Consider the following 49,627-nt stretch of genomic DNA (forward strand, 5'->3'; position numbering starts at 1 on the left):
CCAGATTCGGGCTCGCGCTGTCATACCCTCCGGTCGACATCCACTGGCCCGTCTCCGGGTTCAGGCGGAATTCGTCCATCGTTCCGTAAATGCCGTACCGGTCTCCCCAATTCCAGTGGGCCGTATACCAATCGATGTATTTCTTTACGTCAGGTATTGTCTCATGACGAAGCAGCAACCCAAGCATGCCGATATTGGAGGCGGTCGGTACGATGTTTTGTCCTTTTTCGTCAAGGGCGACCGCTCCGTCTGCCAATTGGCGATCCGCGATCCACGCGGCCATACGGTCCATAAGATCGTCGGCCATCGACAACGCTTCATGCGATACGGAAACGGACGCGGGCGCGGTCTTCACCACATCATGGCCGAGGGTAATGAACGCCCAGACGGATATCCGGTCGAGTCCTTTCTCCAAGCCGAGCAAGGTCAGCACGCCTTGTCCGTCAATCTCGGCCAAGTCCGGTCGGTCGGTTTGATAGGCGATTTTCGCATCCGACAAATCCACTGGCGTTTTCCCGTCTTGCCCGTAGGCAACTGCTTTTAACTTGCTGGACTCCTCGCGATGCAAGACATCCCGATCGCTTAGCACGACCGCTTTGCCGATCTTAGGACCGTTGCCGACTTGCACGTGAACGGTAAGGGAGGCTGTCGCAACCGCGTTGCCGAAGCGGTCTTTGGCAGCCGCTTCGACGAAGTAGGTTCCGTTGACCAAGCCGTCGAGGGCGATTTGCCATGTTCCGTTTTGGACCGTTGTCCGGAACGTTTGGGTCTGCCGGGTCAACGAATGATTCCATTGCATCTCCACTTCATGCACACCCTCGGCCGTTCCGGAGACGGTATACGGCATTGTAAGCAGCGCATCCCCGTCCTTCAGGTTGGACAGGCTCCAGGATTGGGGTTCCGGTTGCCGTTTCTTCATGTGAGCGGCGGCCAGCATGGTGACGCCGCTCTCCATCACGTACCAAGGCCAAGGATGGTTTCGGTCGATGTAGGTATCCTTCACCGATTGCAGAAAGAGGTCGACGCGCGCCTTATCTCCCATGATTGCGGCCGTATAAGCCAAGAGCGCCCATGGAAAGGCATCGCCTTTGGTTAACTGGGGCCAACCCGGGTGATGCGCATTAAACGTATTGTACAGCTGCAGCGCGCGCTCGCTGTCCGGCGCCAGCACGCCCGTCCAGATCGGGAACAACTGGGCGGCCGCATCGGCGTAAAAGCTGTTCCAATCCGGGAAGAGCAGCGTACCGTCCTCCATTTTCGCATAGGCGTACGCGTTTCTGGATTCGGACCAAAGCCCGTTTTGAATGCCCGTCCATACTTCTTCCTTATGCTGCCGGTACCGGGCCGCGGCCGCTTCGTCCCCAAAGACGTTCGAGCAAATCCATTCCATGTCCCGAAGGCCCTTGTAAACCTCCGTATTGTCCATGAGATATTTGACCCGATAGGCCGGTTTGGCCCACGTCAAGCCGTCCGATTGCTGGGTTGACAGCATGGCTCCGGCGACCAGATGAATGTCTTCTTTATGCTCCAAAAGATAGGCCGTATCGCCGGTCGCTTCGGCATATTTGCGAAGCAGGTTGATAAACGTGGAAGCGTACGAATCGGTCGAATCGAAATCGTGGGTCGCGGTTTCCGTGGTTTTGTCGGTTTCGACGACATAGTCGAACACGGATCCGGCGGGCACGGTCTCGGTCGCCGTACGGTTCATATGGGAAAAATACCAATTCATATAGTTTCGGACGACCGGCGCATAGCCGGGTTGTTCCAACAGGCCCAACAAGCCCATATTCGTAAAATACGGAATGACTTTGTACTTGCCGTCATAATTGGCAATCGGCGCGCCGTATGTCGGAATGGCGCCGCTTGCAAACGGCAAGCCGGCGATCCAGCCGGCTTCTTGTTCCAGAATAGTGTCATACAGCTCCGACGAGGAGGAAACATCAGTATACGAGGGCTGCGCATGACTGACGCCCGCTTGGGTCCACACCAGCAAAAAGCTTAACACCGACACAACCGCTTTGACCGGCTTCCCGAACATGAATCATTCTCCTTTCATCCTTTGATCGCCCCGGATGTAATCCCTGCGATGAATTGCTTTTGCATCGCGATATAAACGAGAATGACCGGCAGCACCATCAGAGAGGTTGCCGCCATCAACAGTTCGTACTGGGTCGTATATTGTCCGACGAACACGGAAAGTCCCATTTGGATCGGCATCAGCTTCGTCTCCGAAAACAGCACGAGCGCAAGCATAAACTCGTTCCACACCGACAGCGTGTTCAGGATGACGATTGTCGCAATGGCGGGACGGGCGATCGGGAGCAGCAAGCTCCAATAAATGCGGAAGCTGGCCGCTCCGTCGATGATGGCCGCTTCTTCAATCTCTCTGGACAGTTCATCGAAGAACGATTTCAGAATGAAAATCGAGACCGGCAGCGCCGTCGCGACCATCGGCAGCATATAGCCGATCCTCGTATTCGCCAATCCGAGATGGCTGACCACGATATAGATCGAGATGAACGCCCCCGGAATCGGGATCATGAGCGTCGCCATCATGCCGAGGTAGATGGCTTTTTTGCCCGCCATATCGAGCCGTGAAATCCCGTAAGCCGCCAGCGTTGAGACCAGGACCACCCCCGTTACGACCACGGCGCTGTAGAGGACGCTGTTCCACGTATATCGGCTGAATCCTCCGGCCGTCCACGCTTCCACGTAATTGCCGAAGTTCAACGCATTACGGGGGATCAGGCTTTTGTTCGTATAGATTTCATTCTTTTCCTTCAGGGATGTCGAAAGCATCCATACGAGCGGGAAAATCGATACGACCGCCCAAGCCAGCAACAACAGATGGATGGCGCCCTTGGTCAACCGTTCGCCCGCTTTCCCCATGCGGTTCCCCTCCTCCGCCGCTATTCTTTGTTCCGGGATAATTTGAGCTGAATCAACGAAAGAATGAACAGCATGACGCCGAACACGATCGAGAACGCGCTGGACATGCCGAAATCGGAATTCGTGAACGCTTCGCGGTAGATGCGCAACGCAGGAACTTCCGTCGTATATCCCGGTCCGCCCATCGTCATCGCATACACCTGGTTAAAAATGCCCAAGGCTCCCAGTATCGTTAAGATGTTGACCATCGTGTACACGCTGCGGAGAGAAGGAACCGTGATGTACCGGAGCTTTTGCAAGCGGTTGGCGCCATCGATTTCCGCCGCCTCGTACCATTCTTTCGGGATGCCTTGCAGACCCGCCAAAAACAAGATGAACGAACCGCCGACGCCCTGCCACATCGAGCTGACCGCTACCGCATACAGGGCCGTGTCCGTCGAACCGATCCATGCGTGTGTATAGCCGCCAAGACCGATGCCTTGCAGAAACGCGTTCAAAATGCCCTTCGGGTCGTAGATCCATTTCCAGACGTAACCGACAACGATGCCGGAAAGAATCGGGGGGATGTAGAACACGACCCGGTAGATTTGGTTTCCGCGGATGTTGGCATTCACCGCCACGGAAAGCAGCAAGGCGATCGAATTCATGAAGATCAGCGACAGGAGAGCGAAAACGCCCCCGTTCCCGACAGCCTGCCACCACTGCGAATCCGTGAGCGCGCTGCGGTAGTTGGCCAGACCGACATAGTGAAAATTCGGGTTGATGCCGTTCGCGTCGGTAAAGCTGTACTGCACGGTTTTGACGATCGGAAAAAGAGAGAACACCCCAAAGAGCGCCAAAGCCGGCAAGACGTACAGCAGGTTGAAATACCGGCGGCAGGCGAGCTTTCGGCTTTTCCGTTTGACAATTGGCGCGTTAGGCAGGCTGATCGGATTCATCGTTACCCTCGCTTGGAAGTTATTTCTTCTCTTTCAACGCTTTTTGCAGCGCTTCGTCCATTTGCTTCAACACTTTGTCCGGCGTCGACTGCCCGATTACAATCAACTGGACGCCTTTTTGCATGGCGGTGTCGACGTTCGGACTCGGATAGATGCCGGCGGATTCATAGACATGCTGCATGCCGAGCGAGAAGTTGCGCAACGCGGAGGACATTTCCCCTTCCGATTTCGCCGCTTCCATGTTGGCCGGCAGGTTGAAGCTCTTTTCCGCGTATTTTTGCTGCTGCTCTTTCGCCACCAGATAGTCGACAAATTTCAAAACGGCGTCCTGGTGTTTCGTTTTCTGGCTTACGACAAGCGGCACGCCGATGCCGCCTGTAATTTTCACTTCATGCGCGGCGTCGGCAGGCTTCGGCGGCATGAACACGTCGTAATGTTGGAAGTTCGGATCCATCTGGTTGAATACGCCGATCGCCCAAGAACCGTCAAAGATCATGGCCACTTCTCCGTTAACGAACATTTGCTCCGCTTTCGGCAAATCCATCGTGGCGATTCCTTCGGCAAACGCCTTATGTTTGTACAGGTCTTCGAAGATTTTCAACACGTTTTCGTAGCCGGAGCCGATCAGCGGTTCCTTGCCTTCCTTGACGCGAATCAGCTTCTCCTCTCCCAAGTAGGCGAATTCATAAGGAGCCGCCATCGGCCCTATCACCCATGAACCGATACCGGTCGCAAACGGCGTGATCCCGGCCGCATTCAGCTTGTCGACAGCTTGCAAAAGCTGCTCCCACGTTTGGGGCGGCTCCGTAATGCCGGCTTGGGCGAACAGATCCTTGTTGTAAATAAACTGCATGTTGTTCGTGTCCATTGGCACCGCATACGTTCCGTAATCCTTCACGTTAAACGGGTTGCCTTCCCGGTAGCTGTACGCTTTGACGACCGATTCGGGGAATTTCTTGAACGTGTCGCCCATTTTGCCGCCAAGCTCCATCACGCTTTTCGTTTCGATCAGCTTCGCAAGATCGCCCGCACCGCCGAAATAGGTCATCAAATCAGGCAGCGAGTTCGTTTGGGCGGAAGCGATGATTTTTTGCTTGAAGCCGTCTCCCCCGAACAATTGCACATCGACTTCAATGCCGGTTTGGCTTTTGAAATCGTTGGCCATGCCGACGAGCAAGTCGTGACGGTCGTTTAAATAATGCCAGAACACGATTTTTTCCCCGGTTTTCTTCTGGCTGTCCGTCCGGTCTGAAGGCGACGGGCTGCCGCCGTTATTCTGTGAAGCGCTTTCATTTTGGCCGGACGCGCATCCTGCCGCGATCGCAAGGATGAGCGCCAAGACCAACAGCGATAGCCATCCCGGTTTTCTTCTCTCTATCATTGAAAGGACCTCCTCCGCCATGATAGACTGAGTTTAGTACGTGATTTTTCGGTGGGCGTACTGTTCTACGATTTTTCGGTTGTGCTCGTCGCTTCCGTCGACATTGGCGCTGATGAACACCGGCGGTGTATGGCCCGCTTCGATGAGACGCGCAATGATTTCGACCGTTAACGATTGCGCGATCAAGGCACCGACGACACTGGAAGCCGAGCCCGTTTTTTCATGCAAATGCGGAATATCGAGAAGAACGTCCCCGTACGGGCAACCGTTGTCGATGACGATATCCGCGATTTCATACAGCTTCTTTCCGCTCGGATGGCGGCTATCGGTTCGGACCGAATGCGCGAGCGACGTGACGGCAATGACCGGAATGCCTCTTTTTTTGCACTCCAGAGCCAGCTCGACGGGAGCGCCGTTTCGCCCGGAATTGGAGACGATGATAAAGGCATCCTCCGGCAGCACCTCGTGCAGACGCAGAAGGCGGTGCGCCGTTTCCGGGTCCCGTTCCAATTCAACCAGGTTGATCCCCCGAGTCCCTTCCAGCAAGGCGATATCTTCCAGACCGAGAAGCTTCATCGGCGCAAGCCCGCCCGCGCGGCCGCACATCTCCATTCCGAACGCCCGGGAATGCCCCGCCCCGAACACATGGATGATCCCTCCTTGCAGCAGACAATCCGCCAGCCGTATGGCCGCTTCCCGAATCGCATCGAGTTGTTGGGTACGCACATGGTTGACGATTCCCAAAATGGTCTCAAAGACAGACTCCGCTCCGATCTTCATGCTTCTCCTCCTTGTAAAGCCCGATCCATGGCCGGCAAATGGATTTCCGTCGCCAAGGCTTGCGCCGCCAGAATCAAGGCGCCGATAATCGGCGGGTATTGCGGATCGCAAACCTCCACGGCAGGGTCGTATGCGCGCAGCGTTTCCTCCAGGCTGCGGCGAACCCACAACGCGGATTGGAACACGCCTCCCGTCGGGTACACTTTCCTGACGCGGGACGCTCGCGGAGAACCGGCCATTTGCGTCAAGACGGATACCGCCAGCTGCCCGAGCTCCGATCCCGCTTGCCAAAGCACGGATTGCGCGACTGCATCCCCTTCGTTTGCCGCCGTCTCCACCAGAACCGCCAAGCCCGCAATATCGCCCCGATGAATGTTGCCGGCATGGACCTGTTTTTTTACGCCCCAATATGACGCTTCTCCGAAATGATTCAAAATCCGGCCGTACAAAACAGTCTTCGGGCCCAAGCCGTTGCCGTACCGGATACCGGCCTTGATCGCCTGCAGACCGATCCAGTACGCGCTGCCTTCGTCGCCCAAGATATGGCCGTAGCCTCCTGCAACATACTCGTTTTCTCCGTCGCAGTAATACCCTATACTACCACCTCCTCCAATAATCACAACGCCGTCGTTTCGCCCGCCGGACGCTCCCGCCAGGTTGGCCTTCACGTCGCCCTCCACCGCTACCCGTTCCACGCGGATGCATTCCTGGATCCAGTTCTTGATCATGTCCTCATGCTCTCTGTGAACGCCGCTGATGCTGACAAACGCCATATCGACCGTTTGGGGAGGGTTGGCGGTGCGGCCAAGAAGCGTCCGAACGGATTGCTGGATGCCTTGCTTGGACCTGATCTGCCCATCCAAGGTCAACATGTGATCGATGGGCGGACCGCTTGCGATGAGACAACTTCCGTTCTCCTGATCGTAAAGACATGATTTCGTCGACGTTTGGCCGCCGTCTATTCCCAGCAGGTACATGTTCTTTGATCCCTCCGCCGAAGCAGCGCTTCTAGATTGCCCGGACGAACCGCGCCGCCACTTCCCACGGCGCCGTTATCGAAGTTCCCACCACGACGCTGTGGGCGCCGCGGACACGGATCGCCTCCCGGACTTCCTCCGGCTTGGAGAATCGCCCTTCTCCCACAACCGGAAGGCTTACCGTTTGCACAAGCCGTTCGATCAGGTCCAGGTCCGGTCCTTCCGTTTTGACCGTATATTGCGTGTAGCCCGCCATCGTCGTCGCGACAAGGTCAGCGCCGCACCGTTCCGCCCGCACCGCTTCCTCCACATTCGAAATGTCAGCCATTACAGGCAGCCCCAATTCGAAGCGGATCGCCTGGATAAGCTCGAGCAGCTCTTGTTCATCCTGCCTGGCTTCAAAGGTGGCATCCAAAGCGATAATGTCGGAGCCTGCATCGGCCAGGATTTTAGCGCTTTCAAAATCGGGTGTGATGATGCGCACGCCCCGCTTATCCCGTTCCTTCAAAATGCCGATCATCGGCAGCGGAACGGTTTTCTTGATCTCCCGAATGTCGTCCGGCCCATTGGCCCGGATTCCTCCCGCGTTAGCCATAAGCGCGCATTCCGCCATCGCTCGCATCATTTTGGGATCGCCGTAAAAAGGCGTCCCCGGCCACGCCTGACAAGAGACGATGAGCTTGTTTTTCAACGATTCCAGCATCCCTGATCACCTCAATGAAGATCGGAATCCGGCGCTGCCCGGAGTTAGTACAGCTTGTCGAAGATGGATTCCGTCGTTTTCCAGAACTTTTTTGGGGCGCTCGCGTTTTGTTCCGCCAAATACAACGTCAGGCTGACCGTCAGCAGTTCAATCACATACAGGATGGACGCTTTGCTTTTGAAGCTTTCCACGATGTAGGACAACCCCCGCTGCATGCATACAAGCCGAATATCCGATACTTCCGTGATAGGGGATTTGCTCTGTCCCGTAATGCACACGGTTTTCGCTCCCGCCATACGGGCGGATTGCAATGCCGACACGACATCCTTCGTGCTGCCTTGCTGCGAGATGGCAATGGCAACGTCGCGTTCGTCCAGATGAGCGGCGGAAATCGACTGCATGTGAATATCGATATGCGCGTCAACCAAAAGTCCAAGCCCCGTTAGCTTGATTTTCAGCAAATGCGCCATCGGCCCGGATTCGCCCAGCCCGAAGATGAGGATTCTTCTTGCGGACGCAAGGCTCTTCACGGCCTCTTTTAAGGCTTCGTGATCCAGATTCATCGCAGCGTCCTGGACGCTGTTGGCGGCGATTTGCGCCATCTTCTTGGGAAGGCTCGCCGCTTCGTCTTCCGTGCTATTGGCGGCATTGACCCGCTCCGTGTCCTGGGCGAGCCGGATCTTTAATTCCTGAAATCCGTGCAAGCCGATTGTCCGGGAAAAACGCGTGACCGTAGACTGCGCGATCTGCAATTCCTCGGCCACTTGCGTAACCGAGTTGTATATGATTTTTTCGGGATAGTTCAATACAAAATCGGCAATCCGTTTTTCCGTAGCGCTTAACTTGCCGTAAGAACTTTGGATTTTGGAAAAAACAGTTGAACCGTCGGAAGCGTGGTCGTTTTCTTTGAGGTTTTGATCCGTCATATGGAAATGACCTTCCTAACCTGGGTGGAATGGTTATTTTTAGTATAGGGGAACGGAATCCGATTTTGCAAGGAATTTTTTTCGATAAATCTTTATTAAATAAATATTTTTTCGATATTTGTCCAAAGAAAGGGGATCGCCGATTGAAACTGTTATCATCGCATCGGTACGGGATCTGTCAGTCGGCGTTCCGAAGATCGACAATCAGCCTCAGCCCATCGTTAAAAAGATCGTCGACCGTGCGGCCGGAACCGAAATATTCTTCGATGCCGGCCATCATGTAGGGATGGTCTTGTTTGAACCGTTCCGCATCGAAGCGCTCCAATCCTTCCTTCGGCGGAGGCGATTGCTCTTCGATGACGCGGCCGAAGGTATAATGCACGGCGGTCAGCACGATCAAGCGGGATTCCCTCAAACTCACGCCGGCCTCGCAAAGCGTCTTGATGGCCGCCTCGGATAGATCGGCCATGGTCAACGACAAATGAGCCCCGGCGACAACGCGTCCCCCATCGGTATAAGCGAGCATGGCTTTCCGCAAGCGATTAAGCAAAGCGATCAGCCATTCTTTCCAGCTCTCCCCCTCGCCCCGCGGCTTAATTTCGGCAAATTCCTTTTGGAGTATCGCTTCGGCTATTTCATTGACCAGAACGGCTTTGTTTTTAAAATGCCAATACAAAGCGGGCGCCTGCACGCCCAGCCTGGATGCCAGCTTTCGCAGGGTAACGCCTTCCAGACCGCTTTCATTCAGCAAGCTTAACGCTTCCTGGAGGATATCCTCCTTGTTAAGTGCCATCGATTCCTCTCCCTAACGTCAAACGTATTACTTGACATTATAACACAAACGTTGTACTTTAACGTTGTTAAATTTAACAGTGTAAAGGAGAGTTGCGGGCATGAAAGCAGCGGTACTGCACCATTTTGGGGAGATTCCCCGATACGAGGACTTTATGGAGCCGGTGCCGTCAGAACTTCCGGACTCGAAATATTCGGGGCGGGCGCGCGGATAACGCCAGAGGCCATTCAAGAGGACACTCGGCAAGTGTGGGATTGGATAAAGTCGGGGAAGCTCCGCATGGACATTGAAACCGTCGCGCTCCAGGACATTGAAAGCGTATGGAAACGCGACGATTTTAACGGCAAAAGAGTCGTGATCGTCATTTAAACGGACATTTCAGCCGCTAAACGAAATACCTTGCGAGGGACGCCAAAAGCAGCAAGGCGATGCCGAAACAAAGGCGCGTCAGCCATTTTTCTTGCCGATCAAACGCGTTCACGACAGTTCCCCCCTCACATACCGGGCGTTGAACAAAAACAACCTGAGCAGCAGAATGAGCGACGGGACCAGCAGAACGAAACCCGCGACAAAGGCGACGACCAGCGCGCGCCCCATAGCCGGATTCGTCGCGCCGCCGTACACCGTCAAGTAAGGGTACAGCAAATAAGGGAGATGGGAAATGCCGTAACCGAAAAAAGCGAAGGCGAACTGCAGCATCACCATGACAAACGCGACGCCGTAGGATTTTCGCCGCCAAATCAGCCAAACCGCGATCGCGAAGCTGACGAGCGAGAGCCCGAACATCCACCATACGTCGAGCGTGCGCCGAAAATGCTCCAGATTGTGGTTTCGAAGCGCAATGAACACAAACAGGCTGGAAATTATCGTCGGAATGCCTCCCCACAAAGCAAACCGGCGCATCTGTTCGAGCGCTCTCGCATCGTTCGCGCGAGCCGCGTAATACGTCAAAAACGTCGAGCTGATGAACAACACGCTGGACATGGCAAGCAGCACAACCGCCCAGGAGTACGCGCTGTAAAACAGCTCCTCCAGCAGCAACACGACCCGATTTCCCTGAACGGACAAAAAGCCTCCCTCCGAAATCGTGAACACCGTGGACAACGAGGCCGGGATCAGCAGCCCGGTGGCTCCGTAAGCGAGCAGGTAGAAGGAATTATGCTTCGCGCCGTAATTCGCAAACGCATAGAACGAGCCCCGAATGGTGAGCAAAACGAGCGCAATGCTGCCGGGAATCAGCAGCGCCGTTCCGTAATAATAAGCCGTTTCCGGAAAGAAGCCGACGATGCCGACGAAGAAAAACACAAGAAAAACGTTGGTCACTTCCCAGACCGGGGACAAGTACCTGGAAATTACGGGGGCGATGACGGACTCCAACCCGCTTATCCGGCTGTAATAAGCGTAAAATCCCGCGCCGAAATCGATGGACGCGACAATCAGGTAGCCGTACAGAAAGCTCCAAAGAACGGTGATGCCAAGCTGTTCGATCGACATGTCCGGCTCCCTCCTCACAAGATGATGCGGCGCGTCTGCAGTTCCAGCTCGGCCGGCTTGTTGCGAAACAAGCGGACAAGCACGAACAGGCACACGATGCCGAGTACGGCATAAAGGCCGGCAAACAGCCAGAACGTAACGCTAACGTGGGGATTGGTCGTCGCCGCATCGGAAACGCGCATATAACCCCTCAAAATCCAGGGTTGTCTTCCGACCTCCGCATAAAACCATCCGAGTTCGATGGCAAGCAAGGACAGCGGTCCTCCCGCCAAAATGGCCGCCAGCATCCAGCGGTTGTAGGCATGGCGCCGTTTCAGCCGCAGCAGCGCAACAAAAAGAACGGGGACGGCCAGCAAATAAAACCCGATAACGACCATGGCGTCAAACAAATAATGCACATAGAGCGGAGGCCATTCGTCCTTCGGAAATTCGTTCAGGCCGGCCACAACCCCGTCGGAACGATGGGTCGCGAGCAGACTGAGCGCCCAAGGAATTTCAAGAGCCCCGGTAACCTCTTGCGTTTCCGGGTCCACCTGGCCTCCGATAAGCAGGGGAGCCCGGCTGCCGGTGTCGAAATGCCACTCGGCGGCAGCGAGCTTCTCCGGCTGCTCTTGGGCCAGAAACCGGGCGGACATATCCCCGATTCCGATCGTAAGGGCCGCCAGGAGAAGGCCTGCCGTCATGTTCAGGCGAATCGATTTCCGGTAATAATCGTCCATTCGGCCCCTCAGCATCGCGAAAGCGGCAATCATGGCCAACAGAAACGCGGCTGTCAAATAGGCGGAAGACAAGACGTGCGCCACCTTCGACGGAGCCGCCGGATTGAACATGGCGGCGAGCGGATCGATGTGCGTCAGCCTCCCGTTTTCGAGCGTGAATCCTTGCGGCGTATTCATAAAAGCGTTGACGGTTGTAATAAACAGCGCGGAACCCGATGAACCGATCAGAATCGGAAGAGTCAGCAGCCAATGGATATACGGATTGGAGAACCGGTTCCAGGTATAGAGATAGATGCCGAGAAAGATGGCTTCAAAGAAAAACGCAAACGTCTCCATAAACAGCGGCAAACCGATCACGTTGCCTGCCAATCGCATGAATTCCGGCCACAACAGGCTGAGCTGAAGCCCGATGCAGGTTCCGGTTACGACGCCGACGGCCACCGTGATCACAAAGCCGCGCGCCCATCTCCGGGCCATTAACGAATAATGCGCATCCTTCTTCCGAATCCCCATCCATTCGGCCAATGATATGAATACCGGAATGCCCACGCCGACCGTCGCAAACAGAATATGAAAAGCCAGCGTCATCTCCGTTAATCCGCGGCTCCAATCCACCGTTGCCAACACGATTCCCCCTCGACACCCTAACGGGGTGCCTGCTGTTTCCTCATATGGTACCTATACCCAAAAACTTTATGTATGCGGTACGTTTGCGTACAGAGGAACAGCGGCCGACTCCCCTTCGGGAATCGGCCGCTGCCGGCCTGATCCGAACGATTATTGCAATCGGATCAAATTCCACTTTTGCGCGCCGGTGCCGTTGTCCGTCCAGATTTGGACGTTCGTGCCGTCGGCCGTTCCCGACGAGGCGACGTCCAGCGCTTTGCCGCTGTTCACGTTGATGAGCTTATAGGAACCGTCCGCGTTCCGGATGATGTTCCACTTCTGCGCGCCGTTGCCTAGGTCGGTCCAGACCTGCACGTTCGTGCCGTCGGCCGTTCCCGATCCCGCCACGTCGAGCGCCAGGGCGCTGTTCACGTTGATCAGCTTGTAGGAGCCGTCCGCGTTGCGGTAGATGGTCCATTTTTGCGCGCCGGTGCCATTGTCCGTCCAGATTTGAACGTTCGTGCCGGGCGCCGTTCCGGCTGACGCGACATCCAGCGCTTTGCCGCTGTTCACGTTGATCAGCTTGTAGGTTCCACCGGAGACGATGTCGCCGGAAGGCGGCGGCGTGCCTCCGTCTTGATACACCCTTACGTAATCGACGAACATTTTCGCCGGGAAAACGGTGGAAGCATCGGGCGAACCCGGCCAGTTGCCGCCGACCGCCATGTTCAGCAGAATGAAATGCTCCTTATGGAACTCTTCCGTCGAATTGATGTTGTTCTCGATGTTGGCTTCCTTGAACTGGACGCCGTCGATAAACCACTTGATCGCGCTGGGCGTCCATTCGATGGAATAGACGTGATACTGGGTCACGTCGATCGTATGGCTGGGTCCGCCGTACGAAGCATGGCCGTTGGCATCCCAATGGATATACCCGTGCGTGTTGTTTTCGTTGTTGACATGCTCCATGATGTCGATTTCGCCGCTTTTGGGCCAGCCTACCGTTCCGATATCCGCGCCCAGCGTCCAGAAAGCCGGCCACAGGCCTTGACCCTTCGGCAGCTTGATTCGTGCTTCGATCCTTCCGTACTTAAAGCTTTTCTTCCCTTGCGTCTTCAAGCGGGCCGACGTGTAGTTCATGCCGCCGTAGGATTCCTTCCTGGCTTCGATGACCAGGTTTCCGTTTTCGATTCTGGCGTTCTCCGGGCGGTTGGTGTAATACTCCAGTTCGTTGTTCCCCCAGCCTCCGCTACCGGTGCCGATCTCGAACGTCCAGTTGTTGGTGTCGATAGAGGGTCCGTTGAATTCATCGCTCCATACCAGATTATAGGCCGCATTCGCCGTTGAGATGGGGAATAACGTCGCCACGAGCGCCAGCACCGTAAGAAAGACAAACGACTTTGCACCCTTGAATAAACGGTTCATAATTTCCCTCCTAATGGTTTTGGGATAAAGCTTGCGGGTTACCGTATGCGTTGTGAGAGGACGTGCAACCCCCCACCTCCTTCGCAAAATGTAATTGATCCCATATTTTTGAAGCGCTTCCACTAACCTGAGTGTACCACGAGGGACATAACAATAAAAATAGGTAGTTAATCCTAAATTAGGAAAGAAGATGCTAAGCATTCCGGCGCGGTTTTGTCGAAATTAGAGGGGGATCTGTCGGTTCATATCCCTTGCGAAGAATCGATTCGGCCGCCACGGCGCGAGCCTTTATTCGGATTCTCCTCGAATGCCCGATCGGGCAGGCCGCCGCATTACATATACTGGCGAAGTGTGGGAGGTGAGAGAACATGATAACATCCGCGCGAAAGAACGTCTTGAGCAAGTGGCTCAAAACGAAGGCGCTCCTCAAAGACCCGAAAATCCGCAAGCTGGTGCCGGAAACCCGCAGGATGAACGAGAAAACGCTCCGTTCGATGCTGAACCGTTACGCCATGGTTTATGTCAAGCCGGTTGCGGGCACCTACGGCAATGGAGTTATGCGCGTGGAACGCGCCAACGGCGTGTATACGTATCAAACGGGGGAAAAAAAGCGCACGTTCGGCTCCTTCGCTTCTCTTTACCGCTCCATTCTTCGCCATAAGCGCAAACGCCCCTATTTGGTTCAAAAAGGCATCCGGCTCTTGAAGTACAAAGGCCGCCGATTCGATATCCGCGTCATGGTCCAGCGCAATCTTCAGGGAACTTGGGAGAAGACCGGCATCATCGGGCGAGTGGCCCATCCGCGAAAAATCGTCACGAATTACCACAGCGGCGGCAAACCGATGGAAGTTCGGACCTTGTTGAATACTCTCGTTTCCGGCAATCGATTGGCCCGAATCGAGAACCGCCTCTCCCGGGCCGGGTACGATGCCGCCAAAGTTCTCAGCCGCACGTATCCCGGACTGAACATGATCGGGGCGGACATTGGCTTGGACGCCCATTTTCGCCCGTGGATCATCGAACTGAACACGAATCCCGACCCTTATATTTTCAGGCATTTGAAAGACAAGCGCATCCCGCGCAAGGTCCTCCGTTACGCCAGGGCATTAAAACGAATACCGCCGGCCAGGTAAAGCCGGCGGGTTCTTGAAAAGCCGGCTCAAGTAATCGCCTCCGGCGAACCGGTTGCCGAGCAGAGGCCCGAATACGATAGAATCCCTCTTGCGCGGACAGGGAGAATCAAACCTCTAACTGTCGACACAGGAGGGATTTCTCGTGGAAAAAACCGGGTGGGAGGCAGCGGCCGACACGACGGCAACCTTTATACTAATACGCCCTTCATGGTGGTTACGGCTTGTCCGGAGATCGTGATTGATTCTTTCTTGCCCGACGGATAATCTTAACGTGCCTTGGCGGGCGGATAATTGAATGGCCTTCAAATTCCTCCGGTTCAATTTCCGCATCCAAAAAGGCCCCAAACAACAATGAGCCGCTCCGGTAACCGGATCTTCATCAATGCCGACAGCGGGACAAAAGCATCTGGATACAAAATCGTATTCCGGATTGCTGGATTTACTGGTCACAATGATCCCGTTCGTGTCAACGTTCTTTAACCGATGCAAATCGGGCTTCAAATTTCGTACGACTTCTTCGTTCTCGACCTCGACCAAATAATCCAGTCTGCTCTTTCCGACGTAAGCAAACGGCACGCCTAACCCTTCAATGAGTTCCCGCGGAGGCGGACACTCGGATGCGATCTCCAACGGAAAGTCCATGTGAATCCAATCGCGCTCCTTTCTCGCGGCGATCGGCCCGCTCTTGGTCAGGAAAGAGATTTCTGTCTCCGTGCAGATCTTTTCTTCCCATAAAATATGGGCGCTCGCAAGCGTTGCATGCCCGCACAAATCCACTTCCGCTTGAGGCGTAAACCACCTAAGCCTGTAGCCTTGACGTTCCTTATATAAAAAAGCGGTTTCGGAACAATTCATTTCGTTGGCCACTTGCTGCATCCATTCATCCGGCCGGATCGTATCAAGCAAGCAAACGGCAGCCGGATTTCCGCGATAGGGCCTATTCGTAAAGGCATCCACAATAAGAATATTCATGACGTTTCACCTCCGGGATCTTCTCCAAGAAATGGCCTATTGATATTCCTCCAAGGCCTGTTGCAACGATGCTTTGGTGTCGACCTTCTCGGTAAAGGGAATCCCCAATTCGATCATGGTGTTTGCAATTTCAGGACGAATGCCAGTGATAATCGCTTTACATCCGAGCAAGCCAATTCCCTCTACAATTCGGAACAAATGTCCCACCACAGCCGTATCCATAAACGCAACGCCGGACAAATCGATAATAATTTTTTGGATTTTCAAGGTGGCGATTTGATTTAATGTCCGTTCCTGGACTCTTTTAGCCCGATAGGTGTCCAATGTGCCGACAATGGGCAGCACCGCCATCGAAGAGGATAAAGGAATAATGGGGACGGACAATTCATCGATCGTTTCGCGGTGGGAACGAAGCAATTCATCCTTGTACTCGATATAGCTCGAAAAATAATGGAAAATATAATGATCCAACATAAAATTGGTTTTGATTCCGAGTTGAAACACACCCTCCATGTCAAGCTCGACGTGCTTATGATAGTTATGCAGGAAATTCCAATATAATTTACGAAACGCCTGAAGCAATTCCAGTTTTAAGACTAAGGGAAAGTCGTTCTGTGCGCCATTCTTTCCGAGTTCCTTGGCGAGCATAGTCAGCTCATGCTGACGATCTTCCACCAAGAGCTTTGCCATTTTTTCGAAAATCTCATGTACATTGATTTTATACATGGAATTTTTAACCAATTGAATCGTATCTCGGGTCTCTGAAGTAAACAACTCATTAAAACGATCCTGGTTCAGCAAAAAATATTCTTTAAAGCTTTGACCTTTTACATATTGCAGTTCCAAATTCATCGCTCCAATCTGTTCGATCATTTTCGTTTGAAATTGAATGGTAAATGTCGTTCCGATTCCTTCTCTGCTTTTTACATCGATTGTACCTCCATGTTGGTAGATGGTCGAATAGACCTGCGTCAGCCCCATTCCCGTGCCTTCATCCTTCGTTGTAAAGAAAGGGGTACCTAACAGTTGAAGCTTTTCTTTAGGTACCCCAACCCCTGTATCCGTAACGCTGACATAAATAAAGTCGCCCATACGGTAATGCTCGATGGTAATGGTCCCTTCATTGGGAATGGCTTCAAACGCATTTTTCAAGAGATTAAAAAACGCTTTCTTTAACTGATTTCTTTTCCCATAAATGATTTCATCACTATTGCGAAATTTCTTTGCAATTTGAACCCGATAGATTTGATCCTGAAACAAATAAAGCAAAGACTCCAATTCCGAACAAAGATTAATCGCAATACAGGACTCATCTTCCAAGTCGGGCTTCGACACCTGCAATAAATCGTGCAACGTAGAGATTGCCTGTTCCAATTCCGAACAAGCAAAATCCAAATAACTATGGGAAACCTCCCTTTGCAGCAATTGCAGAAATCCCTTCACTGCCGTTAATGGATTTCTCACTTCGTGCGCGATTCCCGCAGCTATTTGACCTATGGAAGCAAGACGGCTTAATGTATCGTCCGTTTGAGTTGCTTTTTTAGTTTTTTCCTGTCCATTTGGTTGCAACGATTTTCGTTCCTCTCGTCGAAGTCTCAATCTGAAATTCATCCATTAATCTCTTCACACCGGATAATCCGAGTCCTAGTCCACGCGAAGACGATCCCTTTTTGCCATTTAACACTTCATCTATATTGGGAATTCCCGGCCCTTCATCGGTCACGGTAAAACGGATTCCCTGATTGATTAATTCACAATAAAAAAGCCCTTTGCCGCAAGCATGATCCAAAATGTTTCTTGTTAGCTCCGAAACGCTTACATAAATTCTCTGTTGATCCGACTCGGAAAAAGGGAGCTGCTTCATAAAATGACGAACCGTGCTTAAGGCAAAATAGATATCATCTTCCGAAGAGATGTTCACTTTCTGATAGGTCATCGGCTAAGGAATCCCCCATGCTGCATCGGACTTCTTTTTCATTCGATTGATACTCTGATGATACTCCGAACTGCAATCGCTACCTCTTAATATTTCGATATATACCCCGAATCTCCTACTAGCGCATTGTTATTTTGACCAATTTTCTTCTGTTTCGGCAGAGGTTGCCCTACAGGCCTCCGACCGGATCATAAACGTGTCAATCGTCTGTGAAAATGTCACCTTAACTGTTCTGTGAAAATGTCATATTCCCCCCTGGCCGATTTAAAGGATTATGCGGGAAGCGCGGATCCCCCGTCAAGGGTTGCCTATCGGCAATCGTTTGACGACGACGGCTGCGCCGCCCTTTGACGATGACCCGCTGAACAAACATGATTAGGCGACGGGCAGAGAAGTAATCATGCAGTTACGTGTTGTGCACGGTAATTTTGTAAAAAGAAAAGAGCCGGCTTAACCCACCCGGCTCGATTCCTTATTATTCTGTTTTTCGCCAATCCATTACATTCTTCTTGACCAGCATCGAAATTATTACTGCGTGATTTGTGCCGGGAAGCTCGGGTTAATGATGTACTGCGTCAGGCTCGCGGTTTGGTCGTTGTTGTAGAAACGATAGAAGCTGATAAACGATTGCCTCGGTGCGTACGGATCCTTGTACGCATTTACCGCGCTCGTGGGGCTGGCGTAGTTAGTAGCGTAATCCGTATTCGATTTGTCTGTCGTTTTCGAATAAGGAGATCCGTTGTTGTATCCTGCAAGGGTATGTGAAGATGCTACACTAACCATGTTCGATACATAGGAAAGGCTTTGATAGTTGTCCGATTGGCCGTCCAGCTTTACATATGAGAAGCAGACAGTAGACAAGCTACGGTGCGTAATAACATGGCTGTTATTGGTTACTTGGCTGTTATCGGAGAACAGCATCTCATACGGTAGCCATTGTACGATCGGGATTGTACCAATCGCCTTTTGTGCATACATCTGCGCGATATAAGTCACATTTTTAACGAGAATTTGCTTGTTGGTGTATAGGGTCACACCGTTTTGCCCTGCAGCGAGGTTTGTGCCTCCTGCAAGCCCTTGGGCATACAATTCCTGAACGGCATACGTCGTACCGCCAGTGTAATAAGTATAACGGATATCATACCATTTAACGTTCGAGTTAGACGGAGGAACCGTCACTTGGATGCTAACATCGCTGCCTCCATTCGCGATGGCTTGAGCCTGCGCAGGCGTAATGGCGTTCACACCCAATGCCTGGAGATCTGCTTCCAGTTGAACCTCGGTGCTATCCAGTTGCTGCGGATCAACGTCTGTACCGTTCTTTGCTGCTTGAAGCAGCTTTTTCGCCCGATACTCACCGAGCTCCTCAAACTTAGCCCTGATCTTCTCCTTTTTGGCGTCGATTGCGGCGTTATGCTTATCTTGGGCTGGGGTGTTCTTTGCTGGGGTCGCCATTGCCGATGAAGCGAAGACAAGTACCATCAGGATGGACGTCAGGAGCATTGACACTTTTCTCATAATGAGCCTCCTGGAAAGATTTATTTATTGAAAGCCGGCCGGCATTTCAATCTATTAAACATTCAGCCCTTACACTCTATTGAACACGCAAAGGATTGATCTGGTTGCATATAATTTGGCAAAAATGACAAAAAATTTTCGACAAAAACCGAGGGATGAAAGGCTCTATCACCTTTTTCCCTCGGTTCCTCAGACCACGATAATGGATTACAGTATCCAGTACCCTAGAACCCCGCCAATGCCCGCAAGTATGAACAGAACGCCTCCAATGCGAGCAGACACAACATAGAGTCCGGACGGTTCGGTTGCATCATGTGATTTCCAACTTTCGATGATGGCCCAAACAATCGACGGCCGTATTACCATTAACAACCCTAAAATAATAAGAAGCAAGCTAATGAACCCCATAAGAATGCCTCCTGACGATAGTAACTACCCCTTTAATAATAAAACACGAAAAGAGTGGTCTTGGTTGCAAGATTTTTTTCCAGAATCGCAACCAACTCAAATCTGTTGGTGTTCTTAAATATGGTAGAAAAATCATGTGAAAGGGTGTCAATATGAAGCAAGTGAAACCGCTGGTCTATATGTTTGCAGTGGTGGTATGTTCCATGCTTTTAGTTCCACCAAGTGTTACACACGCCGCTAAACCCAGTACAATCGAAGCGAAAACACCGCCTCCGCCAATCGAAATGACGATTGAAGGTTTTTTTGACCCATCCTTCAAATACCTCGATCAAGGCGATAGCAACACAGTAGACAAGGGGAATCAGACGGCCGAAGTTACGGTTACAACCATCGCGAAGCAAACCGTTGCCTCGATCGGGGCGACCATATATTTCGATAAATGGACGGGGAGCGCTTGGGTGCAGGTTGGCTCTCAAACGGTAAGTGCTTCGAATAAGATGCTGTTTAATGGATATGCGGTCTTCGGCACGGTTTCCGGTTACTATTACCGGGCGCGCACGGTGCATTGGGTCAGTAACAACGGCACATATGAGCAAGGCAATTACACGTCGAATACGATTTTAGCCAAGTAAACCAAACAGGGAGCGGCAGATATTAGCCCTCCCTGTGTTTATTTTAGCCAATACTGTCGGCTACCTTAATAATATCGTCTTCCGATAATCCGCCGGAGATCGAGATTAGAATGTTACCTGTCATATAGTCCAAACTGGAACGACCATCCTTCGTCAAGAAGAGAAAACCGGTCTGACCTTTGACGTTAACTTCTTTGTAGTCACCAGCATCCTTATCAAATCCTGAAGTCACTGTTTCGTTTTTCTCCAACATGCGAATAGTTATCATGAACGATTTTCCTGCATTCGGATCCCTATAGATAAGGACGGCCTTCTTCGCGTTCTCTCCGCCTTTTGAAAAAACAAGGACATCATTCAAAATGAACGCCGGGGGTATATAGCCGATTTTAGGAGCGGGAAATAGCAAGTGGTCGCCCGCTTCTTCCCACGTTTCATAATGCTGCTCTTGAAGCACGCCGGAATCGATGCTTTTTCCTTCGTTTTCGAGTGGAGAGTCAGGAGGAGGCGCTGTTCTCGCCTTGCCGGTCGGTTCAGCATCGTTCCCGAAAATAAAACTCACGACACCCGATTGAATTTGCTTAATGGTCTGAAAGAACGGGCTGAATGCTTTTGTGGCTGTCGGTGATCCGACGATGAACGCGCCAATAAGAAATGAAGCGGCCACTACATATGGTAAAAGCAAAAACCGTTTATGCGATCGACGTGCTTTCAATTTTGGTTCAAGCCGCTGCCATGAAGGTTCGGGGTTTGCAACCGGCAATTGTTTTTTGACTGCTTCTTCAAAAGCAGTATCAAAGAGCCGATCAAATTCATCTTTGTTCATTTACTCTCACCCCACTCCTTGATAAAGCGCTTTTTGATCGAATTCCGAGCTCGGTGCAACTTATATTTGATTGAATCCTCGCTTGTATGGAGTTCCTCTGCAATTTCTTTATACGACATGCAGTTTTTCCAGCGCATTTCAATTAGACAGCGGAATTCTGGTTTAAGGTCCTGAAGATACCGACCAATCATGTCGGCCATCATTTTCATCTCAATGTGGTCCTCGATCATTTCTGCATCAGTAGCGTAGGCAATATTGTTATCTAAAAAAACATTATCGGAGTCAATTTGGTTGCAGTTTTTTTTATTTTTTCGGATGTAGTTGTATGTGGTGTTCCGAACGACAACTTTTAACCAGCTTTTCAGTTGGGTTTCATTATCAACAACTGGAACATTTCGAATCACCTTCAGAAATGCCTCTTGTATAATGTCCTCTGTGGCTGCATGATCTTTGACCATTTGTATGACCACCCTATAGACCAAGGTGTAAAACTCACGGTATACACTACGTTGAATGGTTATATCAAGCGCCGAAAAATTAGAGGAAGTCAAGAGAAGTAATATGTTTTCCAAATCCACTGCACCCCTTCCTTCTTTAGGGAGTGTGCCTCCCTTGTTGTGTCTTTCTAACATTCAAAGCATGCTCCCGCTTTTTATGGATCTCATCGACCGTGTAATCCTTCCGTTCCGGATATGAAACATAAGCTAACGGATCCTTGATCGGGGCACGTCCCATTGATTTAATCTCGTTTCGACAAATCATCGGGGGACTTCTTCCGGCAAATATTGGAGTGCCGCATTATTCTGGGGGCGGCCGCCACACTCTCTGTTGCCTCGTCGCTGTATTCTACAACCAGATCCTCTAAGAACTTATCCGAAAACCTCTGCATGGAGAAGTACAAGCAAAATGGAGCATCGCCTCGTAGTTCTCCACTTCTTCTCCCAACGAACGAGCAGTCGGCGGAAACGGTTGATCCCGCTTCCCACATGCGTTTGAAAACGCCTTGCTTTTGCCAGTATTGAAAACGATCAAACACCGTACAAGCGGCGCCCATCTCACGAGGCAACGCTTTCCATTGGATACCCGTGCGGAGCACGTAAAAGATTGCCGTCATCGCCTGATGATCGTCCATACGCGGACGACCGCCCTTCGGTTTCGCGGTTCCACCGGTAACAAGGGTTGGATTTTATTCCACAACTCATCGGGAATTGAAAAGGATTGCTGTTTCGGTGCGGTTGCCATGACGATCTTCTCCAAACTCTTCTCTTGAAGGAATTCGACATTTTCCACCGTTTTCCTACTTGTTCATAATGGTTTTCGGATAGGGTCTTAGTAGGAGAAGGCCAGGGGAAAAAAGGAATATCCCAAATACTTGCATATCGTCACACATTTATGCTACGTTGGATTTGCTTTTGAGACCATGGTTTACGCCATGGATGCGAAGCAGCGGGCTTGCGTGGCGGCGCAGGGCTCGCTGTTTTTGTTTCTGGCTTGGTTTCCTGACGACGGGATGGTTTTTGGGTTTCCCGTAATTCTAATGCTTGTCCTTTATGCCAAATGACCAGCTTACCCTGCATAGTTTCCCGTACTTCCACGCTTGTTTTCGCCTCAAAGGGCTGTGAAGGCTTTTCGGCTAGTGTATAAAGTTTTCCCCCATAGGAAAGAGTTTGGCCTGAACCAATCTGTCTATAAGTTCGAACAGCAAAAACATACTCCAAATCGGTCTCCGCAGGTAGAGGACGGTATGCGGATTCCGCCTCCTGTGGTTCAACCGCAAAAGTGCGGTTATGTTTTTCTATGAGTTCCGGCAATGCTCGATTAGCTTCTTCCAGCGTACTTACACCCAGCAGCCGAAGTTCAATGACCAAACGGTCTTGAAAGGTATCCCACAGTCGTTCTATACGCCCTTAGGCTTGCGGGGTCATCGCTTTGATATGAGTAATGCCGAGTTCTGCCATTGCCTTGCCGAATTGTGATAGCGGCTTGATCTCTTCCGCCAATTCCTGCTCCAGCGTCAACGACTCCTTGGGAGAGCGGAAGATGGTATGCCGGTCACTGTATAGGCCAAGGGGAAGGCCGTATTTCTCAATCCCTTGCTGCATAACGGTGAAATAGCCTTCCAGTGTTTCCATTGGGCGAAAGACAGCGCCAACGATAGTTCCGGTAGCATCGTCAATGGCAGCATGCAATGTAAGTTGGGGACCTCTATCTTCCAGCCAGGCATAAGGGCTGGCGTCAATTTGCCATAGCATCCCGGCTTGAGGCTTGCGATTGCGGGGGCGATGAACATTGCCCCGGCGTCGTTGTTTGGCTTGTTTCAAGCCTTTTTCCAAGAGGATACGGCGAACCGTGGATACACTAAGAGTCAAGGATTCACGTCCCTGCAAAAGCTCAGCAAAATGACAGTTATTACAGCCATAGTAGGTGTTTTGATACAACGTGGCTACATGCTCCTTAATCGAGTCAGAAATCGCATGAACAGGTTTGCGCCCCCGATTTTTATGGGCAATACCTTCAGCTCCTTCCGCGAGATAAGTTTTTTTAAGGCGCAAAACCTGCCGTGTAGAAAGCTGCTGTAACTCCGCGGCTTCAGCGACCTTGATTTGTCGAGCAACAAGCTTTTCGATAACCAACACTTTTTTCAGTTCTGCTTTTATCAATGTAATCTTCTCCTGTCCCATAGTGACATTATCTCAGAACAGTTACACCGTGACATTATCACAGACGAATAACACGCCCGGAACATAAACGTTGACTTCCATTATCCGGAATGTTATCCTTATTGTAACTGAAACACTGCGAACATCCATTATACTTTACAAAGTACCCAACGACCGCTAATCTTCATTAGCGGTCGTTGTTATAAAAGGACATTTTACACGCTTTGATGATTTCAGTTATTGAATCAGCGAGAGGAGTTATGGCGATCGAACACAACGAGAAGAAAAACTGGCGCAAAATTATCGCACCTTACGAAAGACCGAGCCTGAAGCGGAGCATTTGGCAAATCGCAAATACCTTTGTCCCCTTCTTTACGCTCTGGTACGCTGCCTATTGGAGCCTTTCGGTGTCTTATTGGCTGGCCTTGGTTCCGGCCGTTCTGGCAGCCGGCTTGTTGGTCCGGATCTTCATCATCTTTCATGACTGCTGCCACGGCGCCTTCTTTGCCAACCGCACCGCCAACGTGGTATTGGGAACGCTTGCCGGCATCTTAACCTGCTGCCCATACCATCAGTGGCGGCGCAGTCATTCGGTCCATCACGCGACCAGCGGCAACCTGGATCGGCGCGGCATGGGGGACATCTGGACGTTGACAGTGGAGGAATATTTGGCGCTGCCGCGGCTGAAACGGCTGGCTTACCGCATGTACCGAAACCCCCTGATTATGTTCGGACTCGGTCCCACCTACGTTTTCCTCATTGCATACCGGTTTAACCGGAAGGGAGCCCGGATGAAGGAACGGCTTAACACCTACACGATCAACTTCGGAATCGCCGCTGTCGCCGGGCTGCTTTGTTGGGCAATCGGCTGGCAAGCGTTTTTATTGGTTCATGGACCGATCTTTCTGCTTTCCAGTCTGGCCGGCCTCTGGCTCTTCTACGTTCAACACCAGTTTGAGGGGACCTACTTTGAAAAAGGCGACAAATGGGATCATTTGAGCGCGGCTTTGCGCGGAAGCTCCTTCTATAAGCTGCCAAAGGTTCTGCATTGGTTTACGGGAAACATTGGCTTCCATCATATTCACCACCTGAGCCCCCGGGTGCCGAACTACTATCTGGACCGCGTTCAGAAAGAAAACACGATGTTCCAGGATGTTGCGCCGGTCACCCTTTGGTCAAGTCTGAAATCGCTCAACTTCCGCATATGGGACGAAAATCGCAAGAAACTGATGGGATTCGGGTACATCAAGCATTTCTTGATGGCCCGGAAAGCAAGCAAGTGATTTGTCTTCAAGTTGTTTGACAACAAAACCAGCCCCGACTCGTCGAACCTTGAGCGATTGGTCGGGACTGTTTGAATTTGGGCCCATATTAGGCCGCGCTTCTGCTTTGCAGAACCAGTTTGTTTTGCAAATTCCGTTGGATCTGATCGACGATGACGGCCAGCACAATGACGGTTCCTTTTATGACCATTTGCCAAAACTCGGAGACTCCGATCATGACCATGCCGTCACTCAAGACGCCGATCACGAACGCCCCGACGATCGTTCCGCCGATGGTTCCCCTTCCGCCGGCAAGGGAGGTTCCGCCGAGAACCGCTGCGGCAATCGCGTTCAATTCCCATGTTTCCCCTGTCGCGGGATGTGCGGCCACCAACTGGCTGGAGACGATCAGTCCGACCATCGCGGCACAAAAGCCGGAGAACATGTAAACGAACATTTTGACGCGCTTCACGCGGATTCCGGAAAGCTCCGCCGCTTTTTCGTTGCCGCCTACCGCAAAAATATGCCATCCCAGGGGCGTTTTCTTGAAGATATAAGCGGCAATAAGGCCGATGATCGCCATGATCCAGACCGGAAGAGGCACGCCAAGAAGATTTCCGGCCCCCAACACCGGAAAACCGGTATTGCCGAGCCCGGGATCTCCGACCAGGTTGGGAAACGTCTCCCCGTTCGAACGGAGCATTGCCGCTCCCCGAGCCACGTATAACGTTCCAAGCGTAGCAATAAACGGCGCCACATGAAAGCGGGTTACCAATAACCCGTTGACGGCTCCGACCAATGCCCCCATCATCAACGTAATCAAGATGACCACAAACACGTTGAAAAAAATCTTGACACCGAACATCGGCAGCGCCAAACCTTCATAAATCAGTCCTCCGGCTATCATGCCCGACAAACCGACAATCGAGCCGACGGACAAGTCGATGCCCCCGGCCACAATTACGTAAGTCATGCCGATCCCGAGAATCGCATACAACACGACGTGGCTCGCAATCAAAATAAGACTGTGCGACGTCAGGAAATTGGGGGCGGAGAAGCTGAAGAATACAATCAGCAGAATAAGCGCGATAAACGTCCGGAATTTGAGCAAAATCATCCCGATTCCAACATGGGTTTGGGATTCCCGATTCCGTTTTGGCTTTAATTCAATCATCGGATTACGTGCTCCTTTATAAACAGAGTAATTTATACTCGGATCGCTCGTTGACCTTCGGCAGAAGCCAGAACCAGAGCCTCTTCGGTTATTTGTTCGCCCGCAAATTCCCCGGTCAATCTGCCGTTGGACAATACGATGACTCTGTCCGAAATGGAAACGATTTCTTTTAATTCCGAGGCGACCAGTATGATGCCGAGTCCCTGGGAGGCGAAACGGCGGATCAGCTCAAACACCTCCGCCTTGGCCCCGACATCGATTCCGCGCGACGGTTCGTCAAGAAGCAGCACTTTAGGGCCCGTCAGAATCCCTTTGCCGATGACGACTTTCTGCTGATTTCCTCCGCTCAGCGACAGGACAGGGAGATTGCTGTCGGCAACTTTTATATACAAGTCCTCTATCGTATTCCGAACATGCTCTTCCTCTTTTTTCTGAACCAGATGGAACCATCGGGCGTACTTGTTTAAACTGGAGAGCGTAATATTTTTTGCGACAGAAAGCGTTTGCACAAGACCTTCGCGCTGGCGATCCTCCGGGACGTGGGCAAAACCGCGTTCGATTTGTTCCCGGATCGATCTTGCCTTGATTTCTTTCCCTTCCAAATAGATGTCGGCGGTTGCCTCGGGATGCATCCCCATCAGACACTCAAGGATCTCGGTGCGGCCGGAACCGAGCAGTCCGTATATGCCCAATATTTCTCCCTTGCGGAGCGAAAACGAGATGTTTTCCAAAGCAAAGCCCCCGCTTCTACCCGGCAAAGTCAGCCCCTCTACACGGAGCAATTCTTCTCCGAATCGTTCCGCTTCCGGTTTCGGTTTCGAAACGGATGCTTCATGGCCTACCATATTCCGAACGATCCAGGGAATATCGATGTCCTTCACCTTGGCTTCCGCGACAAGGCGTCCGTCCCTCAATACGGTAACGTAATCCCCGATGCGCATGATCTCTTCCATCCGGTGAGAAATATAAATAATGGAAATGCCTTGTTCTTTCAATTCGTCAATCAACCGGAACAGCACTTCCACTTCCGCCGTACTCAGAGATGAGGTAGGTTCATCCATGATCAGCACATGCAAATTGGGCTGCGCCATCGTCTTGGCTATTTCGACGATCTGCTGTTGCCCGACCCGAAGATCGCGCACCAGCGTTCGAGGATCGAGGGGATGTTCCAAACGTTCGAGCAGCTTTCGGGCTTCCTCCATATGCCGTTTGTCGTCCACGATCATTCCGTAACGGAGCTTCTCGCGGGCAACGAAAATATTTTGCGCAACCGTCATGTTCGGAAACAAGTTCAATTCCTGATGGATAATGCCGATCCCCATTTCCGCCGCGTGTCTCGTGTCGTCAAAATGCACTTCTTTTCCGTTCAGCTCGATCGTCCCTTCGTCCGGCCGTTCGATGCCGGCGATTATTTTCATCAACGTTGATTTTCCCGCGCCGTTTTCCCCGATCAGCACATTCACCTTTCCGCGGTATACGTTAAAATTCACCCGGTCGAGCGCAAGGGTGCCCGGATATCTTTTGGTAATCTTTCTCGCGGAAAGACAGACTTCCCCGGTGTTCGATAACGCCATTACGAATTGCCTCCTTGCGCGATTTGCAGTTGCACCGGCGTAATCAGTATTTCTCCGCTGCTGTCAGCGGTAAAGGCGCCCATAAATTGAACCGTTTTATTTTGAACGGTGTCGAAATCCAGCTTGTTCACCACGTCATCGTTCACTTTTTGGTTTATGGAGTTGGAGAGTTGAGCGAATTCCACCTGGTTTTTAAAGTCGTCGAACTTGATGAATTCCAGGCAATCCCTTATCGACGTTCCTTTAATGACGGGACCGATTTGTATTTTTACATCCGTTCTGCCGTCAAAAGGCGGCAAGTCGACGTCCATGGTGCCGGCCCGCGACTCCCGGTTGACGCTCAACGCTTTTCCTTGACCCTTCACGATAAAGTTGCCTTGACGGGCTCCATATTTTTCGGCTGCCGCATCCGGATTTGCTTTCATGTCCTTTAACACCGCCACGATATCCGCCGCTTTGTCCGTCATATACGGAATCACTTTATCGTTCCATATCGTGCCGACGTAATTGTCCGCATCAAGGGCTCCGGCCTCCGCAGCGGCCGCGCCGCTATGCGCCGATGGATTGCCCGCCTCATCGATTTTCACTACGGTGAACCATTTGCAGCCCGACACGACGCTCATGAAGCAAACCAAGAGAAGAACACCGTACAGTTTTCGTCCTTTAGCCGCAAGCCGTTTTCTCTTGTCCGTACCGCCAATGTCTCGCTTCATCCTATCTTCACCAACTGTAATGGGAATTTTCGGGGATGGCGCGCATCATGCGCCCATCCCTCATGGATCCGGCTTATTGCCGCTTTAAGGCGAAATGATCCAATTGCTTTGCGTTCTCTGCCGTGATCAGCACGCAATCGATCAATTGTTTCTCTTCCGCTCCGGTCGAACCTGTCTTGATATATTTGTCCGCCTGCTCCACGGCAAGCTGAGCGATGTCATATGCGGGCTGCAATACGGTAGCTTTGATTTCATTGGCAAGAATCGAATCCCGTACATCATTGCTGCCGTCGAAGCCGACTACAATGACATCTTTCATGCCCGCTGCTTTAAGTGCGGCCATCGCCCCCATAGCCATGGTGTCATTCCCGCAAATTACCCCTTTGATATCTTGATTTGCCTGAATAATGGATTGCATTTTGGAAAACGCTTCCGTTTGACTCCAGTTCGCGCTTTGACGGGCGACCATTTTCATGTCGGGATATTGGTCGATGACATCGTGGTACCCTTTGGAACGGATGCTCGCGTTCGTATCGGATTCTTTGCCGACCAGCTCCACATAATTGCCTTTCTCGCCCATCCGTCTCACAAATTCTTCCGCGCCCAGTTTTGCGCCTTGATAGTTGTTCGAAACGATTTGCGAAACCGCAACGCCCGTTTTGTTGATTTCCCTGTCGATCAGAAATGACGGAATGCCCGCATTCTTCGCCTTTTGGACCGCCGCAACGGTAGCGTCCGCTCCGGCGTTATCGAGAATGATGGCCGCCGCTTTGCGGGCAATGGCCGTATCGATCAGTTCGTTTTGTTTATTGGCGTCATCGTCGTGAACCAGCACAAGCGTTTCATAACCCAGCTCTTTCGCTTTCGCTTCGGCGCCTGCCGCTTCGGATTTGAAGAACGGGTTGTCATGCGAAGGCGTGATAATCACGATCAAATTCGACTTTTGGGTATTCTGTCCGGACGCGGCGGATGGTTTGTTCCCGGAATCGGTATTGGCATCCGGCGTATTCTTTTGACCTTGACTCTCGGTTCCTGCACGGTTGGACGGGCTTCCCGTAGAACAGCCGACCAGCGCGAAACCGATTACAACAAAGGTCATGACAAAAATCGTCAACGCTTTGCTCCATCTCATACTGTCCTCTCCCTTTTTCCGATTGTTAATGTACCCTACAACTTAACGGCCTCATGAACGCGGAACGTGTCTGATGGTCTCACCTCCTCATGGCAAAACCGGGTTTTCCCGGCGTTTCGTTTATCCGATGTTCAACACGCTGCTAACCGCTCGTTTCCATCCTGCGTAAAGGCGCTCTCTCCTATCCGGATCCATGGAAGGCTCATATGTTCGGCACCCTTTTTGCCGCGCCGGGATGTCAGCGGGAGATTCCCAAAAACCGGTGCCGAGTCCTCCCATGTATACCGATCCCATCGCGGAAAGCTCGGCGACATCGGATTTGACGACCGTTTGCATCAGCAGGTCTGCCTGAAACTGCATCAACGCCGCATTTTCGGAAGCGCCGCCGTCGGCCCGCAGCTCCCGAAGCCGGATGCCGGATTCGGACTGCATCAGCTCTACCGCGTCTCGCACCTGATAGGCGATGCTCTCCAATGCGGCCCGGATGATGTGCGCTTTGCCGGTACCCCGGTTCATGCCGACGATTGCCGCTCTGGCGTATGGATTCCAATAGGGGGCGCCGAGTCCGACAAACGCGGGAACCAGGTATACGCCTTCATTGTCCGGCGCCTGCGCAAGCAGCTGCTCCATCTCTTCGAACGTGCCGAACAGCCCCAGATTGTCCCGCACCCATTTTAGGCTATCTCCGGAGGTGCGGATGACGGCTTCCAGCGCATAGGTGACTTTCCCCCGCATTCCCCAGGCGATGGCGGTCACAAGCCCGTTCCCTTTCCCTGTCGGCTCGTACTTCTCCCCTACGTTCATCAGCACCGACGTGCCGGTGCCGTACGTCGCTTTGGCCATGCCGGGCTGAAAACAAAATTGACCGTAAAGCGCGGCTTGGGAATCCCCGATAACGCCCGAAATCGGAATCCGCTCATCGAACAGCTCGGAATCTTCGGTATAACCGAATACGTCATCGGAAAACTTCACTTCGGGGAGCAGTTCGCAAGGCACTCCGAACAAGCCGCACATCTCTTCATCCCATTGAAGGGTATGAATATTAAAGAGGGACGTGCGGCTGGCATTCGTAAAATCGGTGGCGTGAACGTTGCCGCACGTGAGCTTCCAGAGCAGCCAGCTGTCGATTGTTCCGGCCAGCAGCTTCCCCTCAGCGAGCTTCACGCGCGCGTCTTCCACGTGTTCCAAGATCCATGCCCATTTGGTTGCCGAGAAATAAGGGTCCAGCATCAGGCCCGTCTTGGCACGCACCGTTTCTTCATGTCCCAACGCTTTATACGCGGCGCAAACGTCGGCCGTCCGTTGGCATTGCCATACGATCGCGGGGTACACCGGCAGCCCGGTTTCCCGATCCCACATGACGGCGGTCTCTCGCTGATTGGTGAGGGTAAGCGCGGCAAGCCGGCTGGGTCCGATACCGGCCAGCTCCAACGCCTGGCGAGCGGTTTTCTTGACATTGCTATAGATCTCCAACGGATCGTGCTCCACCCAACCGGGATGGGGGTACATCTGCTTGTGCCCGGTCGAGCTTCGCGCGACAATGCTTCCGGACTTGTCGACAACGAGCGCTTTCGTGCCCGACGTGCTCTGGTCAATCGCCAATATATAGTCCTTATTCATTCGCGCCGCTCCTGCTTGCCGAGCATTTCAAGCGCAATCCGCTTGATGTTGTCCGCGCTGATGCCGTAGTGCGCGAACACTTCCGCCGTCTTTCCGGCGATGGCCGGTTCGTCCGGAATGCCGAGAATGCGCATCGGCACCGGATGGTGCTGAGCGACGACTTCGGCCACTGCGGCACCAAGCCCTCCGAAAATGCTGTGCTCCTCAACGGTAATCATGTGTCCCGTTTCCCGTGCGGCCCGAATCACCGCTTCTTCGTCCAGCGGCTTGATCGTGTGCATGTTGATGACGCGGCAGGATATGCCTGCCTGCTTGAGCGCTTCTTCCGCGTCCAAGGCAACCCGCACGGTTTCCCCGGCGGCGATGATCGTGATGTCCGATCCTTCGCGCATCGTCACCGCTTTCCCGATGACAAATTCGTAGTCGTCCGATTCATAGACATCTTCCACGGGATTGCGGCCAATGCGGACATATACGCCTCCGACATGCTTCACGAGCGCTTCCGTCATTTTCTTGGTCTCGTGGCGATCGGCCGGCAGCATAACGGAAAGTCCCGGGATGGCCCGCGCCACCGCCAAATCCTGCAGCGAATGGTGCGACATGCCAAGCGCGCCGTAGCTGACGCCGCCGCTGATGCCGATCAGCTTGACGTTGGTGGCGGAATACGCCACGTCCACCTTGATCTGTTCGATGCTGCGCATGCTCAGGAAGCAGGCCGGCGAGGTCACGAAAGGCTTTTTTCCGCTATGGGCAAGGCCTGCGGAAATGCCGACGATGTTCTGTTCCGCGATCCCGACCTCTACGAACTGCTCGGGGAACGCCTTGGCGAACGGCGCCATCGCGGCCGAGCCGCGGGAATCGCTGGCAAGCACCACGATATCCCGGTCGTGGCGGGCCAGCTCCAACAACGTTTCACAGATGACCTGCCTGTTCGGTATGGTGTTCTTCATGATCTATTGCACCTGCTCTTCCTGCTTCAATTGGTCGAGGGCGGCCGAAAGCTCGGCTAGAGCTTTCTCAAGCTCCTCGTCGTTCGGCACATGATGATGCCAGTGAGGCACGTTTTCGGCAAAGGATACGCCTTTGCCTTTGACGGTATTGGCCATGATCAGCGTCGGTTTGCCTGCAACTTCAGGGACCGCTTCAAACGCTTCGATCAGCGAAGCCATGTCGTTGCCGTCGATAGACACGACATGCCAGCCGAACGCCTTCCACTTTTCCTCCAACGGCTCCAAACCCATGACGTCTTCGGTCGAACCGCTGATCTGCAGCCGGTTCCGGTCGATAATGCCGACCAGATTATCCAGCTTGTAATGGGCGCCGGCCATCGCGGCTTCCCATACCGAGCCTTCGGCCTGCTCGCCGTCGCCCATCAGGCAGAACACGCGATAGCTTTTGCCGTCCCTCTTTGCCGCAAGCGCCATACCGACGGAAATCGCCAGTCCGTGACCCAACGCTCCGGTGTTCATCTCGATACCCGGCACTTTGTTGTTGGGATGGCCGATCAGCCTCGTACCGAATTGGCTGTACGTTCCGAGCTCCTCTTTCGGGAAGAAGCCGAGATCGGCAAGAATGCACCAGAGCGACTCCACCGAGTGTCCCTTGCTGGCTATAAAGCGGTCCCTTTCCTCCCATTTCGGGTTGCGAGGGTCAATCTTCATCACGCGATAATAAAGAGCGGTCAAAATATCGGTATTGCTGAGCGAGCCTCCGGTGTGCCCGGTTTTGGCGCGATGGATGATCTTCAGCAGGTCCATCCTGATTTGGATCGCTTTCGCTTTCAATTCCCTGATCTCCATAAGTCCTCCTTGTTCACAGGTCCTTGCCCCTCAGCCATGCCTGGATTTCGCTTTCCGTCGGATCGACCGGATCGGGCGTAAGCCCCGGAATATACTTGCACGCTTCATAAAGAGCGGGAATGACGTTCGCATGAATGCCGACTGAATGATGCACGTACGGTCCCGTGACCAGCTTCTCTTCCCACAGCGGCCAGTCGTTCACTTCCACCCATACATAGGAGCCGCGTGTGTACGGTCCCCGGATGCCGCGGGCGCGGCCAAGGAACAGTTGGTATTCCCCGTGATCGCCGTCGAAACGCGCCAGCGTCATGCTGCCGCCTTTGATTTCCCCTTCATGCGTGCCCGGCGAATGATCGTCGAACAGGAAATGCTTGCGAAGCTTGGGTTTGTTCTCGACGGAGAGCGATACCGGGAAGTTGCCGCAGTGAAACAGCAACTCTCCGTTCGGGTTATCCGGGTGGCGGATCGTCAAATCGGCAAAAAACGTAGGCGCTTGGTTCATCGCGGCCGCCTGCACCATAACGGAGGTGATGGCTCCGTGAATGTCGGTTTCGCAGGTAACCGGAATTCGCTCGTCGGTCAGAATGGCATTTGCCAGGCAGGGCATAATCCCCATCGCCTCCTGCAGAGAGGACCAGCATTGGATCGCAATCGCCGTACTGCCTGTTTGCTGCGCGTATTGCTTCATGGCCACTTTCAGCGAAGCCATGCGCTTCACATCGGCTTCGGTAACTTCGGAGTAGTCGAGCTTTTCCTTTATATAATCGATAGCTTCCTTGAGCTCCGCGGAGTTCCCCGATTCGATCCGCTTCGAGGCGCGCTGAATGTCGACAAGCGTAATCGGATGGATTTCGATGCCGAACCGCTCCAGCAGCTCGCCTTCGTTGCATATCATCGTCCAGAACGAAGCCGGACGGGGCCCGATCTGAAGAATCCGCAGGCTGCGGAAGTGCCGAACCACGTTCGCGGCGGCGATAAAATTGGTGAATCCGCGTTCAAACACCGGATCGTCCACCCGGCTGTTCGTCACATAGGTGAACGGCACATTGAAACGGCGCAGCACTTTGCCTGTGGCGAACAGGCCGCATTGCGTATCGCGCAGGCGCATGCCGTCTTCAAGCGGAGCCTCGTCGCGCGGCCCCCACAGCAGCACCGGTTTGCCAAGCGCTTTGCCGACGCGGGCCACGGTGTCTTCGGTGCCGAAATTGCAGTGCGGGAAAAAGACCGCATCGACGCCTTCTTTCTTGAACCGTTCGACAATCAGGTCGGCATGGATATGATCGTCGTACAAAAGCCCTTCGGGATTAAGACCTTCCAGATCCACAATCTCGATATCCAAACCGAAGCTTTGAATTTTCTCCTTGATCATCACTTTGTACCTGAATGCGTCTTCGGCGCTGAACACGAATCGGCGCGTGGGCGCGTAGCCAAGTTTCAACTTTTTCATCCCGTATTGCCTCCGTTTGCTGGGTTAAGCGGTCCTGCCGCCAATTGAGGACTCAAACAAACTAAACAAAAATTGAAAAACAACTAAACACACCACGGTTTCGCCAATACACAACCACAAACCAATTGTTTGCGTTTTCATCCTATCACTCAATTTTATTTGTGTCAACTGTATTTTAGTTATAATTTTAGATTTTGTTTATATAAACAACAGTTCGGGTTCCCCTGTATTTTCAAGTAGTGAACTTAACTAAACAAACTAAATAAAGCGTGTCCGCGCAGGCAGAAATTCGTCCTGAACAGACACGCTTGTTGATCGTTTTTATTAAAAATGGATTAACCGGCAATGTAAACAAAGGCGTGAAACGTGTGGTCTTTGGGCGAAGAATCATTCGTATCCATACCGGGTTACTTCATGCTCAAACCAAAAAAAGAGCGGAAACCGCTCTCTAAACTTCTGTAATCAAGCCAACTTCAAGCAACGGCAAGATTATATAAGCGCGCCCAACTTCTGCGAGATTTGCGACGCGGCTTCTTTCACATATTGAATCGTGGAGGAAACGACGTCATCGTTCAAACGGTGAATCGGTCCCGCCACCGATAAGCTCGCCACCACACGCTGCTGCGTATCGAGTATGGGGGCGGCCACGGCGAACGCGTCGGTGTCCACCTCGCCGAGCGTGATGCAGTAACCGTCTTTTCGGATTTGCTCAAGCTGCGCCAGCAGCGTCTGTTTGTTCGTTTCCGCCGGAAACATCTTCGACACTTCTTCGATCGTCTTTTCGCTCTCGAAAGCCAGCAGCGCCTTGCCCGAGGCTCCGGAGTACAGCGGCAGAACCCGGCCGTTCTCGATCGACATCCGGATCAGCCTGCGGCTTGTCACGTTCTCGATGCAAACCGCTTTGGAGCCGGCGCGGACAAACAAGACGGTCGTTTCGTTCGTGCGGTTCGTCAGTTCTTCCATCACCGGCCGCGCAATGGTCAGAAGTTCCCGTTCGATTTGCTGGGACAGGCTGCGCGCCAGATCGAATATCCTTAAGCCCAGCCCGATCCGCCCTCTGCCTTTGCGTTCCACGAAGCCGTTCTTAATGAGCGTTTGAATGAAGCGATACGCCGTGCTTTCCGGGATCGAGACCTTCTCGGCGATTTCGCTCACGGTAAGCGTCGACCTTGACTCCGCCAGCACGAATAAAATATCAATCGCGCGGCCTAACGTTTGCGTTCCGCTCAAAATATACACCCCAGAAAAAAACGATGGTCTGATAACGCCCTCATTATATCACACCCGATGCTCGCCGCGCGCTTTTAACATCGCTCTCTTCTCCAATAAAAGCAAAACCTGGTTGGTCGCAACCGCTAGAGCCGATACGAACAGCGTTCCCCAGACAATCTTCGGCGCCGAGTTTTGATACAGCCCTTCGAACAAAACGACGCCGAGGCCGCCCGCGTTCACCCAAGCCGCAATCGTCGCGATGCCGATGACCGAGACCGATGCGACGCGGAGACCGCCAAGGATAACGGGCAGCGCAAGCGGGAGCTGGATCTTGTAAAACAACTGCCGATTGTTAAAACCCATGCCCCGTCCCGCTTCGATGACCGCCGGATCGATGGACTGAAACCCGGAAATGACGCTCCGGACGAGAATAAGCTGGCTGTAGATGACCAGCGCAATGATGGCAGGCTTCGTCCCCAGGCCAACGAGAGGGATCAGCAGCGCGAACATGCCCAAGCTCGGAACGGCGTAGATGATGCCGAGCGCCGACATGACCGGAACGGAGATGCGCCGGTGGCGCGACAAATAATAGCCGACCGGAAGCGCGATCAGCAGCGCGATCAGCAGCGAGACGAACGTCAGCACGAAATGCTCCGTAAGCAGCGTGAACAATTCGTCGTAATGGTTGAGAAAATAGTCCATCATCGCTCCATCACCCGCTGTTTGCCGTTTTGAGCTGCTCGAGCGTCACTTTGCCGACCGGCTTCTCCTCGCCGTTCACGACGGCGACATAAGGAGCATCGTGCTGGAGCAGCTTTTGCAGGACCGTTCTTAAGCTGTCCTGGCCGCGCACGCGCGGAACGTTCTCCGTCCCCGCCGCCGCGTCCGCTTCCGTCCAGGCGAGCATATGATCCTCCGCCTTCATCAGTTGCAGCCGCTGGAACAAATCGTCGGCTTGAATGAGCCGTCTGACGAATTCGTTGGCCGGACGGGTTACGAGGTTCAGCGGCGTGTCGTACTGCTGGATCGAACCTTCGTTCATGACCACGATGCGGTCTCCCAGTTTGAAGGCCTCGTCTACGTCGTGCGTGACGAATAGAATCGTTTTGCCGAGCTTCTTCTGGATTTCGAGAAAATCGTCCTGCAGCTTGGTGCGCGTAATCGCATCGATCGCGCCGAACGGCTCGTCCATCAGCAGAACGGCCGGGTCGCCGGCCATCGCCCGGGCGATCCCGACGCGCTGCTGCTGCCCTCCGGAAAGCTGACGCGGATATCGCGTTTTATAGCTCGGCGGAAGATGGACGAGGTCCATCAAATAGTCGACGCGCTCGCTTATTTTGCGGCGGTCCCAGCCCAGGATGTTCGGAACCGTGGCGATGTTTTGCTCGATCGTCATATGCGGAAACAAGCCGACCTGCTGGATGACGTATCCGATGCTCCGCCTCAGCTCCGTTGCCGGCATCTCCCGAATGTTTTTGCCGAATAGCGAAATGGTGCCGGAGGTCGGCTCGATGATCCGGTTGACCATCTTCAGCAGCGTTGTCTTTCCCGACCCGGACGCGCCCAGGATCGTGACGAACGACCCCTGCTCGATAACCAGGCTCGTTTCGTTTACGGAAGGCTTGGTTGCTTTCGGGAACGTTTTGGTCACCCGATCGAAGACGATCGCTTCTTTCTTCATCATCAATCAACTCCTACAGGAGAAGTCTCCCCCGATAACGGAGGAGACCCGCGAATATCACGATTACCTTATTTCAGCAAGCCTTCTTTTTCCAAGAACGCCTTCGCTACTTCCTCGTACTCTTTTTTGTGAATGTCGACCTCGGCATTCAGGTTTTGAACGGTCTCGTTATCGAGCTTGGCGGACACTGCGTTGAGCACTTCCGCGATCTTCGGATCTTTGTTCAGCACTTCCTCGCGGATAACCGGAGCGACGTAGTACGGAGGCCAGAACTTCTTGTCGTCCTCCAGCAGCACGAGGTCCTTGTTCGTCAAATCGCCGTCCGTCGTAAACCCGACGGTGACGTCCGCTTCCCCGTTCAGAATGACGCGGTATTTTACGCCGTAGTCGTACAGCTTGATGCTTTTGAAGTCCATTTTGCCGTAGAAGTCGTTCAGTCCCTTCAGGCCGTCCTCGCGCTCTTCAAATTCGGGAACCGCGGCAAGCCTGAGCTCGGGCGCCAGCTTCGGCAGGTCGGAGATTTTGTACAGGTTGTACTTCTCAGCGACCTTCCTCGTCGTCACGAGGCCTTGCGAGTCGTTGGCGTTCGTCGGCTCGAGCCAGATGAGCTTGAACTTTTCTTTGTAGCCTTTGGACACTTCATCATAAACTTCCTTGGCGTCCGACTTCGGCGGAAGCTGAAGCACGTTGATCAGGCCGGTTCCGGTATATTCCGGATACATGTCGATATCGCCGTTCTTGAGCGCTTCGTGCGCAACGAGCGTGCCGCCGAGGTTGAGCTTTCGTTTGACCTTGTAGCCGGCGTTCTCCAGCGCGAGCGAGTACATTTCGCCCAGAATGAGCGATTCGGTAAAGTTTTTCGAGCCGACGGTAATTTCCGGCTTGTCCGACGAAGCGTTCTTCGATCCGCATGCGCTGACGACAAGCGCGGATGCCAGGATCAGGCCGGCCAGGGAGAATGCTTTTTTCTTCATGTTGGTTGACTTGCCCCTCTCAAGTTAGGATCTTTGAAACCGGGTTGCCGCTCTTTCGATTCCCGCAAATCCGACTTCGGACAGGATTGCCAGTATCGCGACGGGCACCGCTCCGACAAGCAGCAGCGAGAAATTGTACATTCCGAGACCGTTAATGATGAACGTCCCAAGTCCGCCTCCGCCGATAAAAGCGGCCAGTGTCGCGCTGGCCACCACTTCGACGGCCGCCGTCTTCAAACCGGAAAGCATGATGGGCATGGCGAGCGGAAATTCGATTTTGCGCAAAATCATGCCCGGTCCCATCCCCATGCCGGCCGCCGCTTCGAGGACGAAGGGTTCGATCCCGCGAAAGCCGATGTACGTATGGATGAGGATCGGCGGGCAGGCCAGGATGGTCAAGGCAACGAGCGCCGGCGCGAAGCCGGTTCCCATCAGCGGCAAGATGATGACGAGAATCGCCAAGCTCGGAATGACTCTCAGCGAATTGAACACGCCCATGATCGTGCCGGTCAACCATTGCTTCTTGGCGCACGCGATCCCGAGCGGAACGCAAATCGCCGTCGCGATGAGCAGGGCGAGCAGGCTGAGCGACAGATGGACGCGCACCGCTTCCCAGAACCTGTCGCCGTTGTTCAGCACGTACTCGTATGCCCCGGTCAGGACATCCATCCGAATCCCTCCTTTCCAGCCTGTATAATTTATCAATTATTGATAATTTAATTACTTTTATATAATAATCAATAAAACCAAGAAAGTCAATCGGAATTACATCATCTTGGTTATGTACGGTTTGCGAGCTTTAGCAACGCGTTCAGCAGCACATTCGCTCCGGCCGCACAGTCGTCCGGACTGCTCCACTCCGACGGATGATGGCTGATCCCGTCTCGGGAACGCACCAGAATCATCCCGACCTCGCACAAGCCGCGGATCGCCGCGGCATCATGGCCCGCTCCGCAAACAAGGGCCTGCACGGGAATGCCGGAAGCGCGGCAGCTTTGCTCGATCGCTTCAAGAACGGCCGGACCGCAGCTTACGGGCGCTTCCTCGTCGAGCACGTCGATGACCGGCTCCAGGCGCCTTCGCTTGCACACCGCATGGATTTCGCCGCACAGATCGCGCTTCATGCGCTGCAGCGTCGCGGAGTCGTCATGACGCAAATCGACCGTAAACGACGCTTCCCCCGGAATCACGTTGATCGCGCCCGGCGCAAGCGACATCGTGCCGACCGTGGCGACCCCTCCGTACCGGAGCGCCGTCCGTTCCGCCGCCAGCAGCGCTTCCGCGGCCGCAGCCGCCGGATCGCGCCGCAGCGCCATCGGCGTCGTCCCGGCATGATCGGCCCGGCCCTTCAGCGTCACGCGCAGCCAGCAGTGGCCGTAGATGGCGGTCGCCATGCCAATGGGAGCTTGCCTCTCCTCCAGCACCCGTCCCTGCTCGATGTGAAGCTCCACGTACGCTTTCACCGTTTTCTTTTCGCGCCGCGCGTTGGCAATCCGCTCCGGATCGAGCCCGGCGCGTTCGAACGCTTCCCGCAGCGTAATGCCGCGGTCATCCGCCGCGTCGAGCCATTCGCCGGTCCACGCGCCCGCCATCGCCCGGCTTCCCAAGTAGCCGACGCCGAAGCGAACGCCTTCCTCATCGGTGAAGCAGACGACTTCAAGCGGATGCCGATGCCGGATGCCGCGCTCTTTGACGGTCCGCAGCGCTTCGATGCCGCCGAGCACCCCGAGCGCTCCGTCGAAGATGCCCGCTTGAACGACCGTGTCGATGTGCGAGCCGGTCATAACCGCAGGCAGCCCGGGCCGGTCGCCCTCCAGACGCCCGATCAGGTTGCCCGCCTCGTCCCGGCGAACCGTCAGGCCCGCTTCCTTCATCAAGCCTTCGACGTACGCTCTGGCGGCCATGTCCGGCTCCGTAAGCGACAGCCGCGTGACGCCGCCTCTTTTATCTTGACCGATTTTGCCAAGAAATTGTAAGGTGCTCCACAGCCGGTCCTTGTTGACTTCGTAAGCGTCCGCCACCGCGTTCACGCCTCCCCGCCCGGCGCGGGATCGTCGTCAAAGGACAATACCGCCCGCGCCAGCGCTTCCACGCCGGCCGCAACGTCCTCGAAATCGGTCCATTCCTCGGGACAATGGCTCCTTCCGCCGCGGCTCGGGACGAAGATCATGCCGATCGGGGCGATTTTCGCGATTTGATTCGCATCGTGCCCCGCTCCGCTCGGCAGCATCGCCGTCGGCGCGACGCTAGCGCAGGCTTCGTAAATGCGCTCCTTGACCTTCGGCTCCACCGGAATCGCCTCCGATTTCGAGAGCGGCTCCAATCGGAGGTCTAATCCTCTCGCAGCGGCGATCCGCGAAGCTTCCTCGGCGAAAGCGCGGTAAATCTCCTCGCATACGCTCGTATCCAGCGAGCGGATTTCCATATCGAAGACGACCGTGCCCGGCACGACGTTCGAAGCGTTCGGCTCGTTGGTCAGCTTTCCGATCGTGCCGACGACATCCGCCGCGTACGTTTGCCGGCAAAGCCGCTCGAACGCGAGCCCTATTTCGCAAAAGCCGGCGAGCGCGTCGCGGCGCATGCTCATCGGCGTCGTGCCGGCGTGGTTCGGCTCTCCCGCAATCGTCGCGCGATAGCGGTGGATGCCGACGATGCCCAGGACGACGCCGAGCTTATGGCCGGTCTGCTCCAGCACCGGTCCCTGCTCGATGTGCAGCTCGAGGTAAACCGCCGCGCTGCCGGGCTTTCGCGCCTGAACCGCCAGCTTCTCGGGCGAGCCGCCCTGCCGCGCGATCGCTTCCCGCAGCGTAAGCCCGGACGCGTCCGTCCGCTCCAGCATCTCGTCCGGCAAATTGCCGACCATGCCCCGGCTGCCGACCGTCGAAATGCCGAACTCGCTCGGCTCCTCCGCCGTGAAGTCGACGACTTCGAGCGGGTGCCGCAGCGCAATGCCGTTCTCCTTGAGCAGCCGCGCAATTTCGATGCCGGCCAGCACGCCGATAATGCCGTCAAAGCGGCCGCCTCCGGTTACGGTATCGGTATGCGAGCCGATCATGATGGGCGGGAGGCTCGGATCGCTGCCCGGCAGCAAGCCGATCAGGTTGGACGCCGCGTCCACACGCACCGTGAGGCCGGCTTCCCGCATACGCTCCGCAAGCCAGTCGCGGCTGCGGTCATACCAAACGGTGAACGGCCTTCGGGTCCAGCCGGGCTTCGTCTCGTCGACGAAGCCCGACAGCGCTTCGATGTCCGAACGCAACCGGTCGGTGTCAGGCTTCAGCCTTGTCGCGCGATTTCCCACATCCACAAGTGGCCACTCCTTCCCGCTTATCGGTTATGCGCCGCGGGCACGAACCGGCCGTGGCCGGCTTCGCCGATGACATCGCCGTCATAGACGAGCGTGCCGCGCACGAACGTATGCGTCACTTTGCCGCGCATCGCCATGCCGTCATACGGGCTCCATCCGGCGCTGGACTGCAGCTTGCGCTCGTCCATCACCCAGCTTGCGTCCGGGTCCAGCACGACCAGATCGGCATCGTAGCCGACGCCGATTTTGCCCTTGCGGTGGCCGAGTCCGAATACGGTAGCCGGATTCTCGCACAGCAGCCGCACGAGCTCCGTTATCGCGAGTCTGCCTTTCGCCACGCCTTCGCTGTAGACGACCGGCAGCAAATGCTCGACGCCCGGAGCGCCCGATGCGTTGCTGAAAATGTCGTCGTGCGTTTTCCGCTCGAGCAGCCACGGAGCATGGTCGGACGTAATCATATCGATCGCGCCCTTGCGCGCCAGCTCCCACAGCCCCTCGACGTCTTCCCTGGAGCGAAGCGGCGGATTAATCTTGCCTTTGCCCTTAAGCCGCGGCATATCTTCCTCGCTCAACGTCAAATAATGCGTGCACGTCTCGGCCGTAATGCGTGCGCCTTGCGACCGGAAATAGTCGGCCAGGTGAAAAATCCGCGGATACGTGCAGTGGTAAAGATGCAGCTTAACCCCCGTCTCGTAGGCGAGCTCCATGGCGGTCAGCGCCGCCGTCGATTCGCTTACCTTCGGCCGGCTCCAGCCGTGCGCTCGCGGATCGCTGCCCAACGATTTATACTTCTCGATATACCTGCGCACAATTTCGTCCGTTTCCGCATGGACGCCGACCGGACAGCCCGTCTCCGCGATAACCGCGAACGAATCGAGCAGTTGGCCGTCGTCGATGCGCGGAAAGCGGAACGAGTCGGTATTGAACATCGACACCTTGAACCCGCAGGCGCCGGCTTCCGCTAGCCGGTGTATATCGTCATAGCCGTCCTGCTTGTGAATCGTGGCGAGCATCGCCACATCGACGATCGACTCGCGCTCGAGCCGCGCCCGTTTTTCTTCGAACAAATCCGGCGTGCAGATCATGCCCGTCGCGTCGTAGGGCATCTCGATGATTGTCGTCACCCCGCCGGCCGCAGCCGCCCGGCTCGCCGTGTAAAACCCTTCGTCAAGCGAGCTGTAGCAATGCACATGCGCGTCGACGGCGCCCGGGAGGACGAACTGTCCTTCCGCGCGCACGATCCGCTTCGCCGATTCCGTCACGCTGCCTTTGGCGCCGATCTTGACGATTTTTCCGTCCGTTGCCGCAACCGCGCCGTCATACAAAATGCCTTCCGGCAGCACGATGTCGCCGTATACGATCAAGTCATATACGTCACTCATTCGCCGCCATTCCTCCTTTCGTCCGCTTCAGCAGCTCCGAGCTAGCAAGCAGCTTGTACACGGCTTGAATGTCGGGAGTCAGAAAACGGTCCTGCGACAGCACCGGCACCACGGAACGAATGGCCGCATAAGCCTCCCGGGTGCCTTGTCCGAGCCGGACCGCCTCCCGCAAATCAATCGCCTGCGCCGCATGCATCGCTTCCATGCTCAGGATGTAATATAAACGATCGATGATTTCCGCTGTCTTGCGAACGACGAGCGGCGTATTGTTCGCGTGATCCTCCATGTCGCCCGAAAGGGAAAAATAATCGGCCGATACCGGATTGGACAAATGGCGGATTTCCGCATCGAGCGACGTGAACGTTTTTTGAATCGTCCCATACGCGATCGCCGACGCCGGGTCCGGAGACAAAAACCTCGGCAGCCCGGTAAATTGCGGCGTTCCGAGCTTGATGGCCCGGTAGCACGATATTTTCGAGACATGGCTCAGCGCAATGCCGAGCATTTCAAAAGCGAGCGTCCATGAAGTCACATCGAAGTTCGACGACGGGACGATTCGCTGCTCGTCCGCAAGCAGGCACGGGTTGTCGTCCGAGCTGTTGAGCTGAACGAGCAGCAGCTTGCGCGCATAGGCGAGCGAGTCGCGGGCGGCGCCATGCACATGGCAGGCGGAGCGAAAGCTGAGCGGATCCTGGATTTTGCTTGACGTATCCAGCTCCGGCAGGTCGCCGCCCGCAAGCAAGCTGCGGACGAACGCCGCGCTTTCGGCGGCTCCCTCGTAGGGCCTTAGCCGATACGCGGCTTCATCCAGCGGGCTGATGCAGCCCCGGATCGCTTCGAGCGACAAGGCGAATACGATGTCCGCCGTCTCGAGCAGCCTTGCGGCTTCCCCGAGCACAAGCGCGCCGAGGCCGGCCGACAGCGCGTTCGAGCTGACGATGGCCAGCCCGTCCTTCGGCCCCAGCTTGAGCGGAGCGAGGCCGGCCCGCCGCAGCGCATCGGAGGCAGGCACCGTCGCGCCTTTGTAGATCACGTCGCCTTCGCCGATCATGGCGAGTCCGATATGGGACAAGACGGTAATGTCCGCCGCGCCGACCGACCCTCTAAGCGGCAGCACGGGATGAATGCCGGCGTTCAAGAAATCGCGGTACATGTTCACGACCTGCGGATGCACGCCGGTGGCGCCCAGCAGCAGCGTATTCAGCCGCGCCGCGAGCACCGCTCTCGCCTGCTCTTCCGTAGCCGCCGGCTCGATCCCCGCGGAGTGCGAGTAGATGAGGTTTCGGTTGTAGTTCTCAAAAAAATCGCTGCTGATTTCCCGGTCTTTGTTAATGCCGACGCCGCGGTTGAATCCATAGATCGGAATGCCCTTTGCGGCCAGCTCATGCAGCACGAGGTGCGCTTTCTCCACGCGGGCGACCGCTTCCGGAGCGAGCTCCACCTTATATCGGCGCAGGGCGATTTGCTCGAGCGCCTCGATCGTCAGCGATCGGCCGTCGAGCCGTACCGTTCCGCTCATGTCCTCACCTTCTTCCTTCGCCGCGTTCGCCGATCAGGAAGAAATACCCTTCAGCGCATAGTCCGCAAGCGGAATGCCCAGCGCCTTCTCCACTTCGGGATAGACGGTCGGGTCCTTCACGCTCGAGCTGAGCGGCACGTATCGCTTATCGATCATAAACAGCGCGATTTCCATGCCTTCCTTGACGCCGCCGACGCTGATCGGAAGCCCGGTTGCGGTATCGAAGGTCGTAATGACGTCCGGATACGTGGTCAGCCGCTTTCCGTCGGCATCGTCAACCGCCATATATTCGTTCATGACGTGCAGCGTCAGCGCGCGGCCCGTGCCGTCGTCCATCGTGATCGTACCGATGTCGAATGCGCCGGAATAATGCACGTCCTTCTTCAGCACCTTGCCCCTGCCGATAAAACGGCCGTTCGTCTTGCGGCACACCGTTTCCATGATCGCTTCCGCGCCCTTCGGCTCCGCTTCGATCATCGCGTATCCGAGATCCAGCGCGATGGAAACGCCGCCGATAGCGGCATGCTGCTTGACATAAGACGCCGGGATCGGATGGCGGGCCGAGGCGATGAAGCCGCCGGACATGTCGGACGCCGTCCGCAAAATGTTGGACGTCTTCGCCGGCGTACCCTTCACGACCAGCTCCAAATAAGAGCCGGTGTCTCTCCGGCCGCCGACGACGACCTGAATCGTTTCGTAGTCGGTGCGCGCGGCGAGCCCCATCGAGCCCATCTTGCCGGTCGGGTGCGCACGGATGTCGCCGGTCGCGTCGACGACGACAAGACCGAGCGCAGCGGCCGGCAGCCAGCCGTTGATCGTGCTGGACATCCCGTTCTGCGGCGTCATGACGCCGACGACTTTGCCATCGTAATGGTCCATCAGCAGTTGCACCGCTTTGATATAATCGACGCCCCACATTTCCCAGTCGTTGCCCGCAGGAGCTCCGATCGCCGTCGCCGTCACGATAATCGCGTCGTCGGGCAGCTCATCCACCGAAACAAGCTTCGGCCTGCCGATACTGACGGCCGCGCCGCCGATTTCAAGGCCGTGGTCAACCCATCCTCCGCCGCCGCAAGCAAACACGGCGCCGCCGCGAACGGCGGCCTTTACATCTGCCATTGTCAAAACTCGCATCTCGTTCCCTCTCCCTCCGTATTTTCAGACGTTTACCCTGCGAATCCCTTTTTTCGCAATCTCGTCGAACGACTCCTCGTACCCGGCATCCGCATACCGCAGCACGCCGAGGCCGGTGTCGTTGTTCAGCGTCGTCTCCAGCCTGATATCGCTGTCCCGCGAACCGTCGGCGACGATCGTCACCCCGGCGCTCGTCATATATCCGGTGTACCCGCCGCCGCCGGAGTGGATCGCCACAAGATCGGCCATCGACGAGCAGTTCAGCATGGCGTTCAGCAGCGGCCAGTCGGAGATCGCATCGCTGCCGTCCTTCATGTTTTCGGTCATGATGTTCGGATGGGCCATGGACGCCGCGTCCAAATGGTCGCGGGAGAAAGCGACCGGCCCTTTGAGCTTCCCTTCGCGCACCATCGCGTTAACCGCAAGCGCAAGCTTCGTCCGGTCTCCGTGGCCGAACCAGCCGATCCGCGCCGGCAGTCCCTCTACGGGCACATATTGGCTTGCGAGGCGAATCCAGTTGGTCGCGATGTCGTTGTCGCGGAAGTGCTCCAGGATGTACGCGTCGATCGTCCGGATGTCCTCCGGATCGCCGCTCAGCGCCACCCAGCGGAATGGTCCGATGGCGCGCGCGAACAGCGGCCGCAGGAAGCCTTCCGTAAAGACGACGATGTCGAACGCGTCCTTCACGCCGTATTGCGCCGCATGGGTGCGGATGTTGTTGCCGTTGTCGAACACGATCGCCCCCCGCCGCTGAAACTCCAGCATCGCTTCCACCTCGCGGGCGATCGAAGCGCCGGCGTCCGCCTTCAGCTTGTCCGGATCCTTCTTCCGCATCTCCGCCACGCGCTCGAGGCTGTAGCCGGAAGGCACATAGCCGTACACCAGATCGTGCGCCGACGTCTGGTCCGTCACGATATCCGGCACGATGCCGCGTCTAAGCAGCTCCGGATACACATCGGCTGCGTTGCCGAGCAGCCCGACGGACAAGCTCTTGCGGCTTGCGACCGCCTCCCGGATCCATGCGAGCGCCTCGTCCAGATCGGCCGTTTTTCTCTGCAGATAGCCGACCTTGATGCGCTTGTCGATGCGCTCCTCCGACACCTCCACGCACAGGATGGCCGCATTCGCCATCGTGCCCGCCAGCGGCTGCGCGCCGCCCATTCCGCCCAGTCCGGCGGTCAGGATGAATCTGCCGGCCAGATCGCCGCCGAAATGCATGCGCGCAATCGATTGAAAGATTTCGTACGTGCCTTGAATGACGCCCTGAGAGCCTATGTATTGCCAGGCCGCGGCCGTCAATCCGCCCCAAACAATCAGGCCTAGCTCCTGATATTTATAGAAGTTTTCGCTCGTCGCCCATTTACCGACGATATTGCAATTCGCCATGATGACCATCGGGGCGAATCGATGCGTCCGCATGACGCCGATCGGCTTCCCGGACTGAATGACAAGCGTTTCGTCCTCTTCGAGCGACTTCAACGTATCAACGATCGCATGATAGGCGTCCCAGTTGCGGGCGGCTTTCGCCAAAGCGGCGTAAACGGTAAGCTCCTGTTGGTTTTCGCCGTTCTCGAGTACATTTTCCAGCATGCGAAGCAGCGCTTCCTGTCTCCAGCCTTTGCAGCGAAGCTGCGTCCCTCTGGCAGCCGTAATTCGATCCACCGATCCCGCCCTCCTAATTATCATATTTCAATAAGTAATTTCTATTTGTTAATAAATTATCAAAGAACGCCAGTACCGTCAATACAAACCGACATAATGGTGTTATTTTAAGTAACATTTTCGGAATTGTAGAGTATAGAACCGTCGAGCCGCCGATTTTCCTGCTTAAGCCGATTTGTGTTTGAGGATTAGCGTATCCTCCATGTTCTTCCTTCATTCGTCCATTCTTCGTCTATTCGTCCCTTTACAGCCGCCCCGCGCAACCAAAAAAAACCGACCCTCGGGAAGGCCGGTCCGGTTGCTCACGAAATCGATTTTTCGGCATGCTTGGGAATGGAATGAAAAAAAATCTATTTTTCCGCAACGATAAATAAATAATCGCCCAGATCGCTCGCATAATCAATCTCCGGGTTATTTCCGGATCGGCTTTGCGCGTCAGATCGTATCCTGCGCCTATTTGGTCATAAAGAGGATAATCCATTGTTCCTCCTTCAAGGCTTTCGCATACGAAACGCCTTCCTTATTCGGTAAGCTCTAAAGAAAATACCTGCTGCCACTTCGTATTTTGGTAGCCGATGCTGCTGTAAAACGCATGGGCCTCTTTTCTGTGGCCCCCGGACCTTAACCGTACCTCTCGATAGCCTTTTTTCCCGGCCCATTCCTCACACTTTCGCATTAAAGTTTCTCCAATGCCTTTCCGGCGATATGGATGATCGACAACCAGACCGCCGATTTCCGCAAACGATTGCGCTTCAATCAAGTGCCTTCCGTGAACATGAACCCAGCCTGCAATTTCGTTTGGGCTTACCTCCATCACATAAACGGCGTGGTCGCGATCCGCCAATATTTTCCGGAGCCGTCCCCATACTTCGCTTTCCGAAACGTCATACCCGAGTTGCGAACACAATCTAGCGATTTCCAACGAATCCGTTATTTGCGCTTCTCTAATCGGCATGATCATCCAGCCCTCCATCGCCGCGTGCAGCGCGTGCAATAAAATTAGAGACGCAGCCAAGGTTCGTCCATCCAACCCGGCTGCGTCTTCTTCACCTTAGGTTAATGCGTCGACAAGTAGGTTCTCAACCATTGAAGGGCGGGGCGCTCGGTGCCGTTGCTGCGAACCAAATGCGTATTCGAGGCCCAGGTTTGACCTTCGATATACCCCCACAAGGTGACGCCTTTGACCGCCGAATGTTCCCACAGCACCGGGAATTTCTGCTGGTATCGGGCCAGCTGCGTCGAGTCGTCTCCGGTCATGTCGAGCTCCGACACATAGATGGGCAGACCCGTTGCCGCCAATGTATTCAGGACGGAGTTCATGGTGCTGACCGAAACCGAATCCATGTTAAAATAATGGCACTGGATGCCGATTCCGTCGATCAGGCCTCTGCTCTTGAGCAAATTGATAATTTGAACGTACTGGTTGGCGGCGTTGGGATCGCTGATGATGCCGTATTCGTTGATCAGCAGCTTCGCATTCGGAAACGCCTTTCTGGCTTCCTGGAAGGACCAGATCACCCAATCCCAGCCGGTCGCGCCGTCCCCGCCGATGGCGTTCCTATAGGAAGGCTTTGCGTGCAGCGGCTCGTTCACGACGTCGACGAAATCGGCATTCGGATAGCGCTGGCCGGCCGCCTGAATCCACTGCAACACTTCCGCTTTCTGTTCGGCCTGCGAAAGTCCGCTGATCCAGCCGGGCTGCTGGCTTCCCCAAACGAGCGTATGGAACTTGAACGGAAAACCGTTGCTTTTCGCATAGTTGTAGGCCAAATCGGCGGCGCTCCAGTTCATGACGTTCCGGGTCGCTTCGACCGAGCCCCATTTCGTCGAGTTTTCCGGCGTTACCTGATTCCAGTACGTCGCAAAGTTGGAGGGAACGCTGCTCGCGATCACATTTCCCAAAAACTTGCTGCGCGCAAGTCCCGCATCGGCGTCCGACGTGGCGATGAACGAGAATACGGACCCCAGCAATAAAAGCGAGGCGCAAATCTTCATCGCTTTTGCCTTTGACAGCATTTTGGATAACATTATAATTCCTCCCACTATTATTTAATGTTTTCTCGCGTTTTCTCACTCGTTCTTAGATTTTCAACCATCGACCATCCTGAAAGATGGATAAGTCATGTAGCTATGACATAATTTTCTGGAGGAGCCGGAGGCGGGAATAGAGGTTGGGACGCTGTTCCCAATCTATGGATGAGTCGTATGACCGCACTCTGGATATCCACTCTATTCCCCCGACGGCTTACCCTCCCATGTCACGCTGGGTCTTAGCCCTTACATTCCTTCGTTCTGCCTCTCGAGGTGTGGACGCCGTTTCCT

General features: G+C 54.5%; 44 protein-coding genes and 2 pseudogenes (1 of these 46 only partly in view). 4 read left to right on the forward strand and 42 right to left on the reverse strand.

Annotation, left to right across the window (positions count from 1 at the left end; translation table 11 throughout):
- The 9 genes from F560_RS0105275 to F560_RS0105315 all read right to left on the reverse strand — a co-directional run.
- A protein-coding gene (locus tag F560_RS0105275) for a glucosidase family protein (RefSeq protein ID WP_019004675.1) crosses the window boundary here: on the reverse strand, positions 1 to 2,038 show its 5' portion. Its footprint begins 974 nt before the window's first position; 2,038 of the gene's 3,012 nt are visible here — the first part of the coding sequence; the start codon lies at positions 2,036 to 2,038; the stop codon falls past the left edge of the window.
- A gap of 14 nt (positions 2,039 to 2,052) precedes the next feature.
- Positions 2,053 to 2,889 (reverse strand): carbohydrate ABC transporter permease, encoded by an 837-nt coding sequence (locus F560_RS0105280; protein WP_019004676.1) that lies wholly within the window; start codon positions 2,887 to 2,889, stop codon positions 2,053 to 2,055.
- 20 nt (positions 2,890 to 2,909) lie between these two features.
- A complete protein-coding gene (locus tag F560_RS0105285) occupies positions 2,910 to 3,827 on the reverse strand; it encodes a carbohydrate ABC transporter permease (RefSeq protein WP_019004677.1) in 918 nt (305 codons plus the stop codon).
- 19 nt (positions 3,828 to 3,846) lie between these two features.
- Positions 3,847 to 5,208, reverse strand: a complete 1,362-nt coding sequence (locus F560_RS0105290; RefSeq protein WP_019004678.1) for an ABC transporter substrate-binding protein — start codon at positions 5,206 to 5,208, stop codon at positions 3,847 to 3,849.
- A gap of 33 nt (positions 5,209 to 5,241) precedes the next feature.
- Positions 5,242 to 5,988, reverse strand: coding sequence for a sugar isomerase domain-containing protein (locus F560_RS0105295; RefSeq protein WP_019004679.1), 747 nt, complete (start codon positions 5,986 to 5,988; stop codon positions 5,242 to 5,244).
- Positions 5,985 to 6,965, reverse strand: a complete 981-nt coding sequence (locus F560_RS0105300; RefSeq protein ID WP_019004680.1) for a BadF/BadG/BcrA/BcrD ATPase family protein — start codon at positions 6,963 to 6,965, stop codon at positions 5,985 to 5,987. The genes F560_RS0105295 and F560_RS0105300 overlap by 4 nt, the downstream gene beginning before the upstream one ends.
- A gap of 31 nt (positions 6,966 to 6,996) precedes the next feature.
- On the reverse strand, positions 6,997 to 7,668 hold the full coding sequence (locus tag F560_RS0105305; protein ID WP_019004681.1) for an N-acetylmannosamine-6-phosphate 2-epimerase: 672 nt from the start codon (positions 7,666 to 7,668) through the stop codon (positions 6,997 to 6,999).
- Positions 7,669 to 7,712: 44 nt separating this feature from the next.
- Positions 7,713 to 8,594 carry a MurR/RpiR family transcriptional regulator gene (locus F560_RS0105310; RefSeq protein ID WP_019004682.1) on the reverse strand — a complete coding sequence of 294 codons (882 nt, stop codon included), beginning with the start codon at positions 8,592 to 8,594 and terminating at the stop codon, positions 7,713 to 7,715.
- A 178-nt stretch (positions 8,595 to 8,772) separates the two neighbouring features.
- The gene (locus tag F560_RS0105315; protein WP_019004683.1) at positions 8,773 to 9,387 is read right to left on the reverse strand and encodes a TetR family transcriptional regulator; all 615 of its coding nucleotides are present in this window, start codon (positions 9,385 to 9,387) and stop codon (positions 8,773 to 8,775) included.
- 246 nt (positions 9,388 to 9,633) lie between these two features.
- Between F560_RS0105315 and F560_RS26420 the strand changes: the two genes are divergently transcribed.
- Positions 9,634 to 9,756 carry a hypothetical protein gene (locus F560_RS26420; RefSeq protein WP_281167162.1) on the forward strand — a complete coding sequence of 41 codons (123 nt, stop codon included), beginning with the start codon at positions 9,634 to 9,636 and terminating at the stop codon, positions 9,754 to 9,756.
- Positions 9,757 to 9,864: 108 nt separating this feature from the next.
- Here F560_RS26420 and F560_RS0105335 read toward each other — a convergent pair whose 3' ends face one another.
- The 3 genes from F560_RS0105335 to F560_RS0105345 form a co-directional block, all read right to left on the reverse strand.
- Positions 9,865 to 10,881: a cytochrome d ubiquinol oxidase subunit II gene (locus tag F560_RS0105335; protein WP_019004687.1), complete on the reverse strand. Its 1,017-nt coding sequence runs from the start codon at positions 10,879 to 10,881 to the stop codon at positions 9,865 to 9,867.
- Positions 10,882 to 10,895: 14 nt separating this feature from the next.
- Positions 10,896 to 12,230 (reverse strand): cytochrome ubiquinol oxidase subunit I, encoded by a 1,335-nt coding sequence (locus F560_RS0105340; protein WP_026298108.1) that lies wholly within the window; start codon positions 12,228 to 12,230, stop codon positions 10,896 to 10,898.
- A 147-nt stretch (positions 12,231 to 12,377) separates the two neighbouring features.
- Positions 12,378 to 13,631, reverse strand: coding sequence for an RICIN domain-containing protein (locus tag F560_RS0105345; RefSeq protein WP_019004689.1), 1,254 nt, complete (start codon positions 13,629 to 13,631; stop codon positions 12,378 to 12,380).
- Between the two features lie 368 nt (positions 13,632 to 13,999).
- Here F560_RS0105345 and F560_RS0105350 point away from each other — a divergent pair, with 368 nt between their 5' ends.
- A complete protein-coding gene (locus F560_RS0105350; RefSeq protein WP_019004690.1) occupies positions 14,000 to 14,764 on the forward strand; it encodes a YheC/YheD family protein in 765 nt (254 codons plus the stop codon).
- A 114-nt stretch (positions 14,765 to 14,878) separates the two neighbouring features.
- Here the strand turns inward: F560_RS0105350 and F560_RS24140 are convergent, their stop codons facing one another.
- The 5 genes from F560_RS24140 to F560_RS26495 all read right to left on the reverse strand — a co-directional run bounded on the left by F560_RS24140 (position 14,879) and on the right by F560_RS26495 (position 19,598).
- Positions 14,879 to 15,736, reverse strand: coding sequence for a PhzF family phenazine biosynthesis isomerase (locus F560_RS24140; protein WP_156828900.1), 858 nt, complete (start codon positions 15,734 to 15,736; stop codon positions 14,879 to 14,881).
- A gap of 36 nt (positions 15,737 to 15,772) precedes the next feature.
- On the reverse strand, positions 15,773 to 17,347 hold the full coding sequence (locus tag F560_RS0105360) for an ATP-binding protein (RefSeq protein WP_083932006.1): 1,575 nt from the start codon (positions 17,345 to 17,347) through the stop codon (positions 15,773 to 15,775).
- On the reverse strand, positions 17,277 to 17,672 hold the full coding sequence (locus tag F560_RS0105365; protein WP_019004692.1) for an ATP-binding protein: 396 nt from the start codon (positions 17,670 to 17,672) through the stop codon (positions 17,277 to 17,279). The genes F560_RS0105360 and F560_RS0105365 overlap by 71 nt, the downstream gene beginning before the upstream one ends.
- Positions 17,673 to 18,200: 528 nt before the next feature.
- On the reverse strand, positions 18,201 to 19,190 hold the full coding sequence (locus F560_RS0105370; RefSeq protein WP_019004693.1) for a hypothetical protein: 990 nt from the start codon (positions 19,188 to 19,190) through the stop codon (positions 18,201 to 18,203).
- 207 nt (positions 19,191 to 19,397) lie between these two features.
- Positions 19,398 to 19,598 carry a DUF6199 family natural product biosynthesis protein gene (locus tag F560_RS26495; RefSeq protein WP_019004694.1) on the reverse strand — a complete coding sequence of 67 codons (201 nt, stop codon included), beginning with the start codon at positions 19,596 to 19,598 and terminating at the stop codon, positions 19,398 to 19,400.
- 152 nt (positions 19,599 to 19,750) lie between these two features.
- On the opposite strand from F560_RS26495, the gene F560_RS22585 reads away from it, so the two are divergent.
- Entirely contained in the window at positions 19,751 to 20,230 is a 480-nt protein-coding gene (locus F560_RS22585) for a hypothetical protein (protein WP_019004695.1), read from the forward strand.
- Positions 20,231 to 20,273: 43 nt separating this feature from the next.
- Here the strand turns inward: F560_RS22585 and F560_RS0105385 are convergent, their stop codons facing one another.
- The 4 genes and pseudogenes from F560_RS0105385 to F560_RS26595 all read right to left on the reverse strand — a co-directional run bounded on the left by F560_RS0105385 (position 20,274) and on the right by F560_RS26595 (position 23,713).
- A complete protein-coding gene (locus F560_RS0105385; RefSeq protein WP_019004696.1) occupies positions 20,274 to 21,053 on the reverse strand; it encodes a DUF4367 domain-containing protein in 780 nt (259 codons plus the stop codon).
- Positions 21,050 to 21,685, reverse strand: a complete 636-nt coding sequence (locus F560_RS0105390; RefSeq protein WP_245554808.1) for an RNA polymerase sigma factor — start codon at positions 21,683 to 21,685, stop codon at positions 21,050 to 21,052. Before F560_RS0105390 ends, F560_RS0105385 begins: the two co-directional genes overlap by 4 nt.
- 341 nt (positions 21,686 to 22,026) lie before the next feature.
- Positions 22,027 to 22,295 (reverse strand): annotated as a pseudogene (locus tag F560_RS24900) (transposase); the annotation flags it as partial.
- A gap of 140 nt (positions 22,296 to 22,435) precedes the next feature.
- Positions 22,436 to 23,713, reverse strand: a pseudogene (locus tag F560_RS26595) (ISNCY family transposase).
- A gap of 260 nt (positions 23,714 to 23,973) precedes the next feature.
- Between F560_RS26595 and desA the strand changes: the two are divergent.
- Positions 23,974 to 24,996, forward strand: coding sequence for a Delta(5) desaturase DesA (desA, locus tag F560_RS0105405; RefSeq protein WP_019004701.1), 1,023 nt, complete (start codon positions 23,974 to 23,976; stop codon positions 24,994 to 24,996).
- A gap of 88 nt (positions 24,997 to 25,084) precedes the next feature.
- Here the strand turns inward: desA and F560_RS0105410 are convergent, their stop codons facing one another.
- The 21 genes from F560_RS0105410 to F560_RS0105510 all read right to left on the reverse strand — a co-directional run bounded on the left by F560_RS0105410 (position 25,085) and on the right by F560_RS0105510 (position 49,333).
- Entirely contained in the window at positions 25,085 to 26,149 is a 1,065-nt protein-coding gene (locus F560_RS0105410; RefSeq protein WP_019004702.1) for an ABC transporter permease, read from the reverse strand.
- Between the two features lie 32 nt (positions 26,150 to 26,181).
- The gene (locus F560_RS0105415; protein WP_019004703.1) at positions 26,182 to 27,723 is read right to left on the reverse strand and encodes a sugar ABC transporter ATP-binding protein; all 1,542 of its coding nucleotides are present in this window, start codon (positions 27,721 to 27,723) and stop codon (positions 26,182 to 26,184) included.
- Positions 27,723 to 28,436 carry a DUF2291 family protein gene (locus F560_RS22595; RefSeq protein ID WP_083932008.1) on the reverse strand — a complete coding sequence of 238 codons (714 nt, stop codon included), beginning with the start codon at positions 28,434 to 28,436 and terminating at the stop codon, positions 27,723 to 27,725. The genes F560_RS0105415 and F560_RS22595 overlap by 1 nt, the downstream gene beginning before the upstream one ends.
- Positions 28,437 to 28,509: 73 nt before the next feature.
- Entirely contained in the window at positions 28,510 to 29,568 is a 1,059-nt protein-coding gene (locus tag F560_RS0105425; protein WP_019004705.1) for a D-ribose ABC transporter substrate-binding protein, read from the reverse strand.
- Positions 29,569 to 29,688: 120 nt separating this feature from the next.
- Positions 29,689 to 31,188: a glycerol kinase GlpK gene (glpK, locus tag F560_RS0105430; protein WP_019004706.1), complete on the reverse strand. Its 1,500-nt coding sequence runs from the start codon at positions 31,186 to 31,188 to the stop codon at positions 29,689 to 29,691.
- Positions 31,185 to 32,138, reverse strand: coding sequence for a transketolase family protein (locus tag F560_RS0105435; RefSeq protein WP_019004707.1), 954 nt, complete (start codon positions 32,136 to 32,138; stop codon positions 31,185 to 31,187). The genes glpK and F560_RS0105435 overlap by 4 nt, the downstream gene beginning before the upstream one ends.
- A 3-nt stretch (positions 32,139 to 32,141) precedes the next feature.
- Positions 32,142 to 32,987 carry a transketolase gene (locus F560_RS0105440; RefSeq protein ID WP_019004708.1) on the reverse strand — a complete coding sequence of 282 codons (846 nt, stop codon included), beginning with the start codon at positions 32,985 to 32,987 and terminating at the stop codon, positions 32,142 to 32,144.
- Between the two features lie 13 nt (positions 32,988 to 33,000).
- Positions 33,001 to 34,434 carry an L-fucose/L-arabinose isomerase family protein gene (locus F560_RS0105445; RefSeq protein ID WP_019004709.1) on the reverse strand — a complete coding sequence of 478 codons (1,434 nt, stop codon included), beginning with the start codon at positions 34,432 to 34,434 and terminating at the stop codon, positions 33,001 to 33,003.
- Positions 34,435 to 34,923: 489 nt separating this feature from the next.
- Entirely contained in the window at positions 34,924 to 35,664 is a 741-nt protein-coding gene (locus F560_RS0105450) for an IclR family transcriptional regulator (protein ID WP_020621268.1), read from the reverse strand.
- A 48-nt stretch (positions 35,665 to 35,712) separates the two neighbouring features.
- Positions 35,713 to 36,351: an ABC transporter permease gene (locus F560_RS0105455; protein WP_019004711.1), complete on the reverse strand. Its 639-nt coding sequence runs from the start codon at positions 36,349 to 36,351 to the stop codon at positions 35,713 to 35,715.
- 7 nt (positions 36,352 to 36,358) lie between these two features.
- The gene (locus tag F560_RS0105460) at positions 36,359 to 37,330 is read right to left on the reverse strand and encodes an ABC transporter ATP-binding protein (RefSeq protein ID WP_019004712.1); all 972 of its coding nucleotides are present in this window, start codon (positions 37,328 to 37,330) and stop codon (positions 36,359 to 36,361) included.
- Between the two features lie 65 nt (positions 37,331 to 37,395).
- Positions 37,396 to 38,301 carry an ABC transporter substrate-binding protein gene (locus F560_RS0105465; protein ID WP_019004713.1) on the reverse strand — a complete coding sequence of 302 codons (906 nt, stop codon included), beginning with the start codon at positions 38,299 to 38,301 and terminating at the stop codon, positions 37,396 to 37,398.
- A gap of 24 nt (positions 38,302 to 38,325) precedes the next feature.
- Positions 38,326 to 38,970: an ABC transporter permease gene (locus tag F560_RS0105470; RefSeq protein ID WP_019004714.1), complete on the reverse strand. Its 645-nt coding sequence runs from the start codon at positions 38,968 to 38,970 to the stop codon at positions 38,326 to 38,328.
- Between the two features lie 110 nt (positions 38,971 to 39,080).
- Positions 39,081 to 40,322 carry a Zn-dependent hydrolase gene (locus tag F560_RS0105475; RefSeq protein ID WP_019004715.1) on the reverse strand — a complete coding sequence of 414 codons (1,242 nt, stop codon included), beginning with the start codon at positions 40,320 to 40,322 and terminating at the stop codon, positions 39,081 to 39,083.
- Between the two features lie 5 nt (positions 40,323 to 40,327).
- Positions 40,328 to 41,608, reverse strand: coding sequence for a Zn-dependent hydrolase (locus F560_RS0105480; RefSeq protein ID WP_019004716.1), 1,281 nt, complete (start codon positions 41,606 to 41,608; stop codon positions 40,328 to 40,330).
- A gap of 20 nt (positions 41,609 to 41,628) precedes the next feature.
- Positions 41,629 to 42,990 carry a dihydroorotase gene (locus F560_RS0105485; RefSeq protein WP_019004717.1) on the reverse strand — a complete coding sequence of 454 codons (1,362 nt, stop codon included), beginning with the start codon at positions 42,988 to 42,990 and terminating at the stop codon, positions 41,629 to 41,631.
- A complete protein-coding gene (locus F560_RS0105490) occupies positions 42,983 to 44,509 on the reverse strand; it encodes an HAL/PAL/TAL family ammonia-lyase (protein ID WP_019004718.1) in 1,527 nt (508 codons plus the stop codon). The genes F560_RS0105485 and F560_RS0105490 overlap by 8 nt, the downstream gene beginning before the upstream one ends.
- A gap of 33 nt (positions 44,510 to 44,542) precedes the next feature.
- Positions 44,543 to 45,628, reverse strand: a complete 1,086-nt coding sequence (locus F560_RS0105495; RefSeq protein WP_019004719.1) for a thiohydantoin desulfurase — start codon at positions 45,626 to 45,628, stop codon at positions 44,543 to 44,545.
- A 39-nt stretch (positions 45,629 to 45,667) separates the two neighbouring features.
- Positions 45,668 to 47,329 carry a thiourocanate hydratase gene (locus F560_RS0105500; protein ID WP_033395817.1) on the reverse strand — a complete coding sequence of 554 codons (1,662 nt, stop codon included), beginning with the start codon at positions 47,327 to 47,329 and terminating at the stop codon, positions 45,668 to 45,670.
- A gap of 496 nt (positions 47,330 to 47,825) precedes the next feature.
- Entirely contained in the window at positions 47,826 to 48,266 is a 441-nt protein-coding gene (locus F560_RS0105505; RefSeq protein WP_026298113.1) for a GNAT family N-acetyltransferase, read from the reverse strand.
- A gap of 95 nt (positions 48,267 to 48,361) precedes the next feature.
- Positions 48,362 to 49,333, reverse strand: a complete 972-nt coding sequence (locus F560_RS0105510; RefSeq protein WP_019004722.1) for an endo-1,4-beta-xylanase — start codon at positions 49,331 to 49,333, stop codon at positions 48,362 to 48,364.
- Between the last annotated feature and the right edge of the window lie 294 nt (positions 49,334 to 49,627).

This window comes from Cohnella laeviribosi DSM 21336, from assembly GCF_000378425.1.
In the GTDB taxonomy this organism is placed as follows: Bacteria; Bacillota; Bacilli; order Paenibacillales; family Paenibacillaceae; genus Cohnella; species Cohnella laeviribosi.

Coding starts and splice junctions, on each gene's coding strand:
- F560_RS0105280 (WP_019004676.1), bottom strand. CDS start 2,889: ATGGGGAAAGCGGGCGAACGGTTGACCAAGGGCGCCATCCATCTGTTG.
- F560_RS0105285 (WP_019004677.1), bottom strand. CDS start 3,827: ATGAATCCGATCAGCCTGCCTAACGCGCCAATTGTCAAACGGAAAAGC.
- F560_RS0105290 (WP_019004678.1), bottom strand. CDS start 5,208: ATGATAGAGAGAAGAAAACCGGGATGGCTATCGCTGTTGGTCTTGGCG.
- F560_RS0105295 (WP_019004679.1), bottom strand. CDS start 5,988: ATGAAGATCGGAGCGGAGTCTGTCTTTGAGACCATTTTGGGAATCGTC.
- F560_RS0105300 (WP_019004680.1), bottom strand. CDS start 6,965: ATGTACCTGCTGGGAATAGACGGCGGCCAAACGTCGACGAAATCATGT.
- F560_RS0105305 (WP_019004681.1), bottom strand. CDS start 7,668: ATGCTGGAATCGTTGAAAAACAAGCTCATCGTCTCTTGTCAGGCGTGG.
- F560_RS0105310 (WP_019004682.1), bottom strand. CDS start 8,594: ATGACGGATCAAAACCTCAAAGAAAACGACCACGCTTCCGACGGTTCA.
- F560_RS0105315 (WP_019004683.1), bottom strand. CDS start 9,387: ATGGCACTTAACAAGGAGGATATCCTCCAGGAAGCGTTAAGCTTGCTG.
- F560_RS0105335 (WP_019004687.1), bottom strand. CDS start 10,881: ATGTCGATCGAACAGCTTGGCATCACCGTTCTTTGGAGCTTTCTGTAC.
- F560_RS0105345 (WP_019004689.1), bottom strand. CDS start 13,631: ATGAACCGTTTATTCAAGGGTGCAAAGTCGTTTGTCTTTCTTACGGTG.
- F560_RS0105350 (WP_019004690.1), top strand. CDS start 14,000: ATGATAACATCCGCGCGAAAGAACGTCTTGAGCAAGTGGCTCAAAACG.
- F560_RS24140 (WP_156828900.1), bottom strand. CDS start 15,736: ATGAATATTCTTATTGTGGATGCCTTTACGAATAGGCCCTATCGCGGA.
- F560_RS0105360 (WP_083932006.1), bottom strand. CDS start 17,347: ATGAATTTCAGATTGAGACTTCGACGAGAGGAACGAAAATCGTTGCAA.
- F560_RS0105365 (WP_019004692.1), bottom strand. CDS start 17,672: ATGACCTATCAGAAAGTGAACATCTCTTCGGAAGATGATATCTATTTT.
- F560_RS0105370 (WP_019004693.1), bottom strand. CDS start 19,190: ATGAGAAAAGTGTCAATGCTCCTGACGTCCATCCTGATGGTACTTGTC.
- F560_RS26495 (WP_019004694.1), bottom strand. CDS start 19,598: ATGGGGTTCATTAGCTTGCTTCTTATTATTTTAGGGTTGTTAATGGTA.
- F560_RS22585 (WP_019004695.1), top strand. CDS start 19,751: ATGAAGCAAGTGAAACCGCTGGTCTATATGTTTGCAGTGGTGGTATGT.
- F560_RS0105385 (WP_019004696.1), bottom strand. CDS start 21,053: ATGAACAAAGATGAATTTGATCGGCTCTTTGATACTGCTTTTGAAGAA.
- F560_RS0105390 (WP_245554808.1), bottom strand. CDS start 21,685: ATGTTAGAAAGACACAACAAGGGAGGCACACTCCCTAAAGAAGGAAGG.
- desA (WP_019004701.1), top strand. CDS start 23,974: ATGGCGATCGAACACAACGAGAAGAAAAACTGGCGCAAAATTATCGCA.
- F560_RS0105410 (WP_019004702.1), bottom strand. CDS start 26,149: ATGATTGAATTAAAGCCAAAACGGAATCGGGAATCCCAAACCCATGTT.
- F560_RS0105415 (WP_019004703.1), bottom strand. CDS start 27,723: ATGGCGTTATCGAACACCGGGGAAGTCTGTCTTTCCGCGAGAAAGATT.
- F560_RS22595 (WP_083932008.1), bottom strand. CDS start 28,436: ATGAAGCGAGACATTGGCGGTACGGACAAGAGAAAACGGCTTGCGGCT.
- F560_RS0105425 (WP_019004705.1), bottom strand. CDS start 29,568: ATGAGATGGAGCAAAGCGTTGACGATTTTTGTCATGACCTTTGTTGTA.
- glpK (WP_019004706.1), bottom strand. CDS start 31,188: ATGAATAAGGACTATATATTGGCGATTGACCAGAGCACGTCGGGCACG.
- F560_RS0105435 (WP_019004707.1), bottom strand. CDS start 32,138: ATGAAGAACACCATACCGAACAGGCAGGTCATCTGTGAAACGTTGTTG.
- F560_RS0105440 (WP_019004708.1), bottom strand. CDS start 32,987: ATGGAGATCAGGGAATTGAAAGCGAAAGCGATCCAAATCAGGATGGAC.
- F560_RS0105445 (WP_019004709.1), bottom strand. CDS start 34,434: ATGAAAAAGTTGAAACTTGGCTACGCGCCCACGCGCCGATTCGTGTTC.
- F560_RS0105455 (WP_019004711.1), bottom strand. CDS start 36,351: ATGATGGACTATTTTCTCAACCATTACGACGAATTGTTCACGCTGCTT.
- F560_RS0105460 (WP_019004712.1), bottom strand. CDS start 37,330: ATGATGAAGAAAGAAGCGATCGTCTTCGATCGGGTGACCAAAACGTTC.
- F560_RS0105465 (WP_019004713.1), bottom strand. CDS start 38,301: ATGAAGAAAAAAGCATTCTCCCTGGCCGGCCTGATCCTGGCATCCGCG.
- F560_RS0105470 (WP_019004714.1), bottom strand. CDS start 38,970: ATGGATGTCCTGACCGGGGCATACGAGTACGTGCTGAACAACGGCGAC.
- F560_RS0105485 (WP_019004717.1), bottom strand. CDS start 42,990: ATGAGTGACGTATATGACTTGATCGTATACGGCGACATCGTGCTGCCG.
- F560_RS0105490 (WP_019004718.1), bottom strand. CDS start 44,509: ATGAGCGGAACGGTACGGCTCGACGGCCGATCGCTGACGATCGAGGCG.
- F560_RS0105495 (WP_019004719.1), bottom strand. CDS start 45,628: ATGGCAGATGTAAAGGCCGCCGTTCGCGGCGGCGCCGTGTTTGCTTGC.
- F560_RS0105500 (WP_033395817.1), bottom strand. CDS start 47,329: ATGATAATTAGGAGGGCGGGATCGGTGGATCGAATTACGGCTGCCAGA.
- F560_RS0105505 (WP_026298113.1), bottom strand. CDS start 48,266: ATGATCATGCCGATTAGAGAAGCGCAAATAACGGATTCGTTGGAAATC.
- F560_RS0105510 (WP_019004722.1), bottom strand. CDS start 49,333: ATGTTATCCAAAATGCTGTCAAAGGCAAAAGCGATGAAGATTTGCGCC.